Source organism: Nonomuraea sp. NPDC002799 (assembly GCF_053592075.1).
In genome coordinates, this window is the sequence record NZ_JBSFVA010000024.1 from 1 (window position 1) to 57,671 (window position 57,671).

Sequence of the window (57,671 nt, forward strand, 5' to 3'; positions counted from 1 at the left end):
GCCGGCGCCCCCCCCCCCCCCCCCCCCGGGGGCGCGCCCCCCCCCCGCCGCTCCTTATCCCCACCCCCCACCTCCAGACGAGGAGACGTCGTGTCCGCGAGGATGCACCTGAGGTCCTCGGTCATCGCGCTGCTGACCACCGCCCTGCTGGCAGCGGGCCAGCTGGCTGCCGCACCGCTGTCGGCCGAGACCACCACGCAGAACGCCGCCCAGGCAACGGACATCGAATGCACCGGCCACCGGGCGATGGGGGCGACCGTCACGGCGTCCTCCACCTTCAGCTCCAGTTACAGCGCGAAGAACGCCGTCGACGGCCTGTGCGCGGAGTCCTCCCGCTGGATGTCGTCGGCCACCGAAGCCACCCCCACGCTGACGATCAAGTTCCCGGCCAAGACCCGGGTCGGCACGGTCGGGATCTACAGCGGTTCCGGCTGGCCCAGCCCCTTCGCCGACACGGTCCTGGTGGACTTCACCGTCGAGGCCCAGACCGATGACGGCTGGGTGAGCGTCGGATCCGCGGTCGACAACACCGAGCCGGTGGTCACGTTCAGCACCGACCTCGTGACCGACACGCTCCGTCTGGTGATCACGAAGAAGTCGCGGCACAGCACGAACGCGGCCCGCCTGTACGAGGTGGTCGTCCGGGCACCCGGTGAGGGACCGCCCACGCCGCACCCCGCCGCCGCCGACGACTTCCGCACCGTCACGGAGGGGACCGACCTGGTCGCCGACGCGCCCGGCGTGCTCGGCAACGACACCTTCCCCAGCGACGTCACGCCCGCGGTGGCGGCGTGGTCCGAGCCGGCCCACGGCACCCTGACGACGTCCGCGGACGGGTCGTTCCGCTACCACCCCGATTCCGGGTACGTCGGCGTCGACACCTTCACCTACGAGGTCGGCGACGACTCCGAGCGCTCGACCGCGACCGTCACGGTCACCGTGACCGCCAAGCCGGACGAGTCGGCGCCGGACGAGCTCCGGATCTCCGCGATCTCCGGCCGGGCCGACATGGCGACCGGCGGCGACTCGCTGCTCCGGATCGAGCTGCCCCGCGCGGTCCCGCGCGAGAGCCTCCAGGTGACGTTGAACGGCGAGACCGACGTCACGCCCGCCTTCCAGACCGGGCCGGGCACCGGCGAGCTCGTCGGGCTGGTGACCGGGCTGCGTGAAGGCAAGAACACGGTCGAGGTCACCGCGCAGGCGCCCCACCGGCCGCACGCCTCGATCACGCTGGTCGACCACCCCGCGCAGGGCCCGGTGTTCTCCGGCCCGCACGAGCAGCCGTTCGCCTGCGAGACCGCGGCGTTCGCGATCCCGGTGATCGGCGGCAGGCTCGGCGAGCCGCTCGACGCGAACTGCACCATCGCCCCCCGGGTCGACTACTTCTACCGGACCACCGCCGACGCGTACAAGAAATGGCCGGCCGGCGCCACCGCCTACCCAGCCGACCTGGCCACCACGACGACCTCGCTCGGCGTCCCGGCCAAGTTCATCGTCCGGATGGAGACGGCCACCGCCAACCGCGCGGTGGTCCAGATGAGCATGCTGCACGACCCGCTGGCCGAGCCGGCGCCGTCCCCCACGGTGCGTCCCGCCGGCTGGAACGGCCGGGCCGTGTTCACCCTCGGCGGCGGCTGCGCGGCCGGGTGGTACCGGTCGGGCAGCGGCACCGGCACCGTCACCGACGCGTTCATGCTCGGCCGCGGGTTCGCGCTGATGTCGTCCTCGCTGAACGTCTTCGGCAACAACTGCAACGACGTCACGGCGGCCGAGTCGGCGATGATGACGAAGGAGCTGTTCGTCGAGCGGCACGGGCCGGTCGAGCACACGATCGGCTACGGCTGCTCGGGCGGGTCGTACCAGGCCCACCAGATCGCCGACAACTACCCGGGCATCTTCGACGGCATCGTCGTCGGCTGCTCGTTCCCCGAGGTCGGCATCAGCACGGTCAACTACCTCACCGACGCGCGGCTGCTCGACACCTACTTCACCTCCGGCACCACGCTTCCGTGGACGGACGAGCAGAAGCGCGGGGCCTCCGGCTTCGCGACCGCGGCCATGGTGTCCGCCATGTCGCGGGGCGCCAACCGGATCGACCCGCGGCAGGACTGTGACATCGTCCCCGAGCAGCAGCGCTACAACCCGGCCGCCAACCCGGCCGGCGTCCGCTGCGACCTCTACGACCACATGATCAACATCTACGGCACCGACCCGGCCACCGGCTTCGCCCGCAGGCCGCTGGACAACGTCGGCATCCAGTACGGGCTCGGCGCCCTGAAGGACGGGGGCATCACGCCGGAGCAGTTCCTCGACCTCAACGAGCACATCGGCGGCCTCGACGCCGACGCGAACGTCGTGCCGCAGCGGACGAAGGCCGACCCGGAGGCGACCAAGATCGCCTACCGCACCGGCCGGGTGATCAGCGGCGGTCGCGGGCTGGCCCGGACGCCGATCATCGACTACCGCTCGTACTGGGACGACGTGTCCTGGGGCGACATCCACGTCCGCTTCAACACCTTCTCCATGCGGGAACGGCTGAAGGAGGCCAACGGCACCGCGGCCAACCAGGTCAGCCTGCTGGAGGACGCCCGATACGGGCTGTTCAGCACCGAGAGCTCGCTGGTGCGGCACGCCCTGACCCAGATGGACCACTGGCTGACGAACCTCGCCGGCGTCCGCCCCGGCGGCAAGCCGATCGAGCGGATCACCACCGCGCGGCCGAAGACCCTGGTCGAGGGCTGCAACACCCGCGACGAGAAGCCGCGGTTCGTGGCCGAGACCCTTGAGCGCGATCCGGCGAGCGAGTGCGAGCGGATGTACCCGACCGCGTCCTTCCCCCGGGAGGTGGCGGGCGAGGACGTCACCGCCGACATCATCACGTGCCGGCTGACCCAGCCGAAGCGCGACGATTACGCGGCGCAGTGGACCGACGAGCAGTGGGAACGGCTGCGGACGATCTTCCCGCAGGGGGTGTGCGACTACTCCAAGCCCGGGGTGTCCCAGCACCGCACGAAGAACACCTGGCAGCGTTTCTGACAATTCCGGCGGCTCTAGGCCCGCATGGGTTCGCATGAGGCTTATAGGGCCAGGTCACCTGGCAGGGCGAGTGGCGGAGCACCTCGGTGCTCCGCCACTCGCTCGTTTGGGGGACGCGTTCAGCCGGACCGGGCGCGGTGGCAGCGGGCCAGCTCGGCGCGGATGTCACGGCGCAGAGCGCGGTCCAGGCCGGGCTGGGCGAGCGCGTCGGTGAAGTCGCGGGCCGCCTCCTCCCAGCGGCCGAGCCGGGCCAGCGCGGTGCCCCGGTTGTAGCGCGGCTCGGGCGCCGACGACAGGGCCACCGCCTGGTCCAGGTCGGCTACGGCGGCGGTCACCGCACCGCGTTCGAAGCGGACGGCGGCGCGGTTGGTCCACGCCTCGACCAGCGTCCGATCACCCTCCAGGGCCTGGGTGAACAGGTCCTCGGCCGGTTCGCCGCGCTCGGAGCGGACCAGGCCGAGCGTGCACAGCAGCGCGGGCTCCTGGGGAGCCAGCGCGAGCCCGGCCAGCGCGTCCCGTTCGGCCGCGTCGAGCGCGCCGCGCTCCAGGTGGGCGTTGACCAGGGCGATCCGGGCGTCGAGGTGGCCCGGGTCGATGGCGAGCGCGTGCTCCAGGTCCTCGCGAGCCCGCTCGTCGCGGCCGCGTTCCAGGTGCAGCACGGCGCGGTTGTAGTAGGCCTCGGGCAGATGCGGTCCCAGGCGGATGGCGGTGCCGTAGTCCTTGATCGCGGACCGGGTACGACCGGCCGCCCGATGCAGGGCGGCCCGGTCCACGTAGTACTCGCTGTTGCCCGGATCGTGGGCGATCACGGTGTCGAGGTCGGCCAGGGCCTGTTCCGGGTCGCCGAGAGCCAGGTGCACCTGCGCGCGGTTGTGGCGCAGGCGGGCCAGGTGTTGCGGGTGCTCGCCCGGCGCCAGCACCGCCGCCAGCCTGGCCAGCCCGTCGTCGATCAGCCGCAGCGCCTGGGCGGGCGCGCCGGCTCTGGCGTCCAGCAGGGCCAGGCCCTGCTCGTAGAAGACGGTGGAGATCACCTGGTGCCGCGGGTCGTCCATGCCTTCGGCCAGGCGGAGTGCCTGTTCCAGCCAGTGCCGCGCCCGTGCCGGGTCCTGGCCGGCGGGCGAGAGGTGGCGGGCGTACAACATGGCGGTGGAGTACGCGGCGGACATGTTGATCTTCGGGTCGCCGGTGGCCGCGCGTGCCTCGTCGTAGAGCTCAAGTGCCTCGCCGGCGCGCTCCAGCGCCGCCAGGGCGGTGGCCAGGCCGGTGGTGCAGGCCCACCACTGCCGCAGGTCGCCGCCGGGGGTGACGATGGCCCGTCCGTGGGCGGCGACGCGGGCCGCGTGGTGGTAGAAGCCGCGGGCCAGGCTGTCGCCGAGGGCGGCGCGGACGGCGTCCGGAGCCGTGGGGAGCGGCGCGGGTTCGGCGGGGCCGTCGTCGCGCAGGTCCAGGCGCAGCAGGGTGGCGGCGATCCGAGGGAGCAGGGTGTCCAGCAGTTCGGCGGTGGTCTCGTCGGCGTTCGCGACGTGGTCGAAGGTGACGGTGACCGGGCGGCGAAGGGTGCCGGCCCAGGAGGCCGCGAACTCCGCCGCGCCGTACGCCAGACAGGCGGTGCGCTGGGCGGGGTGGAACCTGATCGGCTCCTCCTCGGCGGCCGGCCGCACCGTACGGTCGAGCCAGGGGGCGATCGCGGACAGCTCGACCTGATGGCGGGCCGCCAGCCGTGGACGGTCCGCGGCGATCGCGGCGAGAAAATCGGCGACCCCGGCGTAGGGCCCGTGCCCGCGATGGCAGTCGAAGCGGGTCGCGGCCGCACCGAAGAGCGCAGGGGCGGGCACCCGGGAGCGCCCGCCCGTCTCGGCACCTACCAGCACCACTCGAACCAGATGCGGCGGGCACTGGACATCAGGCGCTGCGTGCTCTTGCGGCGGATGGTCATCTTCTTCATGGGCGCCTCCCGGATGATCAACTTCAGGATGCCCCAGAGCATAATCCGGCATTTCCGAAATAAGTAGACCGTCCGTGATCTCAGATGTTCTGTACCACGGCCATGTCCGCGACCTCCAGCGTCCGCGAGGTCCTGATCACCTTGATCATCAGGTCGGTGCCGATGTTGGCTCTGCTCAGTCCTTCTCCTTTTCGCCACGGCAGAACCGGGCGAACTCGGTGCTCATCGACTGCGCCAGTTGATCCACCTGCGGGCCCGATCCCGTGAGTGGGCTGCCATGGGTGCCGAAGTAGAGGGGCACGTCCACGAGGTGGCAGGCCCCCAGCGCGATCCCGCCGTGGCTCATCGGTGAGCGGTGACGGCACACCAGGTGCTCCGCTTCGCCCCGGTGCAGCCTGACGATCTCGCCGGCGGGCTCACTGAAGATCTCCTCGGTGTCCAGGCCAGGCCGGCCGATGGCGGTGAACAATCTCGTTTCCTCGGTCGTCGTGGTCACCAGGAGCGGCATCGGGGCCACGTCGCCCGAGCGGATGGCGTCCATGGGGTGCACGCGGAGCAGGTCTCCGTCCACGACGGGCGCCACCGGCAGCAGGCCGCCGGCGTGCGCGCCGGCCTGCGCCGCGGCGGTCTCGGCGGCCAGCAGGCCGGCGATCGGCGCCAGGAAGGGGTCCGCGCCGACGCTCGCCCGTGCCGCCCCCATCCAGGCGGTGGCCTGGGCAGGGGTGCGGAAGCCGTGGGGCACCGGGCTCATCGCCGCGGCCCTGGCGAACAGCCCTCGTGGCGCGCAGGTCATCAGGGCCAGCACGGACGTCCCACCCGCGGAATGGCCGGCCAGGGTGACGTGGCCGGGATCTCCGCCGAAGGCGGTGATCCCGTCGCGTACCCATTCCAGCGCGGCGATCTGGTCGCGCAGCCCGAGGTTGGCGGGAACGCCGTCGCCGTACCAGAACCCGGGCAGGCCCAGCCGGTAGTTGACGGTCACCACGACCAGGCCGTGGTGGCGGGCGAGCGCGGCACCGTCGTACATCGGCTGTGCTCCGGAGCCGAAGACGAAAGCACCGCCGTGCAGGAACACCAGCACCGGTCGCCGCCCGTCGCAGGACGGCGTCCAGATGTTCAGGTACAGGCAGTCCTCGTCGCCGGAGTCCGGGTCGATCTCCAGGCCGGGCACCCAGGCCATCCGGCCCGGCTGCTGGGAGGCGGGCGGGCCGGGTGCTCGGGCGTCCTGCACACCCCGCCAGGGCAGGGCCGGTCGCGGCGGGGTGAACCGGCGCGCGGGAGCGGCGTAGCGGACCCCCTTGAACACGCTCACCCCGTCGGTGCGAGCGCCGCGGAGCAGGCCCAGATGCGTGTCCGCCAGGCTCATGCCCGCAGCCCCAGGAAGGCGGCGGCGTTGCCACCCAGGATGGCGGCCCGCTCGGCGTCATCCAGTTCCGGGCAGGCCCCGACCACTGATCCCGGCTCCTGCTCCCCGAGCGGGAAGGGGAAGTCGGTGCCGAGCATCACCCGTTCCGCGCCCATCACCTCGACGAGCAACCGCAGGGCCCGCGGATCGAACACCGCCGAGTCGACGTAGAACCGGTCGGTGTACGCCGACGGCGGCCGGGGCGAGTCCGCGCGGACGATGTCACGCTGGTGCCAGGCGTTGTCGGCCCGCCCCAGCAGGAAGGCGAAGCTGCCGCCGCCATGGCAGAAGCACAAGCGCAACGATCGCGGCAGCGCCTCGAACGCGCCCGACAGTATGAGGGACATGATGCTCAGCTGCGTCTCGGCCGCCATGCCGACCAGCCACGGCAGCATGTGGCCACGCATGCGGTCGGCACCGAGCATGTCCCAGGGATGCACGAGCACCGGCATGTCCTCGTGCGCGCAGCGCTCAAGGAATGCCAGGATGTCGCGGTCGTCCAGGTTGCGCGCGCCGACGTGGTTGCCGATGTGCACGCCCCGGTGCCCGGCGGCCTTGGCCGCCACGAGCGTCTCGACGGCCAGGCCCAGGTCCTGCAACGGCACCTGGCACAGCGGGATCAGCCGCTCGGGGGCCTGCGCGCAGTGCGCGAGGACACGTTCGTTGATCATCGAGCACCACTCGGCCGCGCGTTCGCCGTCGGCCGCGTAGCCGAACAGCAGGGGCGTCGAGGAGATGACCTGGATGTCCACACCGGTCCTGTCCATGGCGGCCAGGCGTGCCCCGGCGTCCCACAGTTCCGGCGTGACCGGGCGGTAGTCGTCCTCACCGCTCATCATCATGCCGTCGCGCAGCCACGGCTCGCCCGCGCCGGCCAGCATCCTGGCCTCCGACCGCGAAATGCTCGGGAAAACGTGCGCGTGTACGTCGATCACCGTCACTGCACCCTCGGTCGCAGATGCTCCGGCCAGTCCTTGCCGGGGTGCTCGGCCCCGCACTGCGGGCACGTGCGCTCGCCCTCGTAGAAGGCCTGGAAGATCGGCGGCAGGTCGTCCACGATCGACTTCACCTGCACCTCGGCGCGGTGCACCAAGTGGTGACAGTTCACGCAGTACCACTCGAAGGCATCCAGATTGCCCTTCGCACGGGCGTACTCCACCACCAGGCCGATCGAGCCGGGGACCGGCCGCTGTGGCGAGTGCCGCACGTGGGGAGGCAGCAGGAAGACATCGCCTTCCCTGATCTGGATGTCCACGGGCGGCTTGCCCTCCTGCTCCATGACCCGCAGCACCATGTCACCTTTGAGCTGGTAGAAGAACTCCTCGATCGGGTCGTCGTGGAAGTCGGTGCGCTGGTTGGGCCCGCCGACGATCGTGATCAGGAGGTCGGCGTCCGCCCAGATCTGCACGTTGCCGACCGGCGGCTTCAGCAGTTCCTGGTGTTCATCGATCCACTGGTGGAGGTTGAAGGGGGGCATCATCGCGGGCTCCTTTGCGGTATGTGGGCGATGCAGGAAATCTCGATGAGCAGGTGCGGGTGCGGCAGCTGGTGGACGGCGACGGTCGTCCGGGCGGGACCGCTCTGGTCGAAGTACTCGCCGTAGACCTCGTTGTAGCCGCCGAAGTCGTTCATGTTGACCAGGTACGTGGTCACGCTGACCGCATCGGACAGGCCGCCGCCGGCGGCGGCGAGCAGATCGGCGATGTTCTCGATCACCGCTCTGGTCTGTTCGCGGATGTCCAGGGTCGGCGTGCCCAGCTCGTCCGCGCTCGCTCCCACGAAGGAGCCGTCGGGGCGGCGGGAGCTCGTGCCGGAGACGAACACGAACTCGCCGGCCCGTTTGACGTGCGGGAATCTGCCGCGTGGGCGGGCTTTGCCCGCTACTACCAGCGCGTCGCTCATCGGGTCGTCACCTCCACGTGGCCGAGACCGGCGGCACTGACGCGTACGTGGGCGCCGGCGGGAAGCGGGACGGCGGCCGTGGCCGCTCCCGCCAGCACGATCCAGCCGGGCTGGAGCTCGATGCCGGCGGCGTGCGCCAGCCTGGCCGCCGCGGTCAGCGACCGCAGCGGGTCTCCGAGGATGGCCGCCGACGAGCCGCTCGCCACCGGCCGGCCGTCGATCTCCATGATCAGGCCGAGGTTGGCGACGTCCCGGGGACGGTGCCAGGGGCCGTGGCCGAAGCCGCTGGCCGAGGCGTTGTCGGCGATGACGTCGGGCAGGGTGAAGCTGAAGTCCTCATAACGCGAGTCCAGCACCTCGTAGCCCACGGCCACGGCGCCGACGGCGGCGACCACGTCGGCCGGCGTGCGTACCGGCCGCTCGAGCAGGAAGGCGATCTCCGGCTCGATCCGCGGATGGATCAGGCCGCTCAGGTCGAGGCGTGACTCGATGAGCATGGCATCGGTGAGCAGGCCCCAGATGACGTCGTCGACGCCCATCTGGAGCATCTTGGCGCGGCTGGTGAAGCCCATCTTGACGCCGATGACGCTTTCACCGCGAGCCAGCCGCCGCTCGTTCAGAGCGCGTTGCACCTCATAGGCGGCCGGCACGCTGAGGTCGGTCACGCCGGTCAGCCGGGGGATGGCGTGCCCGCTCAGCGCGGCCTCGTCCAGAAGTTCGGCGAGTGCCTTCACACTTCCTCCTTGGCGTGGTCATCGGTGGCGAAGGCCGCGCGGACATCGCCGAGCCCGTCGATCCGGGCTTCCAGCACGTCGCCCGGCCGCACCGGGACGACCGGGCCGAGCGCGCCGGTCAGCACGGTGTCGCCCGCGCGAAGCGGCCGCCCCAGCACGGCGAGCGTGTCGGCCAGCCACACCGCGGCGTGCAGCGGGTGGCCGAGGCAGGCCGCCCCGACACCGGTGGAGACCTGCTCCCCGCGTCGCTCGACGACCATTCCGGCCATCCGCAGGTCGAGGTCGCGCAGCAGAACCGGACGCGTGCCGAGCACGTAGACGCCTGCCGAGGCGTTGTCGGCGACGGTGTCGGTCAGGGTGATGTCCCACTCGCGGATGCGGCTGCCGACCACCTCGATGGCGGGCAGCGCGAACGCGGTGGCGGCTATCACGTCGGCGACCGTGTGCCGCTCGTGGGGCAGGTCGCGGTCGAGTACGAGCGCGACCTCCGCCTCGGCGCGCGGCTGCAGCACCGCGCCGACGGGGATCTCCTCGCCGTCCGGCACCGCCATGTCCGCGAAGAGCGCCCCGAAATCGGGCGAGCCGACGCCGAGTTGCTTCTGCACGGCCTTACTGGTCAGTCCGATCTTGCGCCCGGTCAGCCGCCTGCCTTCGCCCAGCCAGTGCTCGGTCAGCAGGCTCTGCACGGCGTAGGCCGCCTCGACGCCGTCGATCAGCGAACGGACCGGCTCGCAGGGCCGGCCGGAACTGTACGCCTCCAGCAGCCGCGTGGCGGCGGTCCGCAGCGGGTCTGTCGCCGAAGTCACCTGGATCCTCATATCTTGACGCACACGTTGACGGGCTCGGAGAAGAAGTCGAGGGAGTGCTCGCCGCCCTCGCGGCCGATGCCGGAGGCTTTCACGCCCCCGAAGGGGGTGCGCAGGTCGCGCAGGTTCCAGCAGTTCACCCAGACGATCCCGGCCTCGATCCGCGGCGCCACCCGATGGGCTCGCGACAGGTCCTCGGTCCAGACCGTGGCGGCCAGCCCGTACGGGCTGTCGTTGGCCAGCCGGACCGCTTCCTCCTCGTCGTCGAACGGCGCGACGTGGCAGATGGGTCCGAAGATCTCTTCGCGAACCGTGCGCGCGCTCTGCGGCAGCCCGGTGATGACGGTGGGCTCGACGTAGAAACCGCCGTCGCGGGCGTCGCCGAAAACGGGCGCACCTCCGCCCGCCAGCACTGTCGCACCCTCCTCGACCGCCAAGCGGTAGTAGGACAACACCTTGTCGCGATGCTCGGCCGAGATCATCGGCCCGTAGTCGTCCCATTGGCGGGCCCGCTCGGCCAGCGCCTCCACGAAAGCGTCGAAGATGGGGCGCTGCACGTAGACGCGCTCGGTACACAGGCAGATCTGGCCGGAGTGAGTGAAACTGGAACGCAGGGTGCCCTCGACGGCCCGCTCCAGGTCGGCGTCGGCGAAGACGAGCGCCGCGTTCTTGCCGCCCAACTCGAACGAGAGCGGCGTGACGTGCGCGGCGGCGTTGCGCATGATGGCGCTGCCGGTGGCCGAGGCGCCGGTGAAGGCGATCGCGTCCACGCCGGGGTGCGTGGTCAGGTGCTCCCCCGCCGCGTTCGCGCCGTGGCCGTGCACGAGGTTGAACGCGCCCGGCGGCAGGCCCACCGCGTCGATCACCTCGGCCAGCAGGGTCGCCGTCGAAGGGGTCTGCTCCGACGGCTTCGCCACGACGGCGTTGCCGGCCGCGAGCGCCGGCGCGACCTTCCAGGTGAGCAGCAGCAGGGGCAGGTTCCATGGGGAGATGACGGCCACGACGCCGATCGGGCGGCGCACGGTGTAGCTGAGGGCCTGACCGCTGCCGCTCCATGGGGGGACGGTCATGGGGTAGGCACGTTCGGAACGGCCGTAGGCGAGGTCGGCGTAGGCGCGGAAGTTGCCGATCGCGCGCGGGATGTCCACCATGGCGGCGAGCTCTCGCGGTTTGCCGGTGTCGGCGACCTCGGCCGCGACGAATTCGTCGAACCTGGCCTCGATGCCGTCGGCGATGCTCCGCAGGTAGGCGCATCGTTGTTCGGCGTCGGTCCGACCCCATGCGCCCTTGAGGGCGGCTTCGGCGGCGTGTACGGCCTCGTCCACGGTCTCGCGCGAGGCTTCCGGCACGGTGCAATGCTCGTGGCCGTCGACTGGCGAACGCAGGGGGAACGGCGTCCCCACCACCGTGAAGACGCCGTTGACGTAGTGCGCGGGCTTCATGCCAGCCATTGTGCTGACAGCGAGGGATAACAGTCCAATACCTGATATGCCATCAGATATATGGCTATTGATATATCGCGCCGAACCGGCTGCGGTAGCTATAGTCAAACAAGCAGGAACTGCCGAGAAGGTATGTTGATTCGGTGATAACTCGCCCGTTGGACCTGCTCAGCGGCCGGCTCAAGCTCCGGCACCTCGTACTCGTCACCTCCATCGCCGATCACGGCAGCGTCCTGCGTGCCGCCGAGCATCTGCATCTCGCGCAGCCCGCCGTCACCCGCGGGCTGCGCGAATTGGAGGAGATCCTCGGGGTGGAGCTCTTCCTCCGAGGACCGCGCGGCGTCAGCCCCACCCTGTTCGGCGAGGCGTTCATCGACCACGCCCGCGCTGTGCAAGCGGAGCTGCGCAGAGCCAGCGAGCACATCGCGGGCCTCGCCGACGGCGACGCGGGGACCGTCACCGTCGGCACCCTGCTGACAGCCACGAATGTGTTGCTGCCCCGTTCCATCGCCGCGCTCAAGGCCGACCGGCCGGGGATCACCGTGATCGTCAAGGAGGGAACGTTCGACTCGCTCGTGCCCCAACTGGTCGGCGGCGACATCGATCTCATCCTCGGCCGGCTCAATCCCATCGACGATCGCTCCGGGCTACGCCAGATTCCGCTCTACAACGAGCCGGTACGGCTCGTGGCTCGCGTCGGCCATCCAGCCGAACAGGCGAACACCCTGGCCGATCTTCTCGGCTTCCCCTGGATACTTCCGCTGGAGCAGACCTCACTGCGTCAGGAGCTGGAGCAGGTGTTCCTCCAGGACGACCTGCCGCTACCGCGCGACCGGACGGAATGCACGTCCATCCTGACCATCCGCTCGCTGCTCGTCGCGACCGACATGATCGCCGCGCTGCCGGCGCTGTTCGTCAGGAACGATGACCAGCTCGTCGAGTTGCCGGTCTCCCTGCCGTCCGTGCGCCGCTCCGTGGGGGTGACGTTGCCCGGCGCTCGCGCTTTGACTCCTGCGGGCAAGGCCATGCTGTCCTATTTGCAGCAACAAGCTCAGCGCCTCGACGGCGCCGACGCCGCCGGGAGCGTGCGTCCACACCCTTGACCTCCTGCCCCGCTCGAAGCCGGGAGATGCCGTCCACGGGCGGGTCGCCGAACCTCATCGGCACCCGCCCCCGCTCGCGCAGGGGTAGGTGCCGGTGGAATTCCCGCCTTCAGGCAGGGGAGGATGTCAACGCCGCTCCTGAACCTCGACCTTCGACAGCCCGCAGGGTGACGGCCGCGGGCCTCAGATGCGTGCGCCCGCCGGACGCACACCCACGCTGAGGTCAGCGACGCGCAGGATCTCCGCGGCATCATCGACCGGCGGGTAGATCCGCTCGCGGTTGGTGGCCATCTTGCGCTGTTTGGCCGTCTCACCGATGCTCTGGACCGTGCGCTCCCAGCCGCTGGTGAGCACCGCGCCGGCCCGGCCGAGATCGACACAGGTGGCGTACGGCGCCGCTTCGAAAACGGCCTGCGGCAGCCCGAGCAGGTCCGCGACGGCATTGTGCCCCGCGTACTTGCCGAGGGGGATGGCGTGCTGGCAGGACTGCAGCACCAGGTGCCCCGCGTCCGCCGCCGCCGCGGCGGTGTCACCGGCCGCGTAGACGCCGGGCGCCTCGGGGACCGCGAGATGCCCATCGACGTACAGGCGCCCCAGCGTGTCACGCCGCCCTTCGATCTGCCCGGTCAGCGGACTCGCCTGCATGCCCGCGGTCCAGACGACCGTGTGAGCGGGCAGCTCCGAGCCATCGGTGAACCGGACGACACCCGGCTCGATCGACGTCACGGCCTGGCCGAGGCGCACTTCGACGCCGAGGTCGGCCAGAGCGGCGGTAATGGCAGGGCGTGGCCCGGCCCCCATCTCCGGTCCGATCTCGTCGGCCCGCTCGACCAGCACGACGCGCGGCCGCTCACGGTGGGCGGAGAGACCGGCCAGCCTGTCCACCATCTCCGTGGCCACCTCGATGCCGGTGAATCCGGCGCCCACGACGACGACCGTGCGGCTGCCAGGGTGGTCCGGCAGCTCATGCAAGTGCCGGTCGAGGGCGACGGCGGCCTGCAGCGTGTCCACGTTGTGGAGGAACTCGGCACCGACGACGTCCGCCTGCCGCAACGTGCTGCCCGCAGCCAGAATCAGTCGCTGATAGCCGAAAGTGTGCGAGCGGCCGTTCTGGTCGTCCGCCCGCACCGTGCGACTTGCGGTGTCGATACCGGAGACGGTGGCGGCAACGTGTTCGACGCCGATCGGCTGCAAAATCCTGTGCAGCGGAACGCTCAACTCGTGCGGGTCGGCCTCGTAGAGCCGCGGTCGCATCACGAGGTCGTCGCCAGGAGCGATGAGTGTGATCGACAGGTCCGCTCCGCTCGTCTCACGAACCCGGGCGGCCGCCGCGGCGCTCCACACCCCGGCGAAACCACCACCGACCACAAGGATGTCCGTCATGAGAGTTTTCCTTTCTTCACGATTCAGTTCGCTGAACCGGCGCGGTCAAACGATTCGGGAACGGGGTCGTGCGTGCTGACGTACTGGCCCCGATCGACTTTGGGTGCGATTCGGAACAAGGTGATGGCGGAGATCAGGCTGATCGCGCACACCGCCGATATGTAAACGGTGACGAGAGTGGTCGACTGGTTCGCGGAAAAGAGCATGCTCGCGATGAGCGGAGCTGTTCCGCCGATCAGCGAGCCCAGTCCGAGAATGATTCCCATGCCGGAGTAGCGCATCGCCGTGGGAAAGATGTCAGCCATGATGCTGCCCTGCAGAGCATGCGAGATGGGGGTGGTGAGTGCCATCACCGCAAAGGCGGAGGCCACCGCGAGTGTTGTGCCCATGTTGAATATGGGGAAATAGACGACCGCCCCGACCAGCAGCAGCACCGACCCCAGAAGGAATATCTTGCGACGTCCGTAGGTGTCGGCGGCGCGTGACCAGAAGGGGATCGAGGCCAGCCACACCAGGCTGCCGCAGGTGATGCCGAGCAGGAGGAGTTCCCCGTCCAGCCCGAGGCTCTTGCCGTAGGAGAGCGAGAACACGGTGAAGACGTACGAACAACTCGAAGCGGCCGTGACCATCAGCACGATGGCGATGATCCGCGCCCAGTGCTCCTTGAGCGCCGCCCAGACCGGCATGCGGATGATCTCGCCGTTCTCCCGCGCGGCGCTGTAGGAAGGAGATTCCGTGAGGCGCAGCCGTATCACCAGTCCGACGGCGACCAGGACGGCGCTCATCAAGAACGGCACTCGCCAGGCCCAGTCGGCGAATGCGTCCGCCGAGGACAGCGAGGTCGTCAAGTAGTAGGCCAGGTTCGCCAGCACCAGTCCGGCCGGCACGCCCATCTGCGGGAAACCGCCGAACAGGTTGCTGCGCCCGCCCGGCGCGTGCTCGACCGACATGAGGACGGCGCCACTCGTCTCGCCGCCCAGAGCGGCGCCCTGCAGCAGACGCAGCGCCACCAGCAGGACCGGTGCCCAGATGCCGATCTCGGCGTAGGTGGGCAGAACTCCGATGAGGGCCGAGCTCATTCCCATGACCATCAGGGAAACGACCAGAATGGTCTTTCGTCCGATCCGGTCACCGAAATGACCGAAGACGATTCCGCCGATCGGCCTGGCCAGGAATCCGACAGCGAACGTCGCGAACGCGGCGAGCGTTCCAGCGGCCGGGCTGAGCAGGGTGAAGAACTGCTTGTTGAACACCAAAGCAGCTGCCGTCCCGTACAAGTAAAAGTCGTACCATTCGAGAGTCGTGCCGATGAGACTGGCGATCGCGACTCTCTGCGGTTTCGCGTGCGTCCCGGCCCGAGCCTGTACGCTGACGGATTCTGACATTGTCGTGGCCTTCCCTTAAGCGATCTCGCGACTGACTGCCGCCCCCGTTTTTCAGCCGGATCGGATATTGGTGACAGTGTGCGAGCATGCGCTATGCGGGTCAAATAGCATTTTCCGGCCGAGGTATATCAGGATCTGCATAACGGGAGACGTGTCGACGCGGTCGGCGCAGTGAGGGCGAGCGACGGTGGATCTTGTCGCGGCCTCGGCACAGGAGATCGTCCCGCACCGGACATCACCGGAGCGATCACGTTGACGTGCCTGCTCACGGCGCTGGAGCGGCGACCTTGAGCAGGTAATCGGGATAGTGAACGTCCAGATTTTAGCCTAGCGGAGGGCAGCAGCGTAAGGGGCCTGCTACGTGGCGTGGATGACGGGTATGACGACCTGGAGCGACGCAACGGCCCCGGGCAGTGGCGTGCGGGTCAGGGCAGCTCCACCGGCAGGCCGCGCGGGTTGATCTTCGCCACGATCAGTGCAGGAAGGCTGGACGTCTTGACGGTGGCGAGAGCCTGGTCGAGCTCTGCCACGGTGTCGACGGAATGCGTGGACTGGACGCCGAGGCCGTTGGCGAACTTGACGAAGTCCCACTGGTTGAGCACGACATAGGGCTTCGGCTGCACGCTGGGATTGCTGAAATAGGCCGAGTCGACGATGTACTGCTCCAGGCCGTAGATGCCGTTGTCGATGACCACGACGACCGGGTTCCGGCCGTAGCGCACGAACGTGGACAGTGCCTGGGCGGTCATGTGGAAGCCGCCGTCGCCGCAGATGACCAGGGGGCGCCGGCTCGACCCGAAAGACGCGCCGACCGCGGCGGCCACGGAATGGCCGATCGAGGCCCACACGGCGCTGCACAGGAAGGCGTCGCGGCCCTTGACCGGCAGGTTCACCGCTGAGGCGCCCCCGAGGAAGGTGTCGGGGATGACGAGCCATGAGGTGTCCAGCGCGGCACCGATCCGGTTGAACACCTGACTGTAGGTCAGCGGGCCCGCGGCGGCAGGCACGGCCGGGTCGACGGCCACAGGTATGCGTTCGGGTGCCTCGTTGGCCGCCTCGGCGACGAGCGCGGTCACCAGGGCGCCGATCTCCGCGTCCTGCTTGGCCCCGTTCTTGATCTTCACCTTGCCGTCGTATGCGGTGACCATGCGGTTGGTGCCGGTGCGGACGAGCGTGGCGTAGCCGTTGGGGAAGACGCAGCCGAGCATCACGAGCAGGTCCGCCTCCGCGACAGCGGCGGGCTGGGTGTTCGGCGGGGCGAAGACCCCGACCCAGCCGTCTCCCTGCTCGGCCAGCACCGATTTGGCGAGCACCTGGGTCGACCAGCGGATCCCGAGCTTGGCGATCAGGTCGGCCACCTTGTCGGCCAGCCCGTAGCGCTGGATCTCCGTGCCCACGAGGAGCAGCGGCTTCGCGGCGGCGCGGACGAGCCCGACGATCGTCGTGGCGAGTTGCTGCTCGGTGCCCGCCGCCGGGTTGGTGACGGACAACGCCCCCGTGGGAGCCGTACAGGTCGCCGTCCAGATGTCCCGGTCGAACTCGAGGTAGACCGGCCGCTTTCTCCTGACCGCCGTCGAGATCGCGTCGTCGACCAGCGCGGGGACGTCGGCGGCCCGTTCTGCGCGGGCCGCGCTCGCGGTGACCAGCCGGTACGCGCTCAGGTCCCCGTCTGGCTGGCCGGTCGAATGCGAGAACAGGACGTCGAACTTCTTCAGGTTGTCGAGGTTGACGGCGTTCGGGCCGCCGTTGACGACGACGACAGGGCTGCGCTCGACGTACGCGCCGGCGATGGCGTTGATCATGCTGAGCGTGCCGACGCCGTTGGCCACCGCGACAGCGCCGAGGCCCTTCGTACGCGCGTAACCGTCGGCCGCGTATCCCGCTTCGAGGTCGCCGGCGGTCACGACCGTCTTGATGTTGTGCGTGCTCACCGCGTCGAACAGCGGTGCGCAGAAGGCCGCGGGCACGCCGAACAAGGTGTCGACCTGTTGCTGGCTCAGCCGCTTGAGGATGTAGTCGGCAACGGTGAAGGGCACGATGACGCTCCTGGGCATGCCCGCCGTACGGCAGATCAGTCGGGAAAGGCGGCCGCCGGGATGCCTACCCGGGGTCAGGGCCGGCGAATGCGCGGGATCCAAGGCTTGACCCTCCCCAGGGCGGGTGTTGTCGCAAGGCGGAAAGTTTCGCCCGCTGTGCGGGGTATGCGTACGGATGGCCAAGCGCCTGGCCGCACAGGAGCAGTCCCACATCGGAGAACTGGAATGTTGCTAGACGAGCGGGTAACGAGCACACTCCCTAATCTGCCGACCCCGGATTTCGCCTTCGATCCCCACCGGCCGGGGGCATGCGTCGCGGGTCTGCGGCCTTACCGCAGGGGGTCCTATCGGCTGGAGGAGCAGGAGGCGGGCGACAGGTTCATCGTCCACAACTATGGTCATGGCGGCGGCGGCATATCACTGAGCTGGGGCTGCGCCGCCAAGGTGCGGGACATGATCCTCAAACGCCAGGTCGACACCCAGATCGTCGAAAGGGAGATCGCGGTGATCGGCGCCGGCGTCATGGGGATGACCGCCGCCACGCTGCTGATGGACCTCGGCCTCAACGTCACGATCTATTCCGATCGCAAGCCGGTCGAGACCACGTCGTACAAGGCCGGCGGCCAATGGGCCGCGTCGATCCTGGAGTATTCCAAGGAATTCCGCAAGGTGCAGGAGTTCCAGTACATCCTCAGGACCGCCTACACGATGTTCAAGGCCAGCATCGGCAAAGGCTTCGGCGTCTCCGAGGTCGACAACTACAGCCTCAATGCCACCTCGGGTCTCGACGTGGTGCATGACCTCGTGCCAGGGCTGCTGCCGCAGCGCGAATATCTGCGGCGTATGCCGTTCGAAGGGCACAACATCTCCGGATACAGGTACCGGACGTTGCTGATCGAGCCGCCGATCTTCATCCCCAGACTGGAACGGGACCTGAGGGCGCGCGGCGTCGCGTTCATCAACCGGCGATTCAGCAACATCGCGGACGTCCTCACGCTGACACAGAAAATCATCATCAATTGCACCGGGCTCGGCGCGAAGGCGTTGTGGAACGACACCGAGATGATCTCATACCGGGGACAACTCGCGATCTTGCGGCCGCAGATCAACCTTGAATACCTGTACAGCCAGAACGGGTACCTGTTCCCGCGCAACGACTGCGTCGTCGTCGGGGGCACCATCGAGCCTACCGACAACGAGATGTTCGATCCCGACAAGTGCACAACACTCGTGCGGCACCTGGCCGGGGCGTTCGGCCAGCTACCGCCGGTGCCGATGCCGGACTTCCACGTCCACCACCCGCGCAACGAGCGCCTGGTCGATCCGAGGTTGTCGATCGACACCTGACCAGGCAGGCGCGCAGTCGCGGTGCCAGGACGGGCGCAGGGCGGTGTTCAAGGAGAACACCGCCCTGCGCGGCTAGTCCGATCCCCCTGCCGGGGCAGCCGCGCTCGCGGCGCGTAGAAGCGCTGCCAGCTGTGCCTGCTCCGCTTCGGTCAGTTCCTGGTCGCTCTTGTTCAGCGACTCAGCCGTCCGGAAATCCGCTTGAAAACCCACGGGCACACCTCCATCCCTCAGCCGAGAAACACTAGATTCCCACTGGCGGCCATGGCGAACTTATTGAATGGTACGCATTTCCGCTGACCCACCCGACCGCCAAGAGGCGGCAAAGTTTGCTTGCTCGCACCTGAAGCGGCATTCATCTACGCGCCATCATAATATGCGGGAAAAGTGCCTGGTGCGCCCGCCATTGCGGTTGCTACCATCCGAATATGGACGTCATGCGCAAGTCCGAGACTTCCGCGGCTGCCGGGCCGACGGGCCCTCAACCTGTTCAGCGCCCTTTGCGGCAGATCAGGGAGACGGCATTTCCGGTGATCATCTCCATATTGGTCATGGCGATGATGCTGGGCGTCTATGACTGGATCAAGAGCGGCGATCTCCGCGCCGCCCGAGCATTCGTGGGAATTCCGGCACTCTTTCTTTCCGTGATAGCGATCGCACTCATGGCACGACGCCGCAAGGAGAAGGCCCAGCGCAGAGAGGCAGCGCTCCGCGAGCTGCACTTGGCCGAGATCGCGCTACGAGGATCGGACCGCCTGGAACTCGTCAAACTGTGGACGACCACTCAGTCACGGCTGAACTATTACCACGAGCTCGCCACCGACCACGCGCAGCAGAGTTTTCGCAACGCTCAGATCGCGGCCAGCACAGGATTCATCCTGCTGCTGGCCTTCGCCATCATGGCGGTGCAAGCCGAGGAGCTGGAGGCCACCATCGTCAGCGGCGTGCTGGGCGCCATCGCAGCGGCGCTGGCCGGCTACATCGGCCGCACCTTCATCCGTTCCCAGGAGAGCGCGGCCACCCACCTGCATGCGTATTTCGATCAGCCGGTCAAATTCTCTCGTTATCTCGCCGCGGAACGACTCATCGCCGAGATGATGGCACTCCAGCCTGAACAGCGTGCCGCGATCAGCGGCGAGCTCCTGCGCACGATCATCGCGCCCGACGTGATGTCTTCGGGCACGTCGTCTTCAGGCGGCATGCCACCACCTTCCGCCACGCCACCCATGCCAACAAATGGGCATAATCAGCATCGGCGCATGCATCTGCCTTTTCTGAACCGGATGTGAGTGCTCCCGGCCGAGCGCGTCAGCCCGGCACCTGTGCCCAGGTGAACTCCGGGCGGACCCCGCGTTTGATGAGCTTCTTGCCGACCGTCTTCAGCTCGAACATCGCCGGCACGTTCGGCTCCGCCCCCGACGTCCAGCAGGACTCCAAGTCGGTCAGCAGCCGGGTCAGAACGCTCCGGAACTTCTGCGAAAGGTCCGGCTCCGCTGTCGAGGGCTGGAAGTCGAACACCTCGGGCAAGGTGATGGGCGCGCCGGTGAAGCTCCACTCGTCACCGGTCTTGATCAGCCGCTTTCCTACGTACAGCTCCTTGAACAGGTAGTAGTGCGCGTGGCTCGTTTGCTCACCGGTGGGCGAGTCGGGCGAATCGGGAACACCCTCCCCCTCGCTCTTGATCCGGTCGATCGTTTCGATCGCGTCGGCGACGGTCCGGATCGGCGACGCGAAGGGCACGTCCACCGCGTAGGCGTCCGGGTCGATCTCAGGGCTGGTCTCCCGGAACGTCTCGATGATCGTGTCGTAGAAGGCGCCGATCGTCGGTGGCGGCGGCGTCTCCAACCGGGCGACGGGCGGGAAATCCGGGAGCTCGATCTGCATGAACACCGCGATCTGCTCCTTGACCAGTGGTTTCAGGTCGACCGGCAACGGCTGGGGGATGCCGCCGGGGAGCTCACCCGCCGGGTAGACGGGAAGGAAGCCCGGGTAGGTCACCGACGGCGTGCCGCCGATCGCCGCCAGCAGGTTGCCCGCCAGCGCGAAGTGGTTCATCTCCTGGCTGACCACCTGGTGCAACACGTCCTCGGTCTGGTCGGGATCATGCTTGACCGACCACTCTGCGCACAGGTAGGGCGGAATCGTGGCGAACTCAAGCTGTATCGCGAGCTGCAACGCGCCCTTGAGATCGTCCAGCGAGAGGATGCGCGCCTCAACGTACTCCCTGAGCGCCTTCACCTGGGGAGTGCCCGTCATTACCGGCCTCATGTCACAACCCGAGCTTCCTGAGTTCGTGGTGAATGATTGCTTCCGTCGTGTCAGACATGCCACCGATCACGGGACGCGTACCAGGCCCACTCCCCGGTCGGCGATGTCCACTCCGGAGGCCAGCGCGCTGACGACGGCGCCGGCGAGCAGGCGGGCCATGACGGTGGACGAAGTCGTCGGCAGCGGCGACTTCATCACCTCCTCCCACCACAGCGCCGTCACGCCCGCGACATGCGGCGCCGCCATGCTCGTACCGCTCAGCGCGAGCAGACCGCCCCCAGCCTGCGCGGACACCACGCCGACCCCCGGGGCGCTGATCTGCGGGAAGGTGTTGGAGAAGGGAGCGATGACCAGGCCGTTGCCGGTGGACGACTGGGCCAGCGCGCCGACCGCGATGACGCCCTCGGCGGCCGCGGGCAGCGACACCGCGACCTCGTTGTCGGGGCCGCTCTGACGCTCGCTCTCGTTCCCCGCGGCGGCCACCACGATCGTGCCGGCGCCGATGGCCGCGCGGGCGGCGACCATCTGCATCAGCGCGTCGAAGAGCCGCAGGTTGGCCCGGTACGCCTCCAGCGCGAGCGAGGTGGCGAAGATCGGCTTGCGTCCGCTGTCGACCATCCCCTGCACCATGCCGGGAAAGTCGAACCCCAGGGACATCGAGATCACCTGGGCGCCCTGCTGCAGCGCCCACTGCATGCCCCTCAGCAGCCCTTCGGTGTCGCCACTCCCGTCATCGGCGAGGACCTTGCCGATCAGGGCCCGGGTGATGCCGGGCGCGACGCCGATGCGCGTGCCGTCGACCGCCCTGCCGAAGATGGTGCCGGCGCAGTGGGTGCCGTGGCCCTGCTTGTCGCCCATGCCCGAGCCGCTGAAGTCCTCCTGCATGAGGGTCACGCCGGTGAAGGCGGGGTGGGTGGCGTCGATGCCGGTGTCCAGGACGGCCACGATGACGTCCGCGCCCGTGCGCGGCGAGACGTCGGCACCTACCGCCTTGACGCCCCACGTGGTCGTGCCGGCCGCCGCCGCGGCCTCCGCCCGGCCGTCCGTGCCGTTCTCCATCGGCCGGATGAGCACGGTCGGCATGACCGGCGCCACCGCACGCACCTCGGGGTCCCTGGCCACGTCGCGCAGTTCGCGTTTGCCGAGTTCGACGACCTCCACGTGCGGTTCACCGCCGGCGGGGACCAAGGACGGCGCGAGCCTTCCGGACCGCGTCGATTCGAACGGACTGGCCGTGCGCACGCCGCTCATGTCGCGCAGCACGCTGTATCTCTCGCCCACTGGCCTTCCCCTCCCCCGATTCCCGCCGTCCCTTGGGGACGCTTGTCACACGGGTCACTGCCCGCGCGTTCCTCGGCTCGTGCCCAAGCGACGATGGAGAAACGGCCAAGGAACGCTCTGCCGCGCTCACCTTTCGATCGACGGCCCCTGGACGGTGTGCGCAGTCGCGGCCAGTCGCCCCCGGCGGCCGGGGACGACGAGGTTGCCCTCGGTGACCAGCATGAACCGCTCCAGCGGCGGCACGATCACGTGCACGGCGGTGACCCCGCCGGCGAGCACGCGTACCGTGCGGCAGTAGGCCGTCAAGCCCCGTGACCGCAAGCTCGCGGCCACGATGCGCAACTGGCCGCCGGGAGTCCCGGCCGCCTCGGCCGCCTGGGGGAAGGGCACCACGCGCGCCCGTCGCAGGACGCCGGTGAGATCGAACCGCCAGCACGCGTGCAGCGCGGGATGCGCCGCCAACGCGGCCGGGTCACCGTGCGCCGGGGCCGCGGGAGACGACAGGCGCTCGCCCAGCGTGGTCTGCACGAGCTCGGTCAGTCCGCGCCAGGCGGCGTAGGCCGGGCTCAGCGAGGTCCCGGTGCCGCGCCGGTGCCGCTGGCGGGCGGTGGGGGCCGTGTACGCCAGCATGGTCGGCACCCCGAGGTCACTGGTGATGTCCAGCAGGTGCACCGGCGATCCGGTCAGCTCTTCCGCCGTGGCGTGCGCCCGCGCGAGGTCAGGAGGAAGCGTGTCCGGGTCGATCAGCGCGGGCCGCAGCGGCTCTCCGGCGCCCCCTTCGGCCAGGAAGGCCCGCACCAGGAGCAGCGACAGGGCGTCCCGCTCGATGGCCTCGTTGAGCGCGTGCAACAGCGCCTCGGCCGAGGTGACGCCGACGGCCGAGCCGCTGTTGCTGCTGTAGCGCATCAGGTGGGCGTAGTCGCAGTCGTCTCCTGCCAGCTCGCGCAGCCCCGCGGCGCCGGTCTCGACGTACCAGGGGGCGGACAGGAACATCGGCATCAGCCTCTCGCCGCTTCCGGAGAGTGCGCGATAGCGCAGGCAGGCCATCCGCCGGCCGGGCATCCGGGACAGCAGCAACCCGCAGGCGTCCTCGCCCAGTGGCCCGGCGGCGATCACGGCCGGCGCGGCCGGCCGCACGGCCGAGAGGTCGAACCCGGCAGGGCCGGTCAGGTAGTGCTCGATGGCCTCGAACAGCGCCCCCAGACGGGCCTCCTCCTGCCACCCCTTTCCCATCCCGCACGTGATGAGGGGGGAGGCGTCCTGTGCGTCGCCGTACAACCCGCACCACCAGGCGGTGGGATCACGGCCGGCGCCCGCGTCCGCGAAGCGCGCCCGCAGGCCCAGTGCGGCCAGTGCCGCCGCCGCGCGCCTCGCGGCCTCCGCCGGCGGCACCGCCCGCTCCGCCACGCCGAACGCCCGGCCCGCCCTGGTACTGCTCGTCATCGCACGACATTTTCCATCGGACTCCTCCTTCGCCTGGCTCAACAATCGTAAACCCCGGCCCAGAAATATCGGAAAAACCCGGAATACGGTGGAAGTACTTTCATTCACGTAATATCGCTTCAGCGGCATTGTGCACGCAGATTCCTCCAACAAGTCAAATCGCGGTCAACTCAATCCGCCGCCTCTGGACATCCCTTCTCCGATACATGCATATTTAGTGTGAGATTGTGCGGAACTCCTGAAGCGGCAGATTCTATGGATATATCTGCAGAAGTCCGGGAAAACAAGGTCGAACACACCAAGGCGGCCGTTGTCCGTTACGGCTGGAGCGCCCCCGAGCGCGACGAGGCCCTGCGGAGGCGCGAGCAGGGAGAAGCCTTCCCCGACACTCCGGAGATGCTGGCCACCCGCACCGCCCGTCTCATCCAGCGCAACGGCGTCCCGGCCGAGGCGGCGCTGGAAGCCACCCGGCCCGACGTCCTGGACCCGCCCAGGATGTACGAGCGCATTCTCGGGGTGGCCAAGGACCTGCAGGCATGGAGCTTCCTGCCCCGGGGCGCGCGCGCCGCGCGTACCGTCGCCCGGATCTCCATCTGCGAGAACGGCCGCGAGCTGCCGATCGGCACCGGCTTCCTGGTCTCGCCGAGACTGCTGCTGACCAATCACCACGTGTTCCCCGACGCCACGGCGGCGCGCTCGGCCATCGTGGAGTTCGACGCGCAGGTGACCGTGGACAACACCCCCGACGTGGCCAGGCGGTTCGCCCTCGACCCCGACGCCTTCTTCGTCGCCGACCACGATCTGGACTTCGCCCTGGTCCTCGTGAGCTCCGGCGCCGACGGCCACCCCGTGGGCGAGGCGTTCGGCTGGAACAGGCTCAGCGTCCAGACGGGCAAGCTGGTCATCGGAGAGCCGGTGAACATCATCGGGCACCCCAGCGGCCGGCTCAAGGAGATCTCCATCCGCGAGAACCGGCTGGAGGCCCGGCTGGACGACTTCCTCCAGTACCAGACCGACACCGAGCCCGGCAGTTCCGGCTCTCCCGTGTTCAACGACCAGTGGGAGGTGACGGCCCTGCACCACAGCGGCGTTCCCAGAACGGACGCGCAGGGCCGGACCCTGCGGCGCGACGGGCAGATCTGGCGCGAGGGAGACGGGGACGACGCCGTGGACTGGCTCTCCAACGAAGGCGTGCGCATCAGCGTGATCCTCAAGCACCTCGCCGCGCTGCCGCTCGACGAGGCCGGTGTGGCGCTCCTGACCGAAATGGGGCGAGAGTCCGGGCTCCAGGACCGCCACCCGGCCGGGCTTCAGCACGGGACCCAGGACGGCGCCGTCCCGCGAACGGCCACCACCGGCTTGGTGCCACCCCCGGCCCTCCCGTCCGACGGGTTTCCCGTCGAAGCAGGCGCACGGACGGGGTCCACCCCCGCACCCGGCGCCGGACTGGCGGCCCGGCCGACCGCGTTCGGCGGGTCCTGGCACCTGGCCTTCCTTCATGGCCGCGGCCAGCAGGGGCTCGATCCCGAGCGACTGCGCCGCTACTGGACCGCCGGGCTGAACGGCGGCCTGACCCGGGCCGGGCTGGACACCATCAAACCGGACGACGTCTGGTTCCCCTTCTACGCGCCGCGGCTCATCCAGGCCATGGGACAACTGGAGACCCTTCCCCGCTTCGCCCGGGAGGCGCTCGGCGACCCCGTCGAGGCCGCCGCGCCGGGACCGGCCGGCACACGACGGCTGTACGAGCAGATGATCGCCGAGGCGGCGGCACGGGCGGGCCTGCCCGCCGGGGCGGAAGGGCTGGGCGATGCGGTGCACCGGGCGTTGAGCTGGCTGGCCGACACCACCGGCCTGGACCGGCTGCTCATCGCCACGATCTTCGGTGATGTGGCCGCGTATCTGGACGACCAGAAGGTACGGGAGGCAGTGCTGGACAGCGTGCTCCAGACGATGCCGCGAACAGGCCGGTTGGTGCTGGTCAGCCACAGCCTGGGCACGGTCGTCGCCATGGACGTGCTCACCCGGCTCGACCCGGCGGTCCACGTCGAACTGCTCGTCACGGCCGGCAGCCCGCTCGGCCTCGACAGCGTCCAGCAGCGCCTGCTGACCGGCGGGCCGCACCGTCCCGGCCGGGTGGCCCACTGGTTCAACGCCTGGTGCCCCACCGACTCGGTCGCCATCGGCTGCCCGCTGAACGACCACTGGCGGGGGGAGCTGACCGAGACGGCCGTCTCCAACCCGGCGGGCCGGGCCCACGACATCGAGGAGTATCTCGCTCATCCCGAGGTCGCCCAGGTGATCGGCAGCGCGCTCACCTCGCCGGCCCCGGCGATGAGCCCGGACGGCGCGGCACCGTCGGCAGCGGGCGGGACGCGCGGTCTCACGAGCGGAGGGACGGAGCCATGACGACACTCAAGGTCGCGACGGTCAACGGCGAGTGGATGAACGACTGGTTCACCGCCGACGCCGAGACGGCGGCGTTCAAACCGACGTTCGTACGTGACGGCGAGGAAGGGGTCACCGCCGAGGCCGCCGGCCGCCTGTCCGGTCTGATCGAGGCCATCGACGCGGACGTGGTCGCGCTGGTGGAGGCGCCGAGCCGGGCGGCGGAGCTGGCGTTGTTCATCGACCAGTACCTGAACGTCCACGGCACCCCCATCTACGACTTCGTCCTGGGCGACTCCGGCGGCAGCCAGAAGCTGGCCCTGCTGTTCAAACCCGGCCAGGTCACGGCGGGGCTCACCTCCTCGGAGGACGTGGCGCCGCTCATCGATCCGTGGCTGGCCGACGTGGACGGTGACGGGACGCTCAACGAGTACGCCTTCACCAGGACTCCGCTGTGCTGCACGGTGGAGGTCGACGGTGAGCGGATGACCGTGGTGGTCGCGCATCTGAAGTCGAACTTCGTCAACCAGGGCCGCGAGATGTGGCAGGACCCCGCCCAGCGTCCGGACTTCGTGAAGGCGGCGTTGCGCAACCGCCGGCGGATCGCCACCGAGGCGATGCGCATCCGCAGAGCCATGGAACGGCGCATGGAGAACGATCCCACCTCGGCGATCATCGTGCTCGGCGATCTCAACGACGGTCCCGGCCAGGACTTCTTCGAGGAGTTCTACCTCGCGCACAACGTCACCGACATCCTGGTCGGCTCGCCGTACGAGCCGGAGATGTTGTTCGGGCACGCCCAGGCCGACGTCGCCGAGGACCAGCGTTTCAGCGCCGTGTTCGACGACTTCGTCACCGAGGAGCCGGAACGGCAGGTGCTGCTGGACCACATCCTGCTCTCGCCGGCCGTGATGAACGGCGGCTCGCCCGTGACCAAGGTGCCGGGGTCGGGTCGCGTCGAACACGACGCCTGGACGGCGTGGATCACGGGCGACGGATCCGCTCGCGACCAGCGCGCGACCGACCACCGCCCGGCCAGCGTGGCCCTCACCTGCTAACGGAGGCGGGCTTCGAGGGTCTCGACCAGGCCGGCGATCACGCCCTCGGGTGAGGGGCTGTAGTGCGGGACGGCCCATCGGGTGATCCTGGCGTCGATCACCGTGGGACGGCCCGAACGCAGAGCGGCGCGGAACGCGGCCTCGAACTCCTCGATCGTCTCCACGCGATGGCCCTCCGCGCCGCACGCCCGCGCGTAGGCCGCGAAGTCCGGGTTCTCGAAGTCGACGAGCCCGCTCTCCAGGTAGGTCGAGAGCTGGTAGAGCTTGATCAGCTTGAACTGCCCGTCGTTGAAGATGACCCAGATGACGGGGATGTCGTGCTCGACGGCCGTCATCAGTTCGAACCCGGACAGGGAGTAGCACCCGTCGCCGCAGCCGACGACGACCGTCCGGTCCGGCTGGCCGACCTTCACCCCGATCGCGCCGTTGACGTGCCCGGCCATCGGCCCGAACGAGCCGGCCTTGCGGAAGTTCTGGCCCTCCTCCACGTCGACGTAGTAGCCGAGCCACGCCAGATGGGCCCCGGCGTCGGCGAGCAGGATCGCGCGTTCCGGCAACATCCGGCCGATCGCCTGCGCGAGCTCGCCCGGGTGGATCTTCCCGGTCAGGTGGGTGATGTGCCTGGTCTCGTAGTCCCTGCCCTCGACCTCGGCGGCCGGCACCTCGCCCACCTTCCGCTCCAGCGCGCCGGCGATGGCGGCCACCGCCGGGCGCGCGTCGGACAGCAGCGCATGGTCGGGCTTGTACGCCTTGCGGAACTCGCCCTCCGAGATGTTCACGTAGATGAGCAGCTTGCCGTCGAACAGGTCCTGGCGGTAGTTGAACGTGGCGTGCTGGTTGAGTGAGTTCCCGACGCACAACACGACGTCGGCCTCGCGGAAGGCCTTCCACGCGCTGGCGTGGCCGCTGTCGGCGAAGACGCCCAGCGACAGCGGGTGACGTTCCGAGACGATGCCCTTGCCGTCGAGCGTGGTCAGGAGCGGGATCTGGAAGCGTTCGATCAACCGCTTGATCTCCGGGCCCGCGCCGCTCCTGACGGCGCCGAACCCGGCGAGCACGACGATGCGCCGGCCGCTGCCGATGGCCTCGGCCAGCACCGACGCGATCTCCGCCACGCGTGCCCGGTCGGGCAGGATCGGCGCGACGTCGAGGCGGACGGGCCGTACGTTCTCCACCTCGACGCCGCGCTCGGTCAGGTCCAGGGGGACGTGGATGTGCACCGGGCCCGGCCGCCCCTCGAAGGCGAGGTTGACCGCCTCCTCCAGCGTGTCGCACGTGTCCGCGGCGTCCTCCAGCAGGAAGGACTTCTTGGTCGTGGCCGCGAACATGGCCTGGGAGTCGGGCGTGCCGTTGACGCCCGAGGTCTCGTTCAGCGAGCCCCATCCGCGCCACTTCCTGGGCGCGTATCCCGAGACGGCGAGGACCGGGTAGGAGTCGGACATCGCCATGGCCAGGCCGGAGAACAGGTTGAACGCCCCCGGCCCCGCGGTGGCGAAGCAGAAGCCGAGCTCGCCGGTGTACATGGCGTACCCGCACGCCATGAACGAGGCGGCCTGCTCGTGGCGGGTGATGATCGGCCGGATCCGCGATGAGTGCTTCAGCGCCAGCATCAGGCCGGCCGCGTTCTCCCCCGCGCCCCCGAAGGCGGCGCGCACTCCGACGTCTTCCAGCCCTCGGACGATGGCCTCGTACACCCTCATGCGCTGCCTGCCTTCATCGAACGCCTCGATCGTGTCCACGCGATGGCCGCCGGCGCGCGTACGCGGCGAAGTGCTCCGGCCGGGGCGCACCGGCGCCACGTCCACCCGGACGCGGCGCGGCTACGCGTGCCACCGCGCGGCATGCCGCTCGTGCGCGGCGGTCGTCCCGTTGGCGAAGAACTTCGCGTAGTACTCCGGCTCGACGTGGTGTGCCTGCAACCAGATGCCCGGCACGTGGATGGCGTCGGTGTGCGCGGGGAACCGGCCGTGCGTGTCGTGAAGGTACGTGCAGATGTCCCGGACACAGTCGATCACCGGTTGGTCGTACTCGCGGGCCTCGGCCAGATAACGACGCCCGTAGTCGCCCTTGTAGATGCGGGCGAAGGTCTTCTCGTCACCGTAGATGCCCTCCGGCCCGAACTTCGCCCGCACGACGCCGTCGACGGCGTCCGCCATGGACCGGTGGTAGGGCGGGCAGGCCGCCTTGATGAGGTGCTCCCCGCCGGCCCGGAGGCCGACCGGATGGGAGCGCAGCGCCGCGTACTTCGGCAGCGGCACGTGCCAGCGCAGGACGTCGGCCGGGCGGAAGCGCGGCGTGACGAAGTCGAAGCCCAGCATCCGGCCGTACGTCCGGGAGAACTTCGGGTCGCCGAGCATGATCTGCGGGTGGATCGTGGCGTGGATCCAGGCGCCGAGTCCCATGGCGTCCGCGGTCAGCATCAGGTTCTGCAGCAGCAGGTCGGCCTCGACCTGGGTGCGCATCGGCCCCAGGGCCCCGAGCGGCAGTTTGAGCTCCCGGTTCAGGAAACCGTTCCTGATCCATTTCCGCACGCCCGCCGGCCGGTAGAAGTTGCGGTCGTCGACCAGTGCCGGCCTGGCTCCCTCCGGCTGGGTGAGCAGGTACATCAGCGCGTTGATGTACTGGTGGGACAGGTCCACCACGGGCAGGAAGAGCGTGGTGCCGGGCAGGTTCGACAGGAAGCGGTTGGAGTCCAGGTAGGCCGGGAAATCCCGCATGCCCTCGCCGACGTCGAGCCGGTGGTCGAGCACCTTCACCTTCGCCTGACGGGCCCGCTCGATCAACGTGTCGGCGTCGAAAGGCAGTCCCGGGGCGGGCGGCAGCTTCCTCAGGTAGTAGGTGCCGGTGTCGTTGATCATGAAGAAGTGGGTGCCCTGGGCGTTGTCGGGGCTGCCCGCCGTACGGCCGGCCATGGTGAGATTCGGCTTGGCCATGATGGGGTCGCTGTTGCGCGGGTCCTCGAACGGCCGGTCCGGCATGGTGAGGCCGGAACAGCCGGTGAGCGCGATGAGCACCCCCTCCTCCAGCTCTGTCAGCGGCATCGGCGGGTGCGGCGAGTGGTAGCTCATCGAACCCGCCGGGACGGACGCGCCCCGGCTGACCCGATGTGTGCGCCTCTTCCAGATGGTCTCAAGCAGGGGCTGGGACAGGAGCTCTTGCAGCCCTTCCTGCCTGGTCGTGGGCTTCACGTCCATGGTCGCTCTCGCTTTCGCTCGTTCCCGCCGCCGTCAGGCGTGCCCGCTCCCGTCGGGCCCTTCTGGCAGGGCCGGGCGCCAGGGCGCGAAGGCGCTCGCCGTTCTCGGCAGGTGGGCCGCCAACTCGGGGCAGTGCCGCTGGATGACGGTCTTCATGCCGTTGCGTTCGACCCAGTCCAGTCCCAGCGGGGTGTAGATCTCGGGCCGGTAGTCGACGGTGAGGAAGCGGTCGCTCTGCAGGCGGCGGCTGGCCATGAGGATGAAGATGCGGAAGGCCGTGTCGCTGAAGCCGAAACGCTCGGGCGGATTCTCCGCGAAGAGCCCGACCATCGTGTCGATGTCGTCGACCGTACGGTAGACGTCCTTGAGCCTGGCCAGCGTGTCCAGGTCGGCGGTGAGGTCCTCGAAGCGCCGCAGACGCGGCTTGTGCAGCCCGGCGCGGAAGTCGTTGTAGCGCGGGACGCCACGGCGGCGCGTACGGACGAGGTCGACCACGGACAGGTCGACGATCTCCCCGTCCCGCTCGAACGCCTGCAGCGCGCGCGGGAAGTTGCGCAGCGTGATCGCCCCTGGGTGGGCGATGCCCAGCGAGTAGAGCGAGTTCGCCAGGCCCACCCTGCGCATGACGGTCTCCGTGGCGGCGCCCTGCACGTCGTTGAAGCCCAGGGCGGCGAGCACGTGCCCGGAGGCGTGGTCGGCCATCTCGTAGTCGTCGGGGATCAGGGGGTGCATCCGGTAGACGGTGACGAAGTCCTCGGTGAGCGAGTAGGGCGCGCTGTGATGGTCCGGCAGGGTCTCGGGGATGCCGGTGAGCGCGTGCTCGTCGGCCAGCCAGAGCCCGAGGTGGGTGAGCCAGTTCTTCGGCGGCCCGGACCAGTTGGCTTTCAGTCCGATGTCGATCAGCTCGGTGGCCAGGATCGCGGGTGTCCACTCCACGGTGTGGATCTTGGCGATCAGGGCCGAGATCACGAGCCGCGCCGTGTGGTAGACGGCGTCCTCGTCCATGTCCGGGTACTCGCCGCGCAGCGCCTCGCACACCGCGTTGTGCTCACGGGCGAAAAGGGTGTGCATGACGCTGAGCCCGAGCCACCAGCTCTCCCGGAACCCGGTGATCGGGATGCCGCCGGGTCCCGGCATCAGGTGCCCGCCCTCCAGGCGCAGCGCCGCGCCGCCGTCCGGCTCGCGCAGTGACTTCGCGACGTCCTCGTCGCCGCCGTAGACCTCCGAGCCGTCCCACCAGTGGGAGGCGGCGTTGGCGAAGAGTGTCGGCGGGCCCGCGCTGCCGGGGGTGCGCATGCCCTCGTTCTCGGCGAACCGCATCACCGGCTCGGGCGCGCCGCCCGGGGTGTTGACCCAGGTCATGCCGGGCGGCAGCGGCACCTCGACGTTCCTCGTCCCGGCCGGGTAGCGCTTGTGATCCACCCAGTCGTGCACCTGGAACTGGATCCACGCGGCGGCGAGGATGTTCAGCGAGCGGGCCGGGATGAACGTGTCGCGGTGGAGCAGCTCCCTGCTGACGGTCAGCGCATTGGGGGTGTCGAACAGGTCGGGGCGGTAGACGGGCCGGAGATTGCGGCCGAAGGGCGAACCGAGCGCGCCCATCATCGGCGCGGACAGGTCGTTGTAGGTGCCGTCGTACGTGCGGCGCGTCCGCAGGTGCTCGTCGATGGGCGGCGGCACCGGGTGCGCCTTCGGCGGGCTCTGGCGGATCTCGGTGTCGATGAGATTGTCGCGGCGCAGCACCTGGCGGATGCTCTCGACGTTGAGCAGCCCGAGATAGGTCGGCAGCTTGTGCCAGGGGACGAACCGGTTGAGCACGCCGAAGCCGCGCTGCAGCGCCTTGCCCACGACGAGGTTCCGCCTCGGCGTCGGCGTGATGAAGCGGTGGCCGCGGCGGTGGGCGCTGCCGGCCTCGTAGGCGTACTTGCGGGCCCGGTTGAGATTGCCCAGGGGACGGAACTCGTCGGTGGTGTTCCACGGGTCGAAGGCCAACTCGTCGATCCGGAGCGCGACGGCGCGCGCGGCGGCGCCGTCGAGGTCCTGGCGCGGGATCGTCAACGTGGCCACCGGGATCGCGGGCGTGTCCGAGTCCGGCCAGTCGGTCGCGCCGTTCTCGATGGGGGTGCTCCTTGAGTCCACGTAGCGTTGCAGGCACAACTCGAAGACGACGTCCCCCCGGGCCAGCCGGGCGGCCAGTTCCCGGCTCAGATAGTCGGGGTCGCTCGGTGAGGCGGGAGGCGCGGGAGGCGCGCCCGCGGCCGGGCGGAGCCGGAAACGAACGGGGCCGGCCGGTCCCCACAGGATCGCGCCGCGGCTCCAGTACGTCTCGAGCGCGAGGCTGCGTACCTCACGCCTGGTCGCCGCGATGACGTTCCGCCGCATGCGCGTGGCCGCGGACCAGCCGATCGCCAGCGGCAGCTTGACGAACAACCCGATGGCCTTGCGCAGAGCCGAGTCCGCACCCGCCATGGCCAGCGCGAACGCGACGAACTCGCGGGCGTCGCGGGCGTGGGAGATCGGATGGTTCGTCATCAGCAGGTCGTGGCCCTCATCCGGCCCCACCTGGACCCGCAGCGCCACCCCGCGCAGATCAGGGGTGGAGTCCGGCCGGCGGGCGCCGCCGGCGTTGGACAACCGCACGATGACCGGGTACTCGGCGCCGGGCTGAACGAAGCCGGTCCGCAGGTCTTCGGGCAGGTCCGGGCGGAACCTCAGCCGGGCGTTCTCGACGCCGAGGATCGCCTTGGCGTGAAAGGCCCGCTCGATGCCGGGGGCGCCGCTGCGCCGCTGGATCTTCAGCTGGACCCGCATGAGATCGCGGGCCAGCCGTTCGAAGATCGTGCGCTCCACCTCGGGAGTGCCTCCGACGTAGCGCTCGTACTGCCCGGTCTGCCCGGACTGCCCGGTCTGCCCGGTCTGCCCGGTCTGCTCGGTCTGCTCGGTCTGCTCGGTCTGCTCGGTCTCGGCTGATTCGCGCACCGTCGGAGCCTCGCCGACAAGATGCTCCCGCTGTCTGGCCATGTGGATTTCCTCCCGACACGCGCCCGCATCGGTCATAGGAGCGGTTCGCGAGACACAATGCGATGTGCGCCGGGAGTTCAGGCGCATCGGCAGAAGGCGCGCGCCCGGTGGACAGGCAGATCGGACCCGGCTCTTCCATCATCCACATGGCGACGTCCGCGCTTGACCAAGCAGGCCGCATGCGGGCCACACGATATCGTCAACGATTGATGACCGAACGAAACATTTCTCCTTTGAGTGGACGGAGGAAGGAGCACGCGTTTAGCGGTCACCTGCCACTTGACCTGCATGGATGGAACCTTCGGCAGGCTCCCGTGCTGGATGAGCTCCTCCGAGAGCCCATCCGCGAGGAGACCGGCCAATGAGAGCCGAGGCACGGCAGTGGCCGGCGTCGGCCGGCCACGGTCAGGCTTCCTCGTGTGCGAGGGTCCGTGGGGAGGTCAGCCGGGTGGACAGAGCCCAGCGGCCGGGGCCGAAGACGGCGATGAGCAGGAAGCCCCAGCAGAACAGGGCGGCCTTCTCGCCGCCGTTCTCAATCGGGAACAGCCCTTGGGCCTGGTGAACGACGAAGTAGGCGTAGGCCATGGTGCCCGAGCAGATGACGGCGGCGGCGCGGGTGGCCACTCCGAGGACGACGAGGATGCCGGCGACCAGCTGGATGACCGCGGCCCACCATCCGGGCCATTGCCCGAAACTCGGCGCCGGGCCCTGGGGGCCGCCCAGTACGTTGAAAAGGGTCGCCACGCCGTGACAGGCGAACAATAGTCCCATCACGAGACGGTAGAAGGCCAGGAACAGCCCCTGCTGTTTGAGCAACGCATCCACGGCGACGTCCTTTCTGGCGAGGCGGGTCTTGGATTGTTGTTCGGCGTGGCGCACGGGCCGTCCTTCGCGGAGCAGGTCGTGCTTGGCACGCCCACGTGGTCTGGCTGGGGATGTTTTGCGTTGAAGAGTCATGGTGGCTCTATTTCCCTAAATAGGGGCCAAAGACATGGGAGCGCTCCCATGAGCATCAAGAGTTCGGCATCTCTGTGTCAACCACGAACCATCCGCGAGAATCGGCCCATAACCACTTTGCACGCGCCCACATGGCTGGATACCTGTTCCCTAAACTTTCTTGACCATGAAATTTTCACCCGGTGGATGTGATTGACGAGGGTGAGCGGCCAGGGCTTGGTAACGGCGCGCTGACCGTATAAGCCGCGTTCAATCCAGAGAGGTAACACCATCCACATGCTCGGGCGGTAATCACATCAGGTCGCATTTAGGCAACACCTGCCGGCATTGGCGTGGTCGGCCGGCGGCGCGGAGACGTACCCGCGCGCCTTTGTCGAAAGCCGCTGGTAACTGCCCAGAGGAACCCGGACACCGCGGTTGCGTGTTCACAGCGCCACATCAGCACCAACACGGCTGGAACGGGAACCGACAGTGTCCAACCGCGACCTCGAATCAACCGGGCATTTGACTTCATGGTGCTATGGCCAGTGATTTACAGTGATCAACCGTCGTACAGGGCGAGACTGGCGGAGTGGCCATGACATCGGGGCAGCCTGGCTACATAGTCGGCGGACGTTACCGGCTGATCGAGGTACTGGGGGAAGGGGGGTTCGGGCGAGTGTGGCGCGCCCGCGACGAGGTTCTGAACATCGAGGTAGCGATCAAGGAGCTGCGGCTGCTGCCCGACATGTCGAAGGCGGAGCAGGACAAGCGGCTGGAGCGCACCGAGCGCGAGGCCCGCAACGCCGTCCGGTTGCGGGCGCACGAGAATGTCGTGGCCATCCACGACATCGTCTCGGACGGCCTGCCCTGGATCGTGATGGAGCTGATCGACGGCCAGTCGCTGGACGAGCACCTCAAGAAGCACGGGCCGCTGCCGGAGGACAAGGCCGCTCAGGTCGCGGCGGCGCTGCTGGCGGCGCTCGGCGCGGCACACCGGACAGGCATCGTGCACCGCGACATAAAGCCGGCCAACGTGATGCTCGCCAGGGACGGCAAGGTTCTGCTCACCGACTTCGGGATCGCGGTCCACACCACCGACACCACCCTGACGACCGCCGGCATGACCATCGGCTCGCCCGAGTACATGGCCCCCGAACGGTTGCACGGCATCGACGGGCTCCCCGCCAGCGACCTGTTCTCCCTCGGCGTCACCCTCTACCAGGCCGTCGAGGGCGTCTCACCGTTCCGCCGCACCACCCAACCGGCGGCGCTGACCGCGGTCCTGCTCGAAGAGCCTCCGCCGCCGCGACGAGCCGGCCGGCTCGCACCGCTCATCACCCGGCTGCTCGACAAGAACCCTGACAGCAGGTCGACCGTCGAGCAGGCGCTGGCCCTGCTCGTCCGGCAGCCGGGCCGAGGTCGCGTGGAAGGCGAGACGAAGGTACTCCCGCCTGAAATGGCCCCTGCGCGTAGCTGGCAGCATAAGGGCGTCGCGGCGATTATGGCGATCATCGTCGCACTCGGCTTCGTCGGCCTCATGGATGTCGGCCTCGCCTGGGATGAGTTCGAAGACATGATAGATGAAGGAGTAGAGGGCGCCGCTTCGGTAGCCGCCATCGCCGACGTCGGTTTCGTCGGCTTGCTGTGGGCACAGGTCGCCCGATTCGTACCGCCAGTCGCCGGGAAGACCGTTGCCGTGGTCGTGGGTGTCCTCGGACTCGTCGTCGGGAGTGGGGTCGCGGTGTCGGCCTTCGATGGCCTGACCATTCTCTTGATGCTGTTTGACGAGTTGGATGCCGATGACGCCGGGCGGCTCGCGGCGTTCGTGATCACCGTCATCATGCTCATCACAGCGGGCTGGGCCTGGGAGTCGCGGAAGTTCCGGCGTTCCAGGCCCGATCCGGCGCCGATGCCCACCGCGGGCCCGGCTGACGGCGGCAGGCGCAGGGTCAGCAGCCCACCCGCTGGGCGCTCAGCGCGATGTCGTCCATCCACACGTCGTAGCCGGCCGGGGTCGGATTTCCCTGGTAGAGCTGCCAGCCCAGCTTGATCGTGTCGAAGCGCGGGAAGACGAAGTCCACCGGGTTGCCGCCGTGTTCACGGGTGGACACGGTGAGCTCCGGCTTGGCCTGCCCGTCGAACCACAACGAGATCCGGTTGTCGGCGGCGTCCAGGTGCCATTCCACGCACTGCCAGGTCCCGGCGGCGGAGGGTGCGGTGGTCCGCCAGTTCGTCCAGTCCCCCGTGGGGCCGCCGTCCGCGCCGACGCCCCAGAACGCGGCTCCGCCGTGGGGCGGCGGGGCGTACTGGCCACCGAGCGGGCGGACGATCTCAGGGCCGTCGCCGGTCGCTTCGACCAGGGTGTAGTGCGCCCAGTCCGGGGCGGTGGGGAACCCGCTGACGCGCAGCCGTACCCGGCCGTAGAAGCTGTTGCCCGGTGCGGCGAAGTCATCCACCTTCAGGAAGGCGCGGCCGTTGCCCTCGGTGTGCACCCGCAGCACCTTCTGGCCCTGGCGCCCGCGCTCCACGGTCAGCGTGCCGTGCTTGGTGTCGATTCCCCACCGGAGACTGCCGGCCGCTCCGACGGGTGCCGACTGGAAGTCCTCGCAGAACAACAGGTTCGCCTTCGCGCAGGTACGCACCTCCGTACGAGCCGAGGCGGAAGCTGCCGGCACAGCCGCCAAGGGCACTACCAGGACGGACACCACGGCACGGGATAACCATTTACGCACGACGACTCCCTTTGACGAGGATGAGCGACAGAAAAGTACACCACTGCGGATCAATGGGCAGGTACCAGCCGGTGCCACCCGCCAACGGTGCTGGTGAGGCGAAGAGTGGTGAGGAAACTTTCAGAGCACGGCAGCAGGGCGTTCCGTGTCCCGCTCGGAAGTACGGATTCGTGCTGTGATGGGGATTTTGCGCGAGATCAGGGGCGGCGGCCGCCCAACTCGCCGCTACGGTCGATGCGCGTCAAGCTACACCGGCCCCGGCGACGGTGTGGCGTCCGGACTACAGGTGAGTAGAACTGCTCATAGCAAGCTGCCACATTCTCCGAGGTGCCGGACATTTACCAGGTGTCCGGCACCTCTCGGCAAGGAGACTTCGTGACATACCGAGATCGCTTCGAAGCGGTCTATGACGCGTACTACCCCGCGATACACCAGTACGCCGCCCGCCGTTCCGGTTCGCCGGACGACGCCGCCGACGTCCGTGGCCCCGATCACAAAGTGCGACAGTCCGTAGGCAGCGGCGGTCAGCGGCGCGTCCTTCAGCCCGGCGCGTTGCAGCGTCGTGTGCAGGAATTCGGTGCGCGCCAGGACGTTCGGCCCCAGCATCGGACGACCCATCAGCGTCGCGCTCCACGCCCACGAGCTGTTCTGCCGTCTGGCGGCCCGAGCCGGGTTCCGGGTGTTCATGGCCTGGGCTCGTCAGGCAGGCACCGGCTGGTGTTCTCGCGACGGACTGGCGTGGTGGTGAACCGGCCCTCGGTATGGCCTGACCGATGATTTTTCCGCGCCGTGCTGGTCTGTACACCGAGTACCGACTCACAGGAGGCTTACGCCATGCGAAAACTGACCTTCGGCATGAACCTGAGCCTGGACGGCTACGTCGCCGCGCCCGGCGACGACCTCGGCTGGAGCGTGCCGAGCGACGAGCTGTTCCAGTGGTGGTCCGACCGGGTGGGGGTGACCGGCCTGGCGCTGTACGGGCGCAAATTGTGGGAGAGGATGAGCTCCCACTGGCCGACCGCCGACCAGCAGCCTGGCGCCACACCGGCGGAGATCGAATACGCCCGCCGCTGGCGGGACATGCCGAAGGTGGTGTTCTCCTCGACGACCAGCCCGGTCGACTGGAACACCCGCCTGGTCACCGGCGACGCGGTCACCGAGATCACCCGGCTCAAGGCCGAGGACGGTGGCCCCATGGACATCGGCGGCGCCACACTTGCCGCAGCGGCCGCACGGGCCGGGCTGATCGACGAGTACGTGCTGGTCACCGCACCGGTCTTGCTGGGCAGCGGCATGCCGTTCTTTACGGCCCTGGACAACTGGGTGAACCTGACCCTGATGGAGACCCGGACGTTCCCCGACGGCGTACTCCTGACCAGGTACGAGACCAGGCGCTGACGAAGATCGGTGCGGTCCTCACCCTTGGCTCGCTGGCGGCCTGCGCCTGGACGCCCTCTTTCGCGGTGCCCGGCCACTCGTGGCGGTCGCCGAACTCGGGGACGTCCTCGAAGAAGTGGATCACATAGCCGCGCAGGCAGAGGTTGCCGATGTGCCAGATGCGCCAGGCGATCGTCGTGAGGGGGTCCACCCCCTCCGGACTCGATTCCGGAAATAGCGTGGCGACGCGGAAGACGCCGTCGTCGCCGGGGCGGATGCCGATGCAGTCGCTGACCGGCTCCCAGTGGTACTCGGCGTCGGTCAGGTCCTCAAGGCGCTCGAACAGCCGGATCGCGCGCGTTCGAAGATCGCGAGAATGTCCCGCGTGGCGGGGTCGGGCACGATCAGGTCAGCCATGTCAACTCCAGGGCTCGGTGGTTTCGGGTCGGTCGGGATGATCAGGATGGACGGGTCGGCCGACTCGGTCACGTGCCGCCGCCCCGACGTGGGTCAGCCCGGAGTGCCGGAACTCGTGCAGATCCCAGCCTGTGCCCGCCCCGTGCAGCGCGGTGTGCTCGTCCAGCAGGGCGCGGGCCTGGCCGCGGCGGCGGGCCTTGGACTGCGCGTCTTTGGCCTTCACCAGCGCGCGGCGGCCGGCGAAGTCCAGGTCCTCGATGTTCAGCGGCAGGATCTCCTTCGCCCGCGCCACGGTCTCGTGCAGCAGATGTCGGCGTCGCTGCTCTGCCCGCCCAACATGACCTCTCTGTGTTCATCAAGCAGTCGCCAGGACGACAGTATCCCGAGAGACCACCCTTCCCCACCGGGTACGAGGCTTGGGTCCTCATAGCTGATATCGCTGATCCGGCGCTCCGCCGCTTGAAGGTCAGTCTCCAGGCGGTTCGCGCTGGTCGGAACCAACGTCTTCAAACCTGCGATCTTGCCTGCAAGGGCAGGGCCTAGCCCAGAGGACTCAGGGTGTGCGGCATCGTCGTCGTGGTGGTGCTGCGTCGGCTGACGATCAGGCCTGTCTCGCCCTCTTGGGCGCTTGGGCGACCCCCCACAGGGCGAAATGTCCGTATTGTCGTGACAAGTCGGTATCGGATCCGACAGAATGCAGGACCACCAGCGTCTCCCTCCACCGGAGTGAACTTCATGCGTCGACCCCTAGGGGTACTCGCCGTCGTCGTCAGCCTCGCCGCGTGCACCCCCTCGACCGGCGAGGCGGCCGGAGCGGCGCCTGAGGTGACCGCGCCCGCGGACGGCGCGACGCCGCCCGCGACGGCTACGCCGGCCGAGACGGCGACTCCCGAGTCGACCTCCGAATCGGACGAGTGCCGCGTGAGCGTGGCCAGGCCGGACGTCTCCGCGCTCCGGATCCAGACCTCGGCCGCCCGCCGTGGCTGCGTGCACCCGGCACTGCTGCGCATCCGGGTCATGCGCGCCGTCCCCGGCACCGATCCGGTCGTCAAAAGCGGCGCCACCAGGAAGGGCCGCATCACCCTGAAGATGCCCTGCGAGCCGGGCACGTACTACGCGGTCGTGACCGACTACCGGGGCGGCACCGCCAAGTCCCGAGCCACCCGGCTGACCTGCGTCACCCCCACCCCCACCCCCAGCTCCACGCCGCGGGAGACGGGGACGCCGGTTCCCGAGAAAAAGGAGACCGTCACCTCCGTCGGCACGGCACTGGAGAACGAGGTCGTCCGGCTGACCAACGCCGAGCGCGCCAAGGGCGGCTGCGACCCGCTCCAGCACGACGCACGGCTGCGCAGAGCCGCATTCGGGCACTCAGCCGACATGGCGAAGAACGACTACTTCGACCACGACTCCCAGGACGGCCGCGACATGGTCGACCGCATGCGCGCGACCGGCTTCACCGGCACCGCCTGGGCCGAGAACATCGCCATGGGGCAGCGGTCGGCGGCTCAGGTGGTTCAGGGCTGGATGGACAGCGACGGCCACCGGCAGAACATCATGAACTGCTCATACACCCTCATCGGAGTAGGCGCGGCCAAGGACGCGCAGGGGCAGATCTACTGGACGCAGGACTTCGCCGCCCGCTGATGCCCATCGAGCCGGCCGCAGGCTCTGTCCCGGTGGCTGTCTCCGGCCGCCCGTAGAAGGCCGGCGGAGGAAAGTGTGCGCCCCGCCACCGTTCACGGCTTCAGCTTGAGCCTCTTCCTCGACGCGCCCGGGAACACGACGACCAGGTGCTGCTCCTCCCCCGCATCGGCCCGCACGTAGACACGGAGCCGGTAGCGGCCCTTCCCCGATATCGCCAGGTTCGGCATCGGAGCACCCGCGCCCACTTCTCCGCCCTCGCCCATGTACGGCACGGTGAGCCGGCCGCTGCGGCTGACGATCGACACCTCGTTGACCTGATCCCACCCGGCCGTCCGCCGTGGCGGCGCGGTGCGAAAAGCCTTCACTGTGAGGCACAGATCAGAGACGTCTTCGATGTGCCCAACGAGCGCGACGCTGCCGAGCACCCCGATGTCAGTGTCGTTGTCGTCGTCGTAGAGCTTGTCCATCGCCTGCTCCGTCGCCTCGTCGGTCGCTTGGTCCTCGGGGTCGTGGACCAGGTAGCCGGGATCGCCGTCGACGAACAGGAAGTATTTGGCCGTGGCCTGGACGACACCCTTCGTCCGGGTCCAGGGGTCGCGGCACTTCGCGTTCTCCTCGGCGATGTAGGCGGTGTTCGCCGCCTCCGTCTCCGTGGTCGACCGCAGCAGCTCGGGCCGGGTCGCGCCGACGATCTCCGGGCAGACGTAGACGAGGTCCCACGAGTCCATGCCCCGGGCGGGCCGTGCGCTCCCGGCCCGCGTCAGAATCGCCTCCTGCTCGTCGCGGTCCTTTGCCCGGCACAGCGCCCGCCCGTACGCGAGGATCGCCTGGTCCGACAGGCTGTCCGGGAACAGGGGCGAGACTCCGCCCTCCGTGCTCCGCGCCCGGCACAGGAACGCGGCGTCGCGTTCCGCGGGTTTCAGGTCACCGAAGCTGGGCCGGTCGTAGCAGTCCATCGACCAGCCGGTGTGGGTGAGGTGCGAGCTCTGCTCCGGGTGGATCATGGCGATGATCGGCAGTACGGCCACGGCCGCCACCGCGACGCGGACCGCGCGCCGCCGCGCGGGCGGAAGGTCCGCCGGGCGGTACTCAGCGGGCAGTTCACGGGCGGTCGCCGCGATCCACACGGTGCTGACGAGCCCCGCCGCGTCCAGCATGACCAGCATCGCCAGATGGCCGCCCGAGATCCCTTCGGAGAGAAGGTTGAGCGGGAACACCAGCGCGTAGACGGCCACCGACGCCCACCCGGCGGCCTGCGTGCCGCGGCTCCACCGGCCGTCGCGCCGCTGCCCGACGACCGTGAGGATGGTCGCCGCCACTCCGCCCAGCATCAAGCCCCATCCGGCGATGCCGCCCGATCCAAGCTCTGGGAGGTCGAGGTCGTCGAGCAGTTGGTCGGCCATCCCGGCCAGCTCGACCGCGAACATCGCGCCGGCCGCCGCGCGCAGCATGCGGGACCGCCAGCGGATGACGAGCAGGTAGAGGACGTTGATCGCGGTCCACAGCACGAGCTGCAATGCCGTGTCGACCGCGTCGGGGAGCAGCCCGATCGGGTACCACAGCACGAGGCTGTCCGCCACCGCCAGATACAGCAGCCGGCGCAGCGCCTTCTCCCGGCGGTTCAGCGGTCCCGGCGCGGGGGCACGCAGGATCAGCCACAGGAACGCGGCCTTCACCAGGGCGGCCACGAGCAGCGCGACGAGCGTCGGGGTGTCAAACCCGCCGCGCGTGTAGAACTCCGCATAGGCCGGTGGCGACCATTCGACGGCCGCCCAGAGCCAGGCGTCGCCGAGTATCAGGCCCGCGAGCGCCGCCGCAAGAACCAGACCGACTACTACAATCCTGATAATCCGCCATAAACCATCGGGAAGCACGGGACGTGATCTTAGCGCGGCAGGGCTGTACAGGCGGGTACCGATGGAGGGCCGGATCAGCCACCGAGCCGCCTGGCCAAGCACCGCCGGGGCGGGTCACGAACCCCGGCGGTGCGGCGTTGTCAGCGGACGGCGCGCAGGGCGTCCACGATCCCGTTGCCGTAGAAGCCGTTGCGGGCGGGGCCGCCCTCGCAGACGTGCGTGGCGGTCACGGTGGTCCCGTTCGGCAGGTGCCTGGTGTAGGTGAAGGCGGGCGGCGTCGGGCAGGCGGTCTTGGTGGCGGTCGCCCTGAGCGCGGACTCCACGACGGCCGGATCGAGCGTCTTGCCGCCGTTCCGCCTGTCACGCTGCCCGTACTTGCTCACGATCAGCGCGGCCACACCGACGGCGCGGGGCGAGGCCATCGAGGTGCCCTGGAGGTACTGGTAGTAGCCGCACACGCCGGCGTTGCAGTCGCGCACCAGGTAATCGACGTTGGGCGTGCCGTCGGGGTTCAGTTCGCCCCGCGCGACGGCCAGCGACGCGGGGTAGGCCGCCAGCGTCGCCTTGGTCACGTCGCGGGTATTGTCCGCGGTGTCGTAGACGTCACCGCCGGGCGCGGACACGTCCACATAGCCGTTGCCGTAGTCGGAGAAGTACGACTTGCGCTTGCTGATGCCCAGCGACGAGACGCTGATCACGTGTCGCCCTTCGGACGGCATCGACACACAACTCGGCGGAATCGTCCGCGAATAGGGGGCCTCGCCGGGCACGCCGGCGAAGTCCGGGCTGCTGGTGTCGGTGACCGTCTTGGTGTAGTCGGACGCCCCGTTGCCCGCGGCGGCCACCAGCGTCACGCCATGCCGGTGGGCGTAGTCCAGGGCGCGCTGGGTGGCCTTGATGATCGTCGCCTGCTCGGCCCGGTCGGCCGGGGAGTCGGCCGGGTTGTCGGTGCAGTTGAACAACCACGGATCGATGTAGTAGCTCATGTTGACCACGTCGATGCCGTGGTCACCGGCGAAGGTCAGCGCGTCCACGCTGGGCTGCAGGAAGAAGTAGCCCGAGTCCTGGCCGGCACGCAGGTTCACGATCGACACCTGGGGTGCCACGCCGGCGATCCCGAGCCGGTTGATCGGGGCGGCGATCGACGAGGCCACGTGCGTGCCGTGGTCGTTCTCGTCCACATCGGCCGGATCGTCGCACGACTGGTCGGGCTCGTCCGCGCACGGCCCGTCGATCTCCGCGCCGTTCGCGTCCACCGGAACGTCCACAGTGAAGTTGCGGCTCAGCGCGGCGTTGAAATTGGGCGCGATGTCGGGGTGGGAGCCGTCCACACCCGTGTCGAGAACGCCGACGAGCACCTCCCGGCTGCCCCGCTCGTAGCGGTGGGCGCCGGTGGCGGTCGCGTGAATCTGCTGCATGTCCCACTGCAGCCCGGCCAGTGGTTCGGCGTTCGGCGCGTGGCCGCCGCGCCCTGCGCGCGCCGGGGCCCCGTGGCCCGCCTTCTCCACCGCCCTGGCCTCGATGGCCGCGCGGACGGCGGCGCCGGAGGCGCGGGCGCCGGCGGGCACGCTGCCGATGGGACGGTTGTGCGCCACTCCGTCGATCTCGGCGCTGGCGCGCGCCGCCACCGCGAACTCGGGGTTCGTGGTGGTGACCGTGGCCATGCCGACGGCGGCGTTCTCCTTGACGATCGTCCCGCCCGCGGCCACCACGGCCTGCCGCGCTCCGGTGGCGCCTTCCTTGTAGAGGACGACGTACTCTTGTGCGCTTTCCAATTGCCGGGCCTGGCTGGGGGTGACCAGCGTTGCGACGGCCACAGTGGCGGCGGCGATGATGACAGCGACGCGTTTCACGCATACCTCCATGAGGCGGACAGATTCGCCGCTACTGTGAAACGGCGGTGTGAGCCCGGCCTAGGGCCGTCGAGATTTGTGGCCAATGTGTGATTTGCACATGTCAGTCCTGGCCGCTCCGCCGGAGGCCGAGCGCGTCCGCAACCGCGACACTTCCGGGGTGTCCGATGGCGGCCTCTGCGGTGTGGGACATCCTGCACACGGCCGCGTCGATCCGACGCCCCGCCGGGCCGACCTAGCGGCGGTTCCTGACCGCTCACGCCCACGCGATCATCGCGTGTGACTTCCTGGTGGTCGAAACGATACTGCTCGAACGGCTGTACGTGCTGGTTTCATCGAGCACGACACCCGACACGACTGCACGGACGGCCAAGGGCCGGAGGCGATCACGCCGGGCGAGGCTTATGCCTGTGACGCCATGCAAGTACTCTCGCCGTATGGAGCGTCGATCACCTGTGATCACACATATCTCCTGGGGCCGGATGGTGGTCGAGGGCCTCGGAGAAGGCAAGGATTTCAAGCTCTACCCCGGCGGAGGACGCCCCTGGGACTGGAACGAGACCGGCACGCGGCACACGCCTGGCATCCAGCCTGCCGACATACAGGAGCTGCTCGACAACGGCAGCCAAGTGATCGTTCTCTCCCGTGGTATGCGGCTGCTCCTGCAGACGTGCCCAGAGACGCTGAACCTCTTGATGAAGATAGGCGTCGAGATCTACGTGGAGGAGACGACAGCCGCCGTCCAGCGCTACAACGCGATGGTGGAGACCACCCCCGTGGGTGGATTGATCCACTCCACTTGTTGATCAGAGCGTACGTCCGGGGTCCGCTCCTGATCGGTCAGGCCGAAGGTGCAGCACCACAATCTTGTAGCGCATGAGTGGATCTTCACGTGGTCATCGGCGCCCTGTGCCGCGAATCGGCACACGCCCGTCCTAAGCAAGCGCTTGCAAGGCGGCACGAGTGTGCGCCGTCCAGACGCCTGATCGGATCGGATCGCAGCGGTCGGGTGCGGCCCGGGGCTCTTCCGGCAGGGTTGACATCGAAAGGAGGCCTCATGATCTCGGCACTCAATCATCTTGTCGATCTCGTCGAGGAGCACCTCGCCGAGGAGTTCGACATCCACGGGCTGGCCAGAAGGCTCGGCACGACCGAGTACCACCTGCGCCGGATGTTCTCGTCGTTGGCCGGCATGCCGCTGTCGGAGTATGTGCGCCGCCGCCGCATGACCGTCGCCGCCGCCGACGTCGTCCGGGGTGAGGACGATCTGCTGAGCATCGCCGTCCGGCACGGATACGGCTCGACCGAGGCGTTCGGACGTGCGTTCCGCGCGGTCCACGGCTCCAGCCCCAGTGATGTGCGCCGCGACGGAGGCCCCCTGCGCACACAACCGCACCTCAGGTTCCGCCTGACCGTCGAAGGAAGCATCCCCATGGACACCCGCCTCATCGACCGCCCCGCGTTCCGGCTGGTCGGACACGCAGCCCGTGTTCCGCTCATCCACCAGGGCATCAACCCGCACATCCAGCAGCACATCACCGCACTGCCGCAGGAGGAGCATGTCCGGCTGAAGGCCGTCGGCGACACCGAACCAGGGGGGCTGTTGCAAGTCTGCGACGACCTCGACCCCGACGGCACAGAGGGGAGCGAACTGACCTACCTGCACGGCGTCGCCGTCTCTCGGGACACGCCGACCCCCGACGACCTCGACGCCATCGAGCTACCGGCCGGCATGTGGGCGGTCTTCCGCACCGCTGGACCGCATCCGCAGGCCCTGCAGACGACTTGGGCCGCGACCGCGACCGAGTGGTTCCCCTCCAACCCGTGGCGGCTGCGGCCAGGTCCCTCGATCGTCGCGGTCCTCGAGCGCGCGGACGACTTCAGCACCGCGACGTGCGAGTTGTGGCTACCCGTCGAACCAGCGTGACGGACCGCCGTCACTGAATCAACCTAGGCCGTCGAACAGTCCGTTCGGCTGACGCTCTTTGAGTGCGGCGGCACAGCGGACAGGCCCGCAGTACCCTCCCCATCGGCGCTGCGGGCCTGAACCATGTGAACGGTCAGTTGAGTCCCACAGGATGGCTGTTCGAGGTGGAGCAGGACGAGTGTGCTCGAATCGGTCCTATGACGATCGAGTACATCCCCGTCCCCGGTGACGGCCGCCTGTGGGCCGAGAAAGTCCGGCAACGGAACACCCATGGTCCTGCTTGAGTTCCATCGATGGTTGCGAACCTTCTCGAAGGAGAACCTCGCATGCCTCGTTGGGCTCACAACAAGCTTCCCTCGTCGGTTCAGAAACGCTACTTCGAGTTGGTGCGAGAGGGGCATAAGGGCGCTGCTGCGGCCCGGATGGTCGGTGTGTCGACCAGCTGTGGTTCATCGATGCTGGTCGGATGGTTCTCGCCGACGCGCCCGTCTCTGCCCGCTTCCTCACCCAGGATGACCGGATCGCCATCGCCGACGGCATACACGCCAAGGTCGGGGTGGCCGCCGACTGCGCCTGCGCATCGCCGCCCGATGGCCCTGGGCCGGCGACATCCTCATCGCCTGGCCCGCCTGCAAGCCCTACCAGCCCCGACCTGACCAGCCACAGCCTGCCCCTGCGACCAAGAAAGGGAACATCCGCGGGCCCGTGGAACCCCGCCCACCCGACGCGACAGCCGGGCCAGCATGCTGACCACAGCACGCAATTCGACCTTCAGCCGGACCGCTCAGCTGACCACACCGCGGTCACGAAAGATCGAGGTGATACAGCGTCCTCCGCCACCATGGTCAGCATGGTCAGACCGTCGTGCCACCCATAATCAGGTTGGTCGCAGCTCGGTCTCGCGGCCAATGGTCGCGGTACTTTTGCAATTGCTGTCATCGTCGGGCCACGAGGAGGTCGGATATGAGCGGTATGGAGCTTGTGTCGCGGTTGGTTTCCGCACTTGCGTGGCCGGTCGTGGTCATAGTCGTTGTCCTCGCTCTGCGGACGTGGATCACCAAGAGGCTCGACTCGCTTGGAATCACGTTGGGGTCGGTCGACGTGCAACTGAAGACTCTGGACCTCAAGGTCGACGGGGTTGGGAAGGACATAGCGGTCACGCTGTCCGACAACATGCCTCAGCCGACGGCAAATGGAGGGATTCCGACCAGCCTTGTGGACTTGATGGCGACGGTCAACAAAAACCGCGAGGAGGGAATAAACGCGGCTTTCGACCTGGTGAGCCGGGCACTCAAGGAAAACTATCCCCAATTACGCAGGGTGCTCCCATCACAGCTATCAGGAGCCATGCACAACCTCGTGAACAAGGGCGAGATGGAAGCCGACGTAGCGTCTTCTGTCCAACAGCTACAGGAGCTTCTCGACATGACGGAATGGGCGACGGACCCGGCAGGTGACACCCGCGCGTACGCATTCCTCATGCTGGCTGAGGGAGCGATCCACGGAATCTTGCGCAGCGCTGCAGTCCGCAGCGCTGAATCCGGAAAGGATCTGTCTTCTGGCCCTCCGGCACCGGTCAGCGCCTCGTGGCAGGGCACTTACAACGACTCATATCCGATCCAGCTCAATATCGCCGCCTGGTCTGGCAGCACATTCGACGGGATCATGACCTATCCGGATGAGGACACGGCGACCAGCATCACCGGCACGATTGAGGACGACATCGCCGACGGCGGCGTCCGCCTCACGTGGAAAGAGACGCAATATACGCACAAGGGGAACCGGAGAATTGACTTCGACGGCAGCTACTCGGCAATCGTCAAGGACGACACCATGTACGGTGCTTGGCATCAGGCAAGCCGTCGCGTCGCCGGTTTCACAATGACGGCATTCGACGACAGCAGAACCCAGGCGCTCCCCTAGTTCGAGAGGTTCAAGGCGGAAGTTACGGGTCTGGTGTCGAGGCAGGTCTTGGCGATGATGCCGCTGATCAGCTGCAGCCGCTACTACGCTTACTCAGTCGGGCCTGATCAACCGGACGAGTTCGTTGAGGGTCTTCTTGGCCAGGTTGGTGGCCCGAAACCGTTGCAAGTACGCCCAGACGCCCCTCGAAGACTGCTTCCGTGTGGGCCCGCCGCGGCACGGGCGGGGTCGATCCCGTTCTGCGCGGAATGTTCCAGACGGTGGATGCGACGGTTTTGTGAGCGAGGCGGGCAAATTCGCCCTGGATGCGAGAGTGGCCCCACCTCGGGTTTTCCGCGGCCGTGCGCAAGATGAGAGCCTTGACCGCAGCCGCTGCGTCCGCCGAGACCGCCCTTGAGGCGGAGGCGCTGCGGCTTGGGCTGGAGGACGGGATGAGGGCCTCCCTGCTGCGGGATTTGGCCTATTACATCGCCCACGGGAGAACGCCTGAAGCCTGTGGGGCCTATCGGTGCGGCCCGGGGCGATTCAGGCTTCACGTTGGATGGCAGGCGCGCGAGTACTCACATGCGGTTTGAACTGCACGGAGGGAGTTCTCGAACTCGCGCCCCGGGCGGTGATGTCGCCGCGGCAGCCGGCCTGAACGCATCACCGCCGTCGGGGGCGTGGAGTCCGGTCCCTCAGGTGCGGGTCCACCGTTGGTTGGTGCCGCCGTTGCAGGACCAGATGATCAGCTTGGTGCCGTTGGCGGTGGCGTTGTTCGGCGCGTCGAGGCACCGGCCCGACTGCGCTCCGGTGATGGTGCCGTCAGCGTTGAGGCGCCATTGCTGGTTGGCCTGACCGTTGCAGTCCCAGATGATGACCTGGGTGCCGTTGGCGGTGCCCTGGTCGTAGGCGTCCAGGCATTTGTTGCCGTAGACCCGGAGCTCACCGCTCGCGGTGGGCGTCCACTGCTGGTTGGGCCCGCCGTTGCAGTCCCAGATCTGCGCCTGCGCGCCGTTGGCCTGCGAGGCGCCGGTGACGTCCAGGCACCGGCCCGAGCCGGTCCCTCTGATCGCGACCGCGGGGACGATGCCTCCTCCGGTGACGGTGTACATGGCCGCCCCGTGTCCGGGCACCGGCGCGCTGATGGTGCTGGACGAGGAGGACGTCGTGTGCGCCCACAGGTCGCGCACCGAGTAGGAGGACGCCGAGCCCAGGCCCAGGGCCGAGGCGGTGGTGGAGACGGTCGAGGTGGAGGTGCCCCGGTTGAGCAGGACGACCGCGACCGAGCCGTTGGACATCGGCTTACGCCAGACCTCCAGGTCACCGTTGTCGCTGATCTTGTGGCCCTGTCTGCCGCCCCAGTCCTGGTTGACCGCGATGACCTCGGTGTTCGTCAGGATGGACCGGGTCTCGGCGCTCATCGACCGGATGTCGTTGCCCGCGATGAGCGGCGCGTTCAGCAAGGACCACAGGCTGAAGTGCGCCCGTCCCTCGGTCGCCGTGAGCGCGCCGACGCCGACCTCCAGCATGTCGGGGTCGTTCCAGCCGCCCGGCCCCGAGTACGCCTCGAGCCCGACCTGCTGGTCCAGGATGCCCATGACGGAGTTCCAGTTCGCGGCGATGTCGCCCGTCGTGCGCCAGGAGTTGCCCACCGGCATCCCCCAGGTCCACACGTTCTCCTGGCCCCAGTTGCACAGGCTGTAGAGGATCGGGCGTCCGGTGGCGGCCAGCGCGTCCCGCATGGCGGTGTAGCGCTGCAGCCCGCTCCTGCCCTGGTGATCGCCGCAGTTGTCGTACTTCAGGTAGTCGATCCCCCAGGACGCCCACTGGGCGGCGTCGCGCTGCTCGTAGCCGAGGCTGGCCGGGTAACCCGCGCACGTGGTCGTGCCCGCCGAGGAGTAGATGCCGAGCTTGAGCCCCTTGGCGTGGACGTAGTCCGCCAGGGCCTTCATGCCGCTGGGGAACTTCTGCGGGTCGGGCACCAGATTGCCGTTGGCGTCGCGGCTCCTGGTGGACCAGCAGTCGTCGAGGTTGACGTACTCATAGCCGGCCGCCGCCATGCCGCTGGAGACCATGATGTCCGCGGTCTGCCGGATGAGGGTCTCATTGACGTCGCAGAAGAAGGTGTTCCAGTCGTTCCACCCCATCTGCGGTGTACGGGCGAGCCCGTTGTCCAGCGCGACGGCGGGCGACGCTCCGCTGCCGATCGCGACCAGCGAACCGGCGGCCAGTGACACCGCCAGGAGCCATCTCATGACCCTACGCATCTGACTCTCTCCTTCAGGTCGCGTCGCAGTTGAGGGTGGGGGTGGACGCCGTTCCACCAGGTGCGGGGATTGGCGAGAGCACCGGCGGCTCGGGACTACTGGAACGAGGCGTCATCGATCGAGAAGCCGTCGGTGCCCGCCGCCGTCTCGACGTAGAAGGTGGCGCCGGTCAGCGTTCCGCTCCACGACACGGTCGCCGTTCCGGTGAGCTGTGTCCAGCCGCCGGAGTTCACCGGCGTCGCCGGCGTGAGCTGGAGGTAGCTCGTCGTACCGCCGGCGGTGACCGCCAGGGTCGCCTTCGCGCTGGGCGTGCCGCTCTGTGACCGCACCCAGACGCTCGTGGTGTAGCTCTTGCCGTTGGTGAGCTTGGCGGTCACGTCCTGGGTGGTGCCGTTCCATGACGCCGTGCGCCCGGCGATGGACAGCGCCCGCGCGCCTCCGTGCACCGGGTCGGTGACGGACGACAGGGTTCCGCCGGACGTGCCCCACGCCGAGGTGCCGCTCTCCATGTCGCCGTTGGTCAGCAGGTTCCCGCCGGTTCCGGTGCCGCCGGTGAACTGCCACCAGTTCACGTTGAACAGGTTGCCGCTGCCGCCGGTGTACTTAAAGTACAGGTCATGGGTGCCCGTCGCGCCGTTCACCGGGCAGGTGACCGTCGTCCACGTCTGCCAGCCACCGGTGCCCGGCACGGTGCACGTCCCCGCCAGCGTGCCGTTGACGCCGTCCAGGCGGAGCTCGATGCGGCCACCGCTGGTCGCCGAGGCCACCCGCGCGCTGAAGGACGTCGCGCCGGAGCCGAAGGCGACGCCCTTGACCTTGATGTGGTCGCCGTTCTCGATCCACCCGACGTTCATGCCGCCCTCGCCGGCGGGTTCGGTCTCCACGCCGGACTCCCAGGCGATCGTCTCGGCCTCCTGGCGGACATAGGGGTTCAACGTGCCTGCCTGGGGCGCTCCGGTCGTGGTCATGTTGATCGTGGGGATGGTTCCGTCGGCGTTGTAGGTGAACTTCTCGACGGCCACCGAGCGGGTGTAGCCGCCACCGCCCGACAGGGCGCCGTTGTGGTAGAAGAAGTAAGATCCGCCGTTGAAGTCGATGACGCCGGGGTGGTTGGTGAAGCTGCTGCCCTGGGTGGGCATGACCGTCCCACGGTAGGTCCAGGGGCCGGTGGGGCCGGGGGCCGTCGAATAGCCGATGAACTCCGAGCAACATTTCGCGGCGAAGACGTTGTAGTAGAGGCCGTTGCGCTTGTAGACCCAGGGGCCCTCTTCGTACAGGGTGGGACGGCTGGTGTTGCCGGTGCGGGTGCCGAAGCCCGCGGTGGTGAGCGGGATCTGGGTGGGGCTGCCGGAGTACGAGATCATGTCGGCGTTGAGCCTGACGTACCAGAGGTTGGGGTTGCCCCAGTACAGGTAGGCCTGCCCGTTGTCGTCGATGAAGACGGTGGGGTCGATCTCGCCGTTCCTGACGAGGGGGCGGCCGATGGCATCCGTGAAGGGCCCGGTGGGGCTGTCGGAGACCCCGACGCCGATGGCCATCTGGCCGCTCGCCCGGTCCTTCACTGGGACGTACCAGTAGAACTTGCCGTTCCGGTAGACAGCCTGGCCCGCCCACGCGTCCGCGCTCGCCCAGGCGAAGGTGGCCACGCTCATCGGCGAGCCGTGGTCGGTCCAGTTCACCAGGTCCGCCGACGACCAGACCCGCCACTCCTTCATGGTGAAGTACGTCGAGGCGTCCTCGTCGTGTCCCGTGTAGAGGTAGACCCGGCCGTTGTGCACCAGTGGAGCGGGGTCGGCGGTGTAGATGGTCTGGACGATCGGGTTGTCCGCCCTGGCCGTGCCCGGGATCACCACCACGGCGCAGAGCAGAGCCACGATCGCCAGCACCGCGCACTTCGCCATGAAGCCGGGCGGTAGGGGGGATGCGACTTTCATGGTCACCTTCCGAAGTCGGGCGGGCATGGGAGCGAGCCGCGGTGTGTCAGGTAAGGGCCCAGCGCTGGTTGGCGCCGCCGTGGCAGGAGTAGAGCTGCAGCCGGGTGCCGTTGGCGGTGCCCTGGCCCGCGGCGTCCAGGCACAACCCGGACTGCGCTCCGGTGAGGGTGCCGTCGGCGTTCAGACGCCATTTCTGGTTGGCGCCGCCGTGGCAGGAGTAGATCTGGATGCCGGCGCCGTTGCCGGTGCCGGCCGCGTCGAGGCATTTGTTGCCATAGATCCTGAGCTCGCCGGCCGAGGTGGCGGCCCACTGCTGGTTGCTACGCCCGTTGCAGTCCCACAACTGCACCGCGGTGCCGTCGGCGGTGGCGGCTCCGGGCACGTCCAGGCAACGCCCGGAGCCGACTCCCTTGATCTGCCCGGCCGGTGGTGGAGTCGGCGTCGTGGTGGACGATCCGCCGTCCAGGCCGAAGAAGCGGATGGCGTGCGCGGCCATCCCCGCTCGCGGCAGATCGTGGCCGGCTCCGGTGATGGTGTACGCCTCGACCTGCCCGGAGCCGAAGACTCGCCGGGTCCAGCCGGACTGCGGGCTGTCGGTGGAGACAGGGGTCTGGCTCAGCCCGTGCACGTTGGTCCACTGGTCGACCTCCTCCTGCAGCATCGTGTACGGCAGCACGGAGTCGGCGGTGCCGTGCCAGGCCATCACGCGCGGGCGGGGCCCGGTATAACCGGGATAAGCGTTCCTGACCAGGTCACCCCACTGCTGCGGCGTCTTGTCGCCGCACCCGGCGGGGCCGAGGCAACCGTAGGGAACTCCCGCGAACGGCGCGCCGGCCTTGAACACGTCCGGGTACGTGGCGAGCAGGTTGAGGGTCTCCATCGCGCCGGAGGAGAAGCCCGTGGCGAACACCCGCTGCGGGTCGCCGTTGTAGCGTTGCAGCACGTAGTTGGCCATGGAGACGATCGACACCGGGTCGCTGCCGCCCCCGTGGCGCAGGGCTTCGTTCGACCACACGTCGAAGCAGTTCGACAGGCCATTGGTGCTCTTGTTCGCCTGCGGGTAGATGACGATGAAACCGTGCCGGTCGGCCAGCGAGGCGAACTCGGTCCCTTGGTGGAAGCTCGGCGCCCAGCCGTTGCAGCCGTGCATCGCCACCAGGACACCCGGCTGGGACACCACTCTGTCGGGGACGTAGAGGTACATCCGCAGACCGCCGGGGTTGGCGCCGAAGCTCGTCACCTCGGTCAGGGCCGCCGCCGACGCTTGCGGCGCAGCCGTGAGGAACACGGCCAGCGCGGTGACCGCCGCCGTGATCAGAGCCGCCAGGGCGGCGCCGATGCCCACGTACCTGCTACGCGGTTCGCTTCGCTTCATTGTCCCGCCTCTTCGTTGTTAGCGTTAACAATGGTGCTGGCTGATCGAGCTCTCCCTCGGGCCGGTATGGAGGTGGTGGCGGGACGGAGCAAATACGAGGCACAAAGGCACTGTCAAGACCGCCTTAACTTTCAGCGGCCGGAGAAGGCGGCGGCCGAGCACGCTCACCTCGGATTTTCGAGTCCTGCCGCAGCCGACCAGCGAGAGCGGCGCCATGAAACTTTCATCCAAGCCTCACTGGCGACACCGGCCGAAAGTTTCAAGAGCGATAAGCCGCACATTAAGCCAACAACTAGGCCAGACAGCGCCTTGTATCCCCGAAAGTTTTCACGGCATCCTTGACAACTTTCGGCGAGATTCCCACACTGAGTGCCCGAGGTGATCTCCCCTACCGGCTCGGTGGTGGCTCAACAGGGGAGTGCCGTCCCGACGCCTGTGATGTGCGTCCCCGCCGGAACACGGCGTCGGTCCCGCGGGTGTGCCCCGCACCAGCCCTCTTCCCGTGCTTTACCTACGGAGGCTCAAGCATGCGTGTCATGTCCCCATCTACCGTCCGACGGCCGCTCGGCGTGCGCCGCCGGGCGCTGATCACCGGCGCGCTCGGCGCACTCGGCCTGATCACGGCACTGGCGACGGCGATTCCGGCCGATGCCGCGGAGAGCACCCTCGGCGCGGCCGCCGCGCAGAGCGGCCGCTACTTCGGCACCGCCATCGCCTCGGGCAAGCTCGGCGACTCCGCCTACACGACGATCGCCAATCGCGAGTTCAACATGGTGACGGCCGAGAACGAGATGAAGATCGACGCCACCGAGCCCAACCAGGGGCAGTTCAACTTCACCAACGGTGACCGGGTCTACAACTGGGCCGCGCAGAACGGCAAGCGGGTGCGCGGGCACACCCTGGCCTGGCACTCTCAGCAGCCGGGCTGGATGCAGTCGCTGTCGGGCAACTCACTGCGCCAGGCGATGATCAATCACATCAACGGCGTCATGGGCCACTACAAGGGCAAGATCTACGCCTGGGACGTGGTCAACGAGGCCTACGCCGACGGCAACTCCGGCGGCCGGCGCGACTCCAACCTCCAGCGCACCGGCAACGACTGGATCGAGGTGGCCTTCCGCACCGCGCGCGCCGCCGACCCGGCCGCCAAGCTGTGCTACAACGACTACAACACCGACAACTGGAGCTGGGCCAAGACGCAGGGCGTCTACAACATGGTCAGGGACTTCAAGTCCCGCGGCGTGCCGATCGACTGCGTCGGCCTGCAGTCGCACTTCAACAGCAACAGCCCCTACAACAGCAACTACCGCACGACCATCCAGAGCTTCGCCGCGCTGGGAGTCGATGTGCAGATCACCGAGCTGGACATCCAGGGCGGCTCGGCCACCACGTACGCCAATGTCGTCAACGACTGCCTGGCGGTGCCGCGTTGTACCGGCATCTCGGTCTGGGGCGTTCGCGACAGCGACTCCTGGCTCGGCTCCAGCGCCGCACCGCTGCTCTTCGACGGCAACGGCAACAAGAAGGCCGCCTACACCTCGGTGCTCAACGCGCTCAACGGGGGCAGCACCACGACGCCGCCGCCCGGCGGAGGCGACGCCGGCCAGATCAAGGGCGTGAACTCCGGCCGCTGCCTGGACGTGCCCAACGCCGGCACCGCCGACGGCACCGCGGTGCAGCTGTGGGACTGCAACGGCCAGACCAACCAGCAGTGGACGCAGACCTCGGCAGGAGAAGTGAAGGTGTACGGCAACAAGTGCCTGGACGCCGGGGGCACAGGCAACGGCGCCAAGATCCAGATCTACTCCTGCTGGGGTGGCGACAACCAGAAATGGCGCGTCAACTCCGACGGCACCATCACCGGGATCCAGTCCGGGCTGTGCCTCGACGCCGTCGGCGGCGGCACCGGCAACGGCACGGGACTGCAGCTCTACAGCTGCTGGGGCGGCAACAACCAGAAGTGGACCGTCAACCCCGCGTCCGCATAGCCGCACAGCGCCGGACGAGAGCGGCGCGGCCGGTGACCAGGCTCGGCGACAGGAGCCAGATCACCGGTTGCCGCCGCCGTTCCAGGCCGGCTGCCGGGCGGCGGCGGCATTCCAGCCCGGGCATCGGCGCCGTTGACGGCGGCGTCGATGTCCGGGCGCCACCGTCCTGACGGTGCCACCGGCGCGGCTCGTGTCAGTCGGCGTGGGCGATGTCCAGTTCCCGTTCGCGGATGGACCTGCTGTTGCTTCGCAGGGAGCGCAAGGCGTGGCCGATCACGGGGAGCTGGAGGCTGCGCGCCAGGACCGGCCGGAGGGCGACCTGCCGCTGGTTGCCGGGGGTGACGAAATACCGCTGTTCGACGCCGTTGTCCTGGTAGTAGGTCATGTGCGGGCGGAGTTGCGCCTCCCAGGCGTGCAGCGCGCCGTGGATGTCGCCGGGGTGACGGTGCAGCATGCCGGCAAGAAGGTCGGCTCCGGCGAGCGCGGCGGAGATCCCCATGGCGGCGTACAGGCTGGGGCTCCAGGCGGAGTCGCCGACCAGCACGACCCGGCCGTGCGACCAGGCGTCCATGCGGGGTTGCTCCACCGAGTCGAACAAGAACGCGTCGGCGTCGAGCGCGTCAAGCGCCTCGCCGAGCAGCCGGCCCGTGGGCTGAGGTCCGTACGCGGCGCGTACCCGCTCGGCGGGCCGGCCGGTGAACTCGGCGTCGACGTCGTCGGCGCGGTAGGAGAAGAGCACAGTGGGCGGGTGGTCGGCGAACGGAAAGATCCACATGGCCCGGCCGGGCTCAAGGAGACTCGCGCCTTCGTGCGCGGCGAGCCCGCCGACCGGGCCCGGCAACATCGCCGCCGCGATCATGTAGCCGAGCCGATGCAGATATCTGTCGTGCGGGCCGAAGGCGAGACGCCGGACCGTGGACCGCAGCCCGTCGGCGCCCACGACGAGGTCGAATCGCTCGGTCACGGATGCACCGTCGTGTTCGAGCGTCACCTCGACGCCGGAGGCATCCTGCTCGATGTGGGTGGGGGTCGTCGCGTAGCGGATCTCCACGTCGTACGGGAGCGCCGCGAAGGCGGCACGTTCCACGTCACCGCGCAACATCGTGCGAGGCGAGACCGGCAGATCCCCGAACCCCAGGCCGGGTCTGCGGACGCCGGCGCGATCCACCGTGTAGGTGATGCCGCCGGGCGGCGACCGGTCGGGGATGGCGTCGAGAATGCCGAGCCGCCGCGCCGCGGCCTGGCCGGCGCCGAATAACACGACGAAGTAACCACCCGATCGACGGCCCGGCGCTCTCTCCACGATCACCGGATCCCAGCCGATGCGCCGCAGGCCGATCGCCGTGGCGATACCGCTGACACCGAGGCCCACGACCAGGGCCCGTCTTCTTCTGCTGCGCGACGAAGTCATGATTTCCTTCACGGGACGAAAACGATGCGGCCGTCGGTCTCGGCGGTCCACGCCTGCTCGACCTGGGCCAGGGGTACGGCGCGGGCCCGTACGTCGATCGCGCCGGCGGTCACCGCCGAGGCCAGCTCCGGCAGCTCGGCGAGGAAGTCCCGGGCGGGGACCGAGCCGATGCCGCTGCCGACGATCTGCAGGCGGGCTGAGCGCAGAGCCGCGGAGGGGATCGGCGCGCTCTGGCCGGCGATGGATCCGATCTGGATCCAGGCCAGCGGGGCGGTGCGGTCGGCGCGGGCGGTGAGCAGCGGGATCATGGCGGCGGCGGCCGGCTCACCCCACACGTAGTCGATGACCACGTCGACGTCGGCCGCGCGGCCGATCTGGTCGAAGGTGATCGTCTCGTCGGCGCCGAGCGCGGTCAGCGCCTTCAGGCGGGTGGCGTCGCGGCCGGCGGCGATGACCTGGGCGGCGCCGAACAGCTTGGCGATCTGGACCGCCATCCGTCCGGCGTCGCCGGTGGCGCCGAGGACGAGGACGCGCTGGCCGGCGTGGAAGTCGACGCGCCGGCGCAGCGCGACCCAGGACGACATGGCCGGGTTCATCGCGGCGGCGATCCGCACCGGGTCGATGTCGTCGGGCAGGATGACGCTGCGGCGCGGGTCGATGAGGGTGCGGTCGGCGAACGTCCCCAGGCCGGTTTCGTTCAGGGCCACGTAACGGAGGTTGCCCTCGTGGTCGCGTACGACGCCGTCGACGCCGGGGACCAGCGGATACATCCCGTCGCTGGAGTAGTGCGAGCCGTTCGCTCTGGCCCTGGTCAGATGGTGCAGGCCGGCTGCGAGGACCTCGACGACCACCTCGTCGCCGTGGCGTGG

Annotated in this window: 43 protein-coding genes and 1 pseudogene (1 of these 44 running past the window's edge); 14 read left to right on the forward strand and 30 right to left on the reverse strand. The window is 68.8% G+C overall.

Annotated elements, in window-relative coordinates:
• The first annotated feature begins 90 nt into the window (after positions 1-90).
• Positions 91-3,036 carry a DUF6351 family protein gene (locus ACWD0F_RS34120; RefSeq protein ID WP_449883066.1) on the forward strand — a complete coding sequence of 982 codons (2,946 nt, stop codon included), beginning with the start codon at positions 91-93 and terminating at the stop codon, positions 3,034-3,036.
• A 119-nt stretch (positions 3,037-3,155) separates the two neighbouring features.
• Here ACWD0F_RS34120 and ACWD0F_RS34125 read toward each other — a convergent pair whose 3' ends face one another.
• The 9 genes from ACWD0F_RS34125 to ACWD0F_RS34165 form a co-directional block, all read right to left on the reverse strand.
• Entirely contained in the window at positions 3,156-4,907 is a 1,752-nt protein-coding gene (locus ACWD0F_RS34125; protein WP_449883069.1) for a tetratricopeptide repeat protein, read from the reverse strand.
• Positions 4,898-5,023: a hypothetical protein gene (locus tag ACWD0F_RS34130; RefSeq protein ID WP_449883071.1), complete on the reverse strand. Its 126-nt coding sequence runs from the start codon at positions 5,021-5,023 to the stop codon at positions 4,898-4,900. The genes ACWD0F_RS34125 and ACWD0F_RS34130 overlap by 10 nt, the downstream gene beginning before the upstream one ends.
• A 133-nt stretch (positions 5,024-5,156) precedes the next feature.
• A complete protein-coding gene (locus ACWD0F_RS34135; RefSeq protein WP_449883074.1) occupies positions 5,157-6,347 on the reverse strand; it encodes a carboxylesterase family protein in 1,191 nt (396 codons plus the stop codon).
• The gene (locus ACWD0F_RS34140) at positions 6,344-7,321 is read right to left on the reverse strand and encodes an amidohydrolase family protein (protein WP_449883075.1); all 978 of its coding nucleotides are present in this window, start codon (positions 7,319-7,321) and stop codon (positions 6,344-6,346) included. Before ACWD0F_RS34140 ends, ACWD0F_RS34135 begins: the two co-directional genes overlap by 4 nt.
• 2 nt (positions 7,322-7,323) lie before the next feature.
• A complete protein-coding gene (locus tag ACWD0F_RS34145) occupies positions 7,324-7,866 on the reverse strand; it encodes a 3-hydroxyanthranilate 3,4-dioxygenase (RefSeq protein ID WP_449883078.1) in 543 nt (180 codons plus the stop codon).
• A complete protein-coding gene (locus ACWD0F_RS34150) occupies positions 7,863-8,288 on the reverse strand; it encodes a RidA family protein (protein ID WP_449883080.1) in 426 nt (141 codons plus the stop codon). Before ACWD0F_RS34150 ends, ACWD0F_RS34145 begins: the two co-directional genes overlap by 4 nt.
• Positions 8,285-9,022: a 2-keto-4-pentenoate hydratase gene (locus ACWD0F_RS34155; RefSeq protein ID WP_449883083.1), complete on the reverse strand. Its 738-nt coding sequence runs from the start codon at positions 9,020-9,022 to the stop codon at positions 8,285-8,287. The genes ACWD0F_RS34150 and ACWD0F_RS34155 overlap by 4 nt, the downstream gene beginning before the upstream one ends.
• Positions 9,019-9,828, reverse strand: a complete 810-nt coding sequence (locus ACWD0F_RS34160) for a 2-keto-4-pentenoate hydratase (protein ID WP_449883086.1) — start codon at positions 9,826-9,828, stop codon at positions 9,019-9,021. Before ACWD0F_RS34160 ends, ACWD0F_RS34155 begins: the two co-directional genes overlap by 4 nt.
• Positions 9,829-9,836: 8 nt before the next feature.
• Positions 9,837-11,270: a 2-hydroxymuconic semialdehyde dehydrogenase gene (locus tag ACWD0F_RS34165; protein ID WP_449883089.1), complete on the reverse strand. Its 1,434-nt coding sequence runs from the start codon at positions 11,268-11,270 to the stop codon at positions 9,837-9,839.
• A gap of 143 nt (positions 11,271-11,413) precedes the next feature.
• On the opposite strand from ACWD0F_RS34165, the gene ACWD0F_RS34170 reads away from it, so the two are divergent.
• Entirely contained in the window at positions 11,414-12,373 is a 960-nt protein-coding gene (locus ACWD0F_RS34170) for a LysR substrate-binding domain-containing protein (protein ID WP_449883091.1), read from the forward strand.
• 183 nt (positions 12,374-12,556) lie between these two features.
• Here ACWD0F_RS34170 and ACWD0F_RS34175 read toward each other — a convergent pair whose 3' ends face one another.
• From ACWD0F_RS34175 to ACWD0F_RS34185, 3 genes are all read right to left on the reverse strand, one after another.
• Entirely contained in the window at positions 12,557-13,756 is a 1,200-nt protein-coding gene (locus tag ACWD0F_RS34175) for an NAD(P)/FAD-dependent oxidoreductase (RefSeq protein WP_449883094.1), read from the reverse strand.
• A 23-nt stretch (positions 13,757-13,779) separates the two neighbouring features.
• Positions 13,780-15,141, reverse strand: a complete 1,362-nt coding sequence (locus ACWD0F_RS34180; RefSeq protein WP_449883097.1) for an MFS transporter — start codon at positions 15,139-15,141, stop codon at positions 13,780-13,782.
• Between the two features lie 425 nt (positions 15,142-15,566).
• Positions 15,567-17,177, reverse strand: coding sequence for a thiamine pyrophosphate-binding protein (locus tag ACWD0F_RS34185; protein ID WP_449883100.1), 1,611 nt, complete (start codon positions 17,175-17,177; stop codon positions 15,567-15,569).
• Positions 17,178-17,402: 225 nt separating this feature from the next.
• Here ACWD0F_RS34185 and ACWD0F_RS34190 point away from each other — a divergent pair, with 225 nt between their 5' ends.
• A complete protein-coding gene (locus ACWD0F_RS34190; RefSeq protein ID WP_449883103.1) occupies positions 17,403-18,524 on the forward strand; it encodes an FAD-dependent oxidoreductase in 1,122 nt (373 codons plus the stop codon).
• A gap of 425 nt (positions 18,525-18,949) precedes the next feature.
• Complete coding sequence (locus tag ACWD0F_RS34195; protein ID WP_449883105.1) at positions 18,950-19,810, forward strand: TRADD-N-associated membrane domain-containing protein; 861 nt, start codon at positions 18,950-18,952, stop codon at positions 19,808-19,810.
• A gap of 19 nt (positions 19,811-19,829) precedes the next feature.
• Here ACWD0F_RS34195 and ACWD0F_RS34200 read toward each other — a convergent pair whose 3' ends face one another.
• From ACWD0F_RS34200 to ACWD0F_RS34210, 3 genes are all read right to left on the reverse strand, one after another.
• A complete protein-coding gene (locus tag ACWD0F_RS34200; protein WP_449883108.1) occupies positions 19,830-20,777 on the reverse strand; it encodes a ferritin-like domain-containing protein in 948 nt (315 codons plus the stop codon).
• 78 nt (positions 20,778-20,855) lie between these two features.
• A complete protein-coding gene (locus ACWD0F_RS34205) occupies positions 20,856-22,070 on the reverse strand; it encodes a S8 family peptidase (RefSeq protein ID WP_449883110.1) in 1,215 nt (404 codons plus the stop codon).
• Between the two features lie 126 nt (positions 22,071-22,196).
• On the reverse strand, positions 22,197-23,513 hold the full coding sequence (locus tag ACWD0F_RS34210; protein ID WP_449883113.1) for a YcaO-like family protein: 1,317 nt from the start codon (positions 23,511-23,513) through the stop codon (positions 22,197-22,199).
• A 255-nt stretch (positions 23,514-23,768) separates the two neighbouring features.
• Between ACWD0F_RS34210 and ACWD0F_RS34215 the strand changes: the two genes are divergently transcribed.
• Both ACWD0F_RS34215 and ACWD0F_RS34220 read left to right on the forward strand, forming a co-directional pair.
• Positions 23,769-25,922, forward strand: a complete 2,154-nt coding sequence (locus ACWD0F_RS34215) for a trypsin-like serine peptidase (protein ID WP_449883115.1) — start codon at positions 23,769-23,771, stop codon at positions 25,920-25,922.
• A complete protein-coding gene (locus ACWD0F_RS34220) occupies positions 25,919-26,959 on the forward strand; it encodes an endonuclease/exonuclease/phosphatase family protein (RefSeq protein WP_449883118.1) in 1,041 nt (346 codons plus the stop codon). The genes ACWD0F_RS34215 and ACWD0F_RS34220 overlap by 4 nt, the downstream gene beginning before the upstream one ends.
• Here the strand turns inward: ACWD0F_RS34220 and ACWD0F_RS34225 are convergent.
• The 4 genes from ACWD0F_RS34225 to ACWD0F_RS34240 form a co-directional block, all read right to left on the reverse strand.
• Complete coding sequence (locus tag ACWD0F_RS34225; RefSeq protein ID WP_449883120.1) at positions 26,956-28,659, reverse strand: thiamine pyrophosphate-binding protein; 1,704 nt, start codon at positions 28,657-28,659, stop codon at positions 26,956-26,958. The genes ACWD0F_RS34220 and ACWD0F_RS34225 overlap by 4 nt on opposite strands.
• Before the next feature lie 120 nt (positions 28,660-28,779).
• A complete protein-coding gene (locus tag ACWD0F_RS34230) occupies positions 28,780-30,153 on the reverse strand; it encodes a hypothetical protein (RefSeq protein WP_449883123.1) in 1,374 nt (457 codons plus the stop codon).
• A 33-nt stretch (positions 30,154-30,186) separates the two neighbouring features.
• Positions 30,187-33,174 carry a peroxidase family protein gene (locus ACWD0F_RS34235; RefSeq protein ID WP_449883126.1) on the reverse strand — a complete coding sequence of 996 codons (2,988 nt, stop codon included), beginning with the start codon at positions 33,172-33,174 and terminating at the stop codon, positions 30,187-30,189.
• Positions 33,175-33,579: 405 nt separating this feature from the next.
• Complete coding sequence (locus tag ACWD0F_RS34240) at positions 33,580-34,053, reverse strand: DoxX family protein (RefSeq protein WP_449883129.1); 474 nt, start codon at positions 34,051-34,053, stop codon at positions 33,580-33,582.
• Positions 34,054-34,708: 655 nt separating this feature from the next.
• Between ACWD0F_RS34240 and ACWD0F_RS34245 the strand changes: the two genes are divergently transcribed.
• Positions 34,709-36,163, forward strand: a complete 1,455-nt coding sequence (locus ACWD0F_RS34245) for a serine/threonine-protein kinase (RefSeq protein WP_449883132.1) — start codon at positions 34,709-34,711, stop codon at positions 36,161-36,163.
• Here ACWD0F_RS34245 and ACWD0F_RS34250 read toward each other — a convergent pair.
• Both ACWD0F_RS34250 and ACWD0F_RS34255 read right to left on the reverse strand, forming a co-directional pair.
• Entirely contained in the window at positions 36,063-36,845 is a 783-nt protein-coding gene (locus tag ACWD0F_RS34250) for a hypothetical protein (protein ID WP_449883135.1), read from the reverse strand. The two genes, ACWD0F_RS34245 and ACWD0F_RS34250, sit on opposite strands and share 101 nt — an antisense overlap.
• 300 nt (positions 36,846-37,145) lie before the next feature.
• On the reverse strand, positions 37,146-37,532 hold the full coding sequence (locus ACWD0F_RS34255; protein ID WP_449883138.1) for a TetR/AcrR family transcriptional regulator C-terminal domain-containing protein: 387 nt from the start codon (positions 37,530-37,532) through the stop codon (positions 37,146-37,148).
• Positions 37,533-37,679: 147 nt separating this feature from the next.
• Between ACWD0F_RS34255 and ACWD0F_RS34260 the strand changes: the two genes are divergently transcribed.
• Complete coding sequence (locus ACWD0F_RS34260; protein ID WP_449883140.1) at positions 37,680-38,243, forward strand: dihydrofolate reductase family protein; 564 nt, start codon at positions 37,680-37,682, stop codon at positions 38,241-38,243.
• On the opposite strand, the gene ACWD0F_RS34265 is transcribed toward ACWD0F_RS34260, so the two are convergent.
• Together ACWD0F_RS34265 and ACWD0F_RS34270 are read right to left on the reverse strand one after the other, a co-directional pair.
• A complete protein-coding gene (locus ACWD0F_RS34265) occupies positions 38,149-38,574 on the reverse strand; it encodes a DinB family protein (protein WP_449883360.1) in 426 nt (141 codons plus the stop codon). The two genes, ACWD0F_RS34260 and ACWD0F_RS34265, sit on opposite strands and share 95 nt — an antisense overlap.
• 66 nt (positions 38,575-38,640) lie before the next feature.
• Positions 38,641-38,931, reverse strand: a complete 291-nt coding sequence (locus tag ACWD0F_RS34270; protein ID WP_449883143.1) for a hypothetical protein — start codon at positions 38,929-38,931, stop codon at positions 38,641-38,643.
• A gap of 443 nt (positions 38,932-39,374) precedes the next feature.
• Between ACWD0F_RS34270 and ACWD0F_RS34275 the strand changes: the two genes are divergently transcribed.
• The gene (locus ACWD0F_RS34275; protein ID WP_449883145.1) at positions 39,375-40,286 is read left to right on the forward strand and encodes a CAP domain-containing protein; all 912 of its coding nucleotides are present in this window, start codon (positions 39,375-39,377) and stop codon (positions 40,284-40,286) included.
• Positions 40,287-40,378: 92 nt separating this feature from the next.
• Here the strand turns inward: ACWD0F_RS34275 and ACWD0F_RS34280 are convergent, their stop codons facing one another.
• Positions 40,379-42,160 (reverse strand): hypothetical protein, encoded by a 1,782-nt coding sequence (locus tag ACWD0F_RS34280; RefSeq protein ID WP_449883146.1) that lies wholly within the window; start codon positions 42,158-42,160, stop codon positions 40,379-40,381.
• Between the two features lie 122 nt (positions 42,161-42,282).
• Positions 42,283-43,995: a S8 family serine peptidase gene (locus tag ACWD0F_RS34285; RefSeq protein WP_449883148.1), complete on the reverse strand. Its 1,713-nt coding sequence runs from the start codon at positions 43,993-43,995 to the stop codon at positions 42,283-42,285.
• Positions 43,996-44,432: 437 nt separating this feature from the next.
• Between ACWD0F_RS34285 and ACWD0F_RS34290 the strand changes: the two genes are divergently transcribed.
• From ACWD0F_RS34290 to ACWD0F_RS34305, 4 genes and pseudogenes are all read left to right on the forward strand, one after another.
• Positions 44,433-44,801, forward strand: a complete 369-nt coding sequence (locus tag ACWD0F_RS34290; protein WP_449883151.1) for an Mth938-like domain-containing protein — start codon at positions 44,433-44,435, stop codon at positions 44,799-44,801.
• Positions 44,802-45,052: 251 nt separating this feature from the next.
• Positions 45,053-45,922: an AraC family transcriptional regulator gene (locus ACWD0F_RS34295; RefSeq protein ID WP_449883153.1), complete on the forward strand. Its 870-nt coding sequence runs from the start codon at positions 45,053-45,055 to the stop codon at positions 45,920-45,922.
• A 326-nt stretch (positions 45,923-46,248) separates the two neighbouring features.
• Positions 46,249-46,481, forward strand: a pseudogene (locus ACWD0F_RS34300) (IS30 family transposase); the annotation flags it as partial.
• 404 nt (positions 46,482-46,885) lie between these two features.
• A complete protein-coding gene (locus ACWD0F_RS34305; RefSeq protein WP_449883156.1) occupies positions 46,886-47,845 on the forward strand; it encodes a hypothetical protein in 960 nt (319 codons plus the stop codon).
• Positions 47,846-48,522: 677 nt separating this feature from the next.
• Here the strand turns inward: ACWD0F_RS34305 and ACWD0F_RS34310 are convergent.
• From ACWD0F_RS34310 to ACWD0F_RS34320, 3 genes are all read right to left on the reverse strand, one after another.
• Complete coding sequence (locus ACWD0F_RS34310) at positions 48,523-50,094, reverse strand: lectin (RefSeq protein WP_449883158.1); 1,572 nt, start codon at positions 50,092-50,094, stop codon at positions 48,523-48,525.
• Positions 50,095-50,189: 95 nt separating this feature from the next.
• Positions 50,190-52,028 carry a family 43 glycosylhydrolase gene (locus ACWD0F_RS34315; RefSeq protein ID WP_449883160.1) on the reverse strand — a complete coding sequence of 613 codons (1,839 nt, stop codon included), beginning with the start codon at positions 52,026-52,028 and terminating at the stop codon, positions 50,190-50,192.
• A 46-nt stretch (positions 52,029-52,074) separates the two neighbouring features.
• Positions 52,075-53,403 (reverse strand): extracellular catalytic domain type 1 short-chain-length polyhydroxyalkanoate depolymerase, encoded by a 1,329-nt coding sequence (locus ACWD0F_RS34320; RefSeq protein WP_449883163.1) that lies wholly within the window; start codon positions 53,401-53,403, stop codon positions 52,075-52,077.
• Between the two features lie 536 nt (positions 53,404-53,939).
• Here ACWD0F_RS34320 and ACWD0F_RS34325 point away from each other — a divergent pair.
• On the forward strand, positions 53,940-55,391 hold the full coding sequence (locus ACWD0F_RS34325; protein ID WP_449883166.1) for an endo-1,4-beta-xylanase: 1,452 nt from the start codon (positions 53,940-53,942) through the stop codon (positions 55,389-55,391).
• A gap of 193 nt (positions 55,392-55,584) precedes the next feature.
• Here the strand turns inward: ACWD0F_RS34325 and ACWD0F_RS34330 are convergent, their stop codons facing one another.
• Positions 55,585-56,802 (reverse strand): FAD-dependent monooxygenase, encoded by a 1,218-nt coding sequence (locus ACWD0F_RS34330; protein ID WP_449883168.1) that lies wholly within the window; start codon positions 56,800-56,802, stop codon positions 55,585-55,587.
• Positions 56,803-56,810: 8 nt separating this feature from the next.
• A protein-coding gene (locus tag ACWD0F_RS34335; RefSeq protein WP_449883171.1) for a quinone oxidoreductase family protein crosses the window boundary here: on the reverse strand, positions 56,811-57,671 show its 3' portion. Its footprint extends 66 nt past the window's final position; only the last 861 of its 927 coding nucleotides appear in the window; its start codon lies beyond the right edge, outside the window — the gene reads right to left on this strand; its stop codon occupies positions 56,811-56,813.

Bases quoted from the DNA above. Each gene is read 5' to 3' on its own strand.
- ACWD0F_RS34165 (WP_449883089.1), bottom strand. From the start codon at position 11,270: ATGAAGCCCGCGCACTACGTCAACGGCGTCTTCACGGTGGTGGGGACG.
- ACWD0F_RS34200 (WP_449883108.1), bottom strand. From the start codon at position 20,777: ATGACGGGCACTCCCCAGGTGAAGGCGCTCAGGGAGTACGTTGAGGCG.
- ACWD0F_RS34295 (WP_449883153.1), top strand. From the start codon at position 45,053: ATGATCTCGGCACTCAATCATCTTGTCGATCTCGTCGAGGAGCACCTC.
- ACWD0F_RS34275 (WP_449883145.1), top strand. From the start codon at position 39,375: ATGCGTCGACCCCTAGGGGTACTCGCCGTCGTCGTCAGCCTCGCCGCG.
- ACWD0F_RS34320 (WP_449883163.1), bottom strand. From the start codon at position 53,403: ATGAAGCGAAGCGAACCGCGTAGCAGGTACGTGGGCATCGGCGCCGCC.
- ACWD0F_RS34135 (WP_449883074.1), bottom strand. From the start codon at position 6,347: ATGAGCCTGGCGGACACGCATCTGGGCCTGCTCCGCGGCGCTCGCACC.
- ACWD0F_RS34130 (WP_449883071.1), bottom strand. From the start codon at position 5,023: ATGCTCTGGGGCATCCTGAAGTTGATCATCCGGGAGGCGCCCATGAAG.
- ACWD0F_RS34180 (WP_449883097.1), bottom strand. From the start codon at position 15,141: ATGTCAGAATCCGTCAGCGTACAGGCTCGGGCCGGGACGCACGCGAAA.
- ACWD0F_RS34260 (WP_449883140.1), top strand. From the start codon at position 37,680: ATGCGAAAACTGACCTTCGGCATGAACCTGAGCCTGGACGGCTACGTC.
- ACWD0F_RS34195 (WP_449883105.1), top strand. From the start codon at position 18,950: ATGGACGTCATGCGCAAGTCCGAGACTTCCGCGGCTGCCGGGCCGACG.
- ACWD0F_RS34255 (WP_449883138.1), bottom strand. From the start codon at position 37,532: ATGAACACCCGGAACCCGGCTCGGGCCGCCAGACGGCAGAACAGCTCG.
- ACWD0F_RS34330 (WP_449883168.1), bottom strand. From the start codon at position 56,802: ATGACTTCGTCGCGCAGCAGAAGAAGACGGGCCCTGGTCGTGGGCCTC.
- ACWD0F_RS34220 (WP_449883118.1), top strand. From the start codon at position 25,919: ATGACGACACTCAAGGTCGCGACGGTCAACGGCGAGTGGATGAACGAC.
- ACWD0F_RS34190 (WP_449883103.1), top strand. From the start codon at position 17,403: ATGTTGCTAGACGAGCGGGTAACGAGCACACTCCCTAATCTGCCGACC.
- ACWD0F_RS34315 (WP_449883160.1), bottom strand. From the start codon at position 52,028: ATGAAAGTCGCATCCCCCCTACCGCCCGGCTTCATGGCGAAGTGCGCG.
- ACWD0F_RS34310 (WP_449883158.1), bottom strand. From the start codon at position 50,094: ATGCGTAGGGTCATGAGATGGCTCCTGGCGGTGTCACTGGCCGCCGGT.
- ACWD0F_RS34325 (WP_449883166.1), top strand. From the start codon at position 53,940: ATGTCCCCATCTACCGTCCGACGGCCGCTCGGCGTGCGCCGCCGGGCG.
- ACWD0F_RS34215 (WP_449883115.1), top strand. From the start codon at position 23,769: ATGGATATATCTGCAGAAGTCCGGGAAAACAAGGTCGAACACACCAAG.
- ACWD0F_RS34305 (WP_449883156.1), top strand. From the start codon at position 46,886: ATGAGCGGTATGGAGCTTGTGTCGCGGTTGGTTTCCGCACTTGCGTGG.
- ACWD0F_RS34145 (WP_449883078.1), bottom strand. From the start codon at position 7,866: ATGATGCCCCCCTTCAACCTCCACCAGTGGATCGATGAACACCAGGAA.
- ACWD0F_RS34175 (WP_449883094.1), bottom strand. From the start codon at position 13,756: ATGACGGACATCCTTGTGGTCGGTGGTGGTTTCGCCGGGGTGTGGAGC.
- ACWD0F_RS34210 (WP_449883113.1), bottom strand. From the start codon at position 23,513: ATGACGAGCAGTACCAGGGCGGGCCGGGCGTTCGGCGTGGCGGAGCGG.
- ACWD0F_RS34150 (WP_449883080.1), bottom strand. From the start codon at position 8,288: ATGAGCGACGCGCTGGTAGTAGCGGGCAAAGCCCGCCCACGCGGCAGA.
- ACWD0F_RS34225 (WP_449883120.1), bottom strand. From the start codon at position 28,659: ATGAGGGTGTACGAGGCCATCGTCCGAGGGCTGGAAGACGTCGGAGTG.
- ACWD0F_RS34230 (WP_449883123.1), bottom strand. From the start codon at position 30,153: ATGGACGTGAAGCCCACGACCAGGCAGGAAGGGCTGCAAGAGCTCCTG.
- ACWD0F_RS34290 (WP_449883151.1), top strand. From the start codon at position 44,433: ATGGAGCGTCGATCACCTGTGATCACACATATCTCCTGGGGCCGGATG.
- ACWD0F_RS34245 (WP_449883132.1), top strand. From the start codon at position 34,709: ATGACATCGGGGCAGCCTGGCTACATAGTCGGCGGACGTTACCGGCTG.
- ACWD0F_RS34235 (WP_449883126.1), bottom strand. From the start codon at position 33,174: ATGGCCAGACAGCGGGAGCATCTTGTCGGCGAGGCTCCGACGGTGCGC.